This is a genomic window from Streptomyces sp. NPDC037288 (assembly GCF_055603265.1).
Genome location: NZ_JBVJVY010000014.1, coordinates 1 through 55,962, shown reverse-complemented (window position 1 = coordinate 55,962; position 55,962 = coordinate 1). Strand labels below are relative to the sequence as shown.

Here is a 55,962-nt window from a genome sequence, read left to right as displayed (position 1 = left end):
CACCCGTACGGCAAGCAGATCAAGCTCGCCGTCGACCGTATCGGCAACACGGGCACCCAGAGCGAGCGTCAGGGCTCGCTCGTCTACAACCCGGGTGGTCCCGGCGGTTCCGGGATGCGCTTCCCGACCCGGGTCACCAACAAGAACCCCGTCTGGGCGAACGTCGCCAAGGCCTACGACTTCGTCGGCTTCGACCCGCGCGGCGTCGGCCACTCCGCCCCCATCTCCTGCATCGACCCGCAGGAGTTCGTCAAGGCGCCGAAGATGGACCCGGTGCCGGACACCGAGGCGGACAAGACCGCGCAGCGCAAGCTGGCCCGCGAGTACGCCGAGGGCTGCGCCGAGCGCAGCGGCGCGATGCTGCCGCACATGACCACGCCGAACACCGCCCGCGACCTGGACGTCATCCGCGCCGCCCTGGGTGAGAAGAAGCTCAACTACCTCGGCGTCTCCTACGGCACCTACCTCGGCGCCGTGTACGGCACCCTCTTCCCGGGCCACCTGCGCCGCATGATCGTCGACAGCGTGGTCAACCCCTCCCGGGAGAACATCTGGTACCAGGCCAACCTGGGCCAGGACATCGCCTTCGAGGGCCGCTGGAAGGACTGGGAGGACTGGGTCGCCGCCAACGACGCCGCCTTCCACCTCGGCACCACCCGCGCCGCCGTCCAGGCCAAGTGGCTCGAGCTGCGCGCCACCGCCAAGAAGAACCCCATCGGCGGGGTCGTCGGCCCGGCCGAGCTGATCTCCTTCTTCCAGAGCGCGCCGTACTACGACTCCTCGTGGGTGCCGGTCGCCACGGTGTTCAGCAAGTACGTCGCCGGTGACACCAAGGCGCTGGTCGACGCCGCCGCCCCCGACCTGTCGAACACGGCCGGCAACATCACCGCCGAGAACGGCAACGCGGTCTACACGGCCGTCGAGTGCACCGACGCCAAGTGGCCCACCAGCTGGAAGAAGTGGGACCGGGACAACACCCGGCTCAACCAGGACTACCCGTTCATGACCTGGGCCAACGCCTGGATGAACCTGCCGTGCGCCACCTGGCCGGCCAAGCAGCAGACCCCGGTCCAGGTGAAGACCCACAAGGGTCTGCCGCAGGTGCTGATCGTGCAGTCCACCCGGGACGCCGCCACCCCCTACGAGGGCGCCGTCGAACTGCACAAGCGCTTCGCCGGCTCCCGGCTGATCACCGAGAAGGACGCGGGCTCCCACGGTGTGACCGGTCTGGTCAACCCCTGCATCAACCAGCGCGTCGACGCCTACCTGCTCGACGGCAAGCTGGACGCCGCGGACGTGACCTGCACCCCGCACGCCACGCCCAAGCCGTAACGGCGTTCCTACGGTGACGAGGGGCGGCCGGATCCACCGGCCGCCCCTCGCTCATGCCGCGAACCAGGCGTCCTCCGCCGCGTAGTCGAACAGGTCCGGATACGCCCGGGCGAGCAGCGGGAAGCACTCCCGCCAGTCGCGCCCCGACAGCACACCGGTCAGCCACTCGACCGTCTCCGGCAGGCTGTCGGCGTACGACACCACCGGCCGGTAGCCCAACTCCCGCTCCGCGAGGGACATGTCGAAGACGACCGGGCGCGCAACGGACCAGGGCGTTTTGCCGACCGAGCCCTCGGGAGGCCCGTCGACCAGCGTCGTCCGCGTCTCCACGCCCATCACCGCGTCGACCGCCGCACCGATCCCGGCGACCGTCGGCGTCTCGCCGTCACAGGCGTTGAGCACCCGGGTACCGGGCCGGGCCGCCGCCAGTCGCACCAGCTCGGCGATGTTCCGCGCGCTCGACGGATGGAACCGGCTCTCACCCTGGTAGCAGAGCACCCGACCGCGCCGGCCGTCCAGATTCCGTTTCACGAAGAACAGCTCGCGGGGGAGCGGGCTGTACGGCCCGTGCACCGCGGCCGGGCGCAGTACGGTGACCGGCAACTCGTCGGCCGCAGCCTGGAGTTCGTGCTCCAGCGCGACTTTCCGGGTGCTGTACGACGCCTCGCCCGGTGCCACCGTCGGCTGTGTCTCGGGGACCGGGACCGGGTAGGCGGGGAAGCCGCCCGGCTCGTGCGCCGTGTCGAAGTTCCGGCCCGAGCCGTCGTCGTACACCGACACGCTCGAGACCACGACCGCCGAGCCGATCCGGCCCGCCAGCGACGTCAACTGCCGAGCGTGCGCGTCGTCGTAGGCGACCATGTCGACCAGCAGGTCGCAGCCGTCGCCGACCACCGCGGCCAGGGCCGCGTCGTCGGCGCGGTCCAGCCGCACCGTCCGTACCCCCTCGTCCCACGCCTCGTCCCGGCCGCCGCTCCGCGAGGCGGCTGTCACCTCCCACCCGTCCCGCACCAGCGCGGCCACCGTCGGACGGCCGATCTGCCCGCTCGCACCTATCACCACAGCCCTTTTCATACGGCGAGCCTAGGCACGCGGTCAGCCCGGGGCACGTTCCTTCTGCCGACGGCAGAGGTCAGCTCAGCGGCGCCCGCGGGAACCTGCGTTCCTTCTTCTCGGCCGCCTGCGCCGCCTGTGCCGCTTTGACGACCGCCGCGTATTCGTCGACGTACTCCTGCTGGGACAGCGTCAGGATCGCGTACATGATCTCGTCGGTGATCGCCCGCAGGACGGCCTTCTCCTGCTCCAGGCCGGCATAGCGGGAGAAGTCGAGGGGCTTGCCGAAGCGGATGGTGACGGGGCGGATGTTCGGGACGACCTTTCCGGGAGGCTGGGCCTCGAACGTGCCGATCATCGCGCACGGCACCACCGGCACCCCGGCCTTGAGCGCCATCACGGCGACGCCGACCTTGCCCTTGTAGAGCCTGCCGTCGTGCGAACGGGTGCCTTCCGGATAGATACCGAGCAGCTCGCCCCTGCCCAGCACGCCGAGGCCCTCGCGGATCGCCGCCTGACCCGCCTCCTTGCCCGAGCGGTCCACCGGGATCTGTCCGGCACTGCGGAAGAAGAACGCGGTGAGCCGGCCCTTGAGCCCCGGGCCGGTGAAGTACTCCGCCTTCGCGAGGAAGGTGATGCGTCGTTTCAGCATCACCGGCATCAGGAAGTGGTCGGAGAACGACAGATGGTTTCCGGCGACGATAGCGGGGCCGGTCGCCGGCACGTTCTCCAGCCCCTCGATCCGGGGCCGGAAGACCAGTCTCAGCAGGGGGCCCAGCAGTACGTACTTGAGCAGGTAATAGAACAAGGGGTCGCTCCTCCTCCAGCGGATCGGCTCAACCGCCGCGTCAGGGAAAGTATTGACTGGTGTTCCACGTGGGGCGCGGGTGATCGCCGGAACAGCCTGCTGCTACTGGTCAGTACACATCACCCCGATGGCACAGCGTGGCCCGATATCATTCATCACTGACAAACATGCGATGCTTGCTTCCGCTTCGATCCTGCTGTATTCGGCAATGGAAAACCGGTAAACGGTGAATCGCTCTTCTGGTGGATTCTTCCCGGGCAAGAACCCGGAGAATACGCTGGGCCGATCAGCGACGCGCCTGGTGAACGCTCGGGAGTACCGCTGACGTTTTGCTGAGCCCCCTCCGCCCGGGCCGCCGTGCGTCCCCGTACGATGTTGCCGATGTCCAGCACCGCGCCGCACGCCCCGCACCCGCCGCAGCGGCGGTGGCGTGCGCTGCTCGTGCTCGCGGTGCTGGCCGGGCTGTTGGGCATGCACGCCCTGGCGCCCGGCGGAGGCATGGGACGGGCGGAGCACGCTCGGTCCGCTCATCTCACCGGCGTCGTCGCCGTCTCCGCGCAGGACGACTGTCCGGGCGGCGACGGCCACTGCGGCGGCAGCCATCCGCACCACGCGGACCCCACCTGCGCCTCGGGCGCGGTGAACGGCGGTCCCCAGCTGCCCGCACTCGTTCCCGACCCCGTGACGGCTCCCGCACCGGCCCACTGCCCGCGTTCCCGCGTGGTCACGGCACCGGATGACGCCCGCGCCCCACCCTCCCTGGCCGAACTCCAGCTCCTGCGGATCTAGAGGGCCCCGCCGGCCACAGCCGCCCGCCTGTCGGCGGACCGCTCGTGGTCGTGCCCACGCGTGCCCCAAACCCATGAGAAATCACAGGAGTTCCAGCATGATCAGCCGTACTTCGACGCGCCGTGCCGCCCTGGCCGCGGTGGCCGCGACCGCCGCCCTCGTCCTCACCGCCTGCGGTGGCGGCGGTGACGGCGACGGCCGCGCCGCCCACGGCCCGTCGGCCTCCCCGAGCGCATCGGCCCGCACCGCTCACAACGCCCAGGACGTGGCGTTCGCGCAGGGCATGATCCCGCACCACCGGCAGGCCCTGGAGATGGCGAAGCTCGCCGACGGCCGGGCCTCCTCGGCGCGGGTGAAGGACCTCGCCACCCGTATCGAGAAGGCACAGGATCCCGAGATCCGCACCATGACCGGCTGGCTCACGTCCTGGGGCGAACAGGTGCCCATGGCCGGCATGGGCCACTCGGGGCACTCCGGCATGTCTGGCATGCCCGGGATGTCCGGAATGATGAGTGGCGGTGACATGGCCGGGCTGAAGAAGGCCAAGGGCGCGGACTTCGACACGAAGTTCCTGTCCATGATGGTCGAGCACCACCAGGGCGCCGTCGAGATGGCCGGCACGGAGAAGAAGAAGGGCGCCTACGGGCCTGCCAGGACCATGGCGGACGCGATCGTCACCGCGCAGAACGCCGAGATCCAGGAGATGAACAAGCTCCTCGGCAAGAGCTGACGGACGACGGGCGGGGGCCTGTGCCCCCGCCCCACCACGTGCGGTCACAGCCGCACGATGACCAGCGCCGTGTCGTCGGTGGCGCCCCCGGGAGGCAGTAGCTCCAGGAGGACGGCGTCCGCGAGACCCTCGGGGTCCTTCTCGCGGTGGCGGGCGAGGGAGCCGGCGAGGCGGGCCAGACCGGTGTCGATGTCCTCGCCGCGGCGCTCGACCAGACCGTCGGTGTAGAGGACGAGGGTCGCGCCCTCGGCGTAGGACGTGCGGGCCTCGGGCCGGGGGATCGGGTCGGGGCGGGCGTCGAGCGGCGGGTCGGTGGCCTGGTCGAGGAAGTCCACACGGCCGTCGCGGTGGACGAGGACGGGCGGCGGGTGCCCCGCGCTGCTGTAGCTGATCGTGTGCTGGTCGAGGTCGATGAACGTCGTGACGGCCGTGGCCGATTCGGCGCCGTCGACGACGTGCGCGTACCGCCCCAGGACGTTCAGGGCCTCGGCCGGTCCCGCGGCCACCCGGGAGGCGGCACTGAGCGCGCTGCGCAGCTGGCCCATGACCCCGGCCGCCTCGAGACCGTGGCCGACCACGTCGCCCACGGCCACGCCGATGCGGTGGCCGCCCACCAGGTCGACGAGGTCGTACCAGTCCCCGCACACGTTCAGCGCGCCGACCGCGGGCCGGTAGCGCACCGCGGCGTTGTGGTGGCCGACCTGCCGGCGGGCGGGGAGCATCGCCTCCTGCAGGGCGAGGGCGACCTCGCGCTCGCGGGCGTGGGCCTGGCGCAGCCGTTCGTTCAGCTCCTGCAGCTCACGGGCGCGGGTGTACAGCTCGGCCTCCAGAACCCGGGCCGGGCTGCCGGTGGGCCCGCCGCGCGCCCGGATCAGCTCGGTGACCTCCTCGACCCGGTGGACCAGCAGCAGCACCCTCCCGTCCGGTCCGGACACCGGCGCGTTGACCGGGCTCCAGTAGCGCTCCTCCCACTCCCCGGGCCGCTCGGGGTCCTCCATGTCGTACCGCTGCAGGGCCATGGCGTCGCGCTCGCCGGTGATCGCGACCCGTTGCAGCGAGGCCGCCAGGTTACGCATGCCCGACGCGCCGGATTCATTCGGATTGTCCGGGAAGACGTCGAAGAGATGGCGCCCCACGACCTGCTCGCGGGCGCGCCCGGCCACCCGCAGGAACTCCTTGTTGGCGTCCGCGAAGACCAGGTCGGGTGTCAGGAGCGCCACCGCGCCCGGCAGTGCCTGGAACACCCTCGCGTAGTCGATGGCCGCATCGTTCATGGCTACCGCCCATCCGCCGGAACGTCCCCCGGTTTCCTACGTCATACGCCGCCTGTGTGCGCCGTGCACGTCAGTCCGGCGGATCCGTCAGGGACTGTTCGGCCCAGATGACCTTCCCCCCGGGCACGAAGCGGGTTCCCCACCTCTGGGTGAACTGGGAGACCAGCAGCAGTCCGCGCCCACCCTCGTCCGTGGTGCGCGGATGGCGCAGATGGGGTGCGGTGGCGCCGCTGTCGGAGACCTCGCAGATCAGGGCCCGGTCCCTGATCAACCGGAGCCGGACGGGCCCCTCCGCGTGCCGGATGGCGTTGGTGACCAGCTCGCTCACGACCAGTTCGGTGGTGAACGCCAGTTCCTCCAGACCCCACTCGGCCAGCTGCCGGTCGGCCTCCTTGCGGGCGTCGGCGACCACGGCCGGGTCGGCGGGCAGGTCCCAGTCGGCGACCCGGTCGGCGCCCAGCAGTCTGGTGCGGGCCATCAGCAGGGCCACATCGTCGTACGGCCGGTCCGGGACCAGGGCGTCGACCACGGCCCGGCAGCGCAGATCGAGCGAGGAGGCGGGCCGTTCCAGGGCGCGGCGCAGCCGGTCGCGGTCCGCGCCGCCGGTCCCGTCGTCGCCCCCGCGGGCCAGCAGCCCGTCGGTGTGCAGGACCAGCGTGCTGCCCTCGGCCAGGGTCAGCTCGACCGCCTCGAAGGGCGGACCGTCCACCCCGAGCGGCGATCCCTGCGGGAGGCCGACGAAGCCGACGGTGCCGTCGGGCAGGACGACGGCGGGCGCGGGATGGCCCGCGGAGGCCATCGTGCACTGCCCGTCGACGGGGTCGTAGACGACGTACACGCACCCGGGGCCCGCCGCCGGGAGGCCGGCACCCTCCAGGGGTGGCGCGCCCTCCTCACGGGCCGTGCGCGCCACCAGGTCGTCGAGGTGCGCGAGGACCTCCTCGGGCGGCAGGTCGAGCGCCGCGAGGGTGCGTACGGCGGTACGCAGCCCGCCCATGGCCGCGGCGGCGTCGATCCCGTGGCCCGGCACCTCGCCCACGACCAGGGCCACGCGCGCCCCGGACAGCGGGATGAGGTCGTACCAGTCGCCGCCCAGGCCGGTCAGCTCGTCGGCCGGCCGGTAGCAGGCGGCCACCTCCACCGCGTCCTGCTCGGGCAGCAGGTGCGGCAGCAGGCTGCGCTGCAGGACCAGGGCCGCCTCCCGCTCGCGGGTGTAGCGGCGGGCGTTGTCCACGCACACCGCCGCCCGGGACACCAGGTCCTCGGCGAGACTCAGGTCGTCCTCGTCGAACGGCTCCTGACGACGGCGCCGGAAGAAGGAGGTGACGCCCATCGTGACGCCCCGCGCGCGGATCGGCACGATCATCACGCTGTGCAGGCCCAGCTCCAGGAACGTCGCCTCCCGGCCGGCCAGGAGGTCCGTGGCCCACTCCCTGGCCAGCGGGTCGAGCCGTTCCTCGCGCCAGGACCGGCCCGTGGCCAGACAGCGGACCGGGGGCGATCCGGCGAGGTAGGTGGCCACCTCGCCGATCCCTGCGACGGCCTCCGGGACCCCGGGGTTGACCGACTGGTGCCCGGCCCGCCGCAGCGGCACCTGATCCGTGTCGCTGAGCGGCACCGGCTCGGGCTCCGCGCCCCGCAGCACGGACTCCAGCAGGTCCACGCTGACGAAGTCGGCGAAGTCCTGCACGGCCACGTCGGCCAGTTCCTGCGCGGTCCGCACGATGTCCAGGCTGCGGCCGATCTGCTCACCGGCCCGGTCGAGCAGGGCGAGGCGCTGCCGGGCGCGGTACCGCTCGGTGATGTCGACGACCGTGTAGTACACGCCTATCGGGTGGCCCCGGTCGTCGTCGAGGCGGGTGAACGACATCATGTGCGCCGTCTCCCGGTACGGCGCGGACCGCACCTGGCCCACATGCTCGTACCCGACCATCGGCCGGCCGGTCTCCAGCACACGCCGCATCTGCGCCTCGATACCCGCGGAGTCGATGCCCGGCTGGATCTCCGCCAGCCGGCGCCCCATCCGCTCCCGCGCCGAGCCGCCGCCGTACCGTTCCAGGGCCGGGTTCGACCACACGCAGCGCAGATCGGTGTCCACGATCGCGATGCCGACGGGGGAGTCGGTCACCATCTGCTCCAGCACCGCACGGCTCATGTCCCAGCCCCGCGCCCCGGACATGTCGGAGAGCAGGACCAGCCAGTGCGGGGCACCACCGGCTTCCACCGCCGGAGTGACCCGCGCCATCACCGGGACCCGCTGCCCGTCCTTGCGCCGTGCGGTCAGCAGCCCCGCCCAGCCGCCGTCCCTGCGGCACCGCTCGGCCAGCTCGGGCACCCGCGCGGCGTCCGCGGCGGACAGCAGGCCGGTCACCCCGGTGCCCACCACCTCGGCGGCCGGGTACGCCAGCAGCCGCTGGGCGTCCGGCGTCCAGCCGGTCACCACGCCCTGTGCGTCGAGCAGCAGGGGCGCGGCGTCGGCCACGTCGAACCGGTGCCGGGCGACGTCCCGCTCCTCGTGAGTGCCCACGGCCGACCTCTCTGTCGCTGAGAGTGGTCTACCACCCCATGTCTCCATCCTCACCCTTCGGCCATCGGGTGGGCACGGGGAACGGGGGGCGGCGTACGGCCGCCCCCCGCCGAGCTCAGGAACCCAGCACCTTCTCCAGTGCCGCGAGCGCGGAGCGCAGCTCCTCCGCCGTGACGGTCAGCGGGGGCGCCAGCCGGATCGTGGAGCCGTGGGTGTCCTTCACCAGGATCCCTTCCCGCATCAGCCGCTCGCTGACCTCCCGGCCGGTACCGATCGCCGGGTCGACGTCGACGCCCGCCCACAGCCCGCGCGCCCGGAAGCCGAGGACGCCCTTGCCGACCAGCTCGGTCAGCCCGTCCCGCAGGATCACGCCCAGCTCGGCGGCCCGCCGCTGGAACTCGCCGGTCTCCAGCAGCTCCACCACGGCCGTGCCGACCGCGGCGGCGAGCGGGTTGCCGCCGAAGGTCGAGCCGTGCTCGCCCGGGTGCAGCACCCCCAGCACCTCGCGCCGGGCCACCACCGCCGACACCGGGACGATCCCGCCGCCGAGCGCCTTGCCGAGCAGCACCACGTCCGGGACGACGTCCTCGTGCTCGACGGCGAGGGTACGGCCCGTGCGGCCCAGGCCCGACTGGATCTCGTCCGCGATGAACAGGCAGCCCTTGCGCCGAGTCAGCTCCCGTACCCCCGCCAGATAGCCGTCGTCCGGGATGATGACGCCGGCCTCGCCCTGGATGGGCTCGATGAGCACCGCCGCCGTCGTCTCGTCGACGGCCTCCTCCAGGGCGGCCAGGTCGTTGTACGGCACGATCCGGAAACCGGGCGTGAACGGCCCGAAGCCCGTGCGGGCCGTCTCGTCCGTGGAGAAGCTGACGATCGTGGTCGTACGGCCGTGGAAGTTGTCCGCGGCGACCACGATCGTCGCCCGGTCGGCCGGGACGCCCTTGACGTCGTAGGCCCACTTGCGGGCCACCTTGATGCCGCTCTCCACCGCCTCGGCGCCGGTGTTCATCGGCAGCACCATGTCCAGGCCGGTCAGTTCCGCGAGCCGCTCGGCGAACCCGGCGAGCCGGTCGTTGTGGAAGGCGCGGGAGGTGAGGGTCAGCTGGTCGAGCTGGCGGTGCGCGGCCTCGATCAGTGCCGGGTGCCGGTGGCCGAAGTTGAGCGCCGAGTATCCGGCGAGCATGTCGAGATAGCGGTTGCCCTCGACGTCCTCCACCCAGGCGCCCTCGGCCCGGGCCACCACCACGGGCAGCGGGTGGTAGTTGTGCGCGAGGACGGGCCCCTCCGCGCGGATCAGGTCGGCGGACGTACGGGTGCGCGCGGGTGCGGTCATCAGCGGATCTCCTGGGTGCAGCACTTGATGCCGCCGCCTGCCTTGTGGAACTCGGACAGGTCGACGGGGACGGGGACGTAACCGTGGCCGGCGAGGCGGTCGGCGAGCGCCTCGGCGCGGGGCGCGATGAAGACGTTGCGGCCGTCGGACACGGAGTTCAGGCCGAACGCCATCGCGTCCTCCCGGGTGGCGAGCACCGCCTCCGGGTACAGCCGGCGCAGCACCTCACGGCTGCCCGCCGAGAACGCCTCCGGGTAGTAGCAGATGTTGTCCTCGTCGAGGACGAACAGCGCCGTGTCCAGGTGGTAGAAGTACGGGTCCACCAGGGTCAGGCCGATCACCGGGTGGCCGAGGAACTCCTGCGCCTCCCGGTGCGCCTCGCGCGTGGTGCGGAAACCGGTGCCGGCGAGCACGTACCGGCCCGTCCACACCAGGTCGCCCTCGCCCTCGGTCACCGACTCGGGGCGGTAGACGTCGTAGCCCGCCGCCTTGAACCAGGTGTCGTAGTGCGCCGACTCCGGACGCCGCTCCGGCGCGTGGAACAGCGAGCCGAAGACCCGGCCGCCGACCACGCACGCCGCGTTGGCGGCGAAGACCATGTCGGGCAGTCCGGGGACCGGCTCGAGCGCGTCGACGGTGTGCCCGTGGGCGCGGTAGGCGCGGATCAGCGTCTGCCACTGCTCCCGGGCCAGGTCCACGTCGACGGGCCTGTCGGGATGCATCCACGGATTGATCGCGTACTGCACGGCGAAATGTCTGGGTTCACAGACGAGAAAGCGCCGAGGGCGCTGTACACGGTTTTCGGACACAGAGGGCTTCCTCCGCTTTGCTGTGTGTCACTTGGGTGTGATCCACGGTAGAAAGGGAGGCAGACGGCCGACAAGCAAAAATTCCTGCGCGAATGCGCAGCATCGCTGCGTTCTTCAGCCGTTTCGCGCACTGGTCCTGCGCATACTTCCGGTCATTCCGGCGCCGCATGAGTGGCGCCCGCTTCCGGGCTTTCCGGGAGGAGGTGGGACAGCACCATCACGCTGATCGTCTTCCGGATGAACGGTTCGACACGGATCCGCTCCAGCACCTCCTCGAAGTGCTCCACGTCCCGCGCCCGCACGTGCAGCAGCGCGTCGGCGCCCCCGGTGACCGTCATCGCCGCCGCGATCTCCGGGTGGTTGCGCACGACCTCCGCCAGCCGCCGTGGCGGGGCCGCGCCCTCGCAGTAGACCTCGACGTACGCCTCGGTGCGCCAGCCGAGCGCCGAGGGCTTCACCGTCGCCGTGAACCCGGTGATCACCCCGGTCTCGCGCAGCCGGTCGACGCGCCGCTTGACCGCCGTCGCGGACAGCCCGATGTCCGCGCCGATCTCGGCGAAGCTGGTGCGGGCGTTCGCCATCAACGCGGTGATGATCTTGCGGTCGAGGTCGTCGAACGAGGGAGTCCTGCTGTTCATGCGGGCACTGTAGGTCAGACCCGCGGGCCGGCGGACCTCACGACTGTGCGACGACCATGGCGAGCGTCAGCAGACCCAGCACCACCCAGCCGAACCACAGCCAGCCGTTGCTGCCGAGGGCGACCGTGTAGGCGGTCACGACGACGAGTCCGCCGACCGTGAGAGCCCCCATCGCCTTGGTGGAACCGTTCGTGGAACCGGGCATCGCGACACCCTCCTCATGGTCCGTCCCTGACCATGGTGCCCCCGATCCCGCCCGGAGGGGACGGCTCCGGCTAACCCTCGCGGGCGTTCAGCGAGGCCAGATAGGCGTTGTACGCCTCCAGCTCCTTGTCACCGTCCCGGTCGGCGGCCCGGTCCTTGCGCCTGGCCTGCCGCTGCTCGGAGCCGTACCACTGGAACAGCAGCGCGATCAGCACCAGCACGGACGGGATCTCGCTGAACGCCCAGGCGATACCGCCGGCCGCGTTCTGGTCGGACAGCGCGTCGATGCCGAGCGAGGCCGGCGGGTTCCTGAACGTCTCCACCATCGGCGTCGACGCCATCATCAGCGCGATGCCGAAGAAGGCGTGGAACGGCATGCCGGCGAACAGCTCCAGCATCCGCATCAGATGCCCCGGCCGGTGCGGACCGGGATCCACACCGATGATCGGCCAGAAGAAGACGACCCCGACCGCGAGGAAGTGCACCATCATCGCGACGTGCCCGGCCCTGGACCCCATCAGGAAGTCGAAGATCGGGGTGAAGTACAGCGCGTACAGGCTCGCGATGAACAGCGGGATCGTGAACGCCGGGTGGGTGATGACCCGCATGTAGCGGCTGTGCAGCAGCGCCAGCAGCAGCTCGCGCGGGCCCTTGCGGCCCCGGCCGGCGGTCGGCAGCGACCGCAGCGCCAGCGTGACCGGCGCGCCGAGCAGGATCAGGATCGGCGACAGCATGCTGATGATCATGTGCTGCACCATGTGCACGCTGAACATGACCATGCCGTAGTCGTTCAGCCTGGTGCACATCACCAGGCCGACGGTGAGCACACCGACGACGTACGCCACCGTGCGGCCGACGGGCCACGCGTCCCCGCGCCGCCGCAGCCGTACCACACCCCAGCCGTACAGACCCAGCCCGAGCAGGCAGGCCACGAGGAAGAAGGGATCCGCGGACCACTGGAGCCCCCGCCCCAGCGTGAACGGCGGCAGATCCATCATCATGCCGTGCCCGCTGTGATCCATCCGGCGGCTCCTGATTCGTGGGGGTTGTGCGAGTTGTCCGCCCCAAGAGTAGAACCGCCCCCGGTCACGGCTGTGACCGGGGGCGGGTTGTTCTCGGGTGAACTACAGGACGCACTCCGCCTCGTCGTACCGCTCCACGGGAACGGTCTTCAGGGTCTCCACGGCCTCCGCCAGCGGCACCATGACGATGTCGGTCCCGCGCAGGGCGGTCATCCGGCCGAACTCACCGCGGTGCACGGCCTCCACCGCGTGCCAGCCGAAACGGGTCGCCAGCACCCGGTCATAGGCGGTCGGCGTACCACCCCGCTGCACATGCCCGAGGATCACCGGCCGCGCCTCCTTGCCGAGCCGGTGCTCCAGCTCGACCGACAGCTGCCGGGCGATGCCGGCGAAGCGCTCGTGGCCGTAGATGTCCTTGCCGCCCTCGTCGAAGTCCATCGTGCCGGCCTTCGGCTTGGCCCCCTCGGCCGCGACCACGATCGCGAACCGCTTGCCCGCGTCGAACCGCTCCCCGACCTTCGCCGTCAACTCCTCGATGTCGAAGGGCCGTTCCGGGACGACGATGGCGTGGGCGCCGGCCGCCATGCCGGAGTGCAGGGCGATCCAGCCGGTGTGCCGGCCCATGACCTCCACGACCAGGACGCGCTGGTGGGACTCGGCGGTGGTCTTCAGCCGGTCCAGCGCCTCCGTCGCCACTCCCACGGCCGTGTCGAAGCCGAAGGTGACGTCCGTGACGGCGATGTCGTTGTCGATGGTCTTCGGCACGCCGACGATCGGCAGCCCGCTGTCGTACATCAGCCGGGCCGCCTTCAGCGTGCCCTCGCCGCCGATCGGGATGATCGCGTCCAGGCCGAGCTCCTCGACATGGCCCTTCGCCCGCTCCACGCCGTCCCGCAGGTGCGAGGGCTGGACCCGGGAGGAGCCGAGGATGGTGCCGCCGCGCGCCAGGATGCCGCCCACGGCGTCGAGGTCGAGCTTGAGGTAGTCGCAGTCCAGGAGGCCCTTCCAGCCGTCCCGGAAACCGATGACCTCGTCGCCGTGGTCGGCGACGGCACGGTGCACGACGGACCGGATGACGGCGTTCAGGCCGGGGCAGTCGCCGCCGGACGTGAGGACACCAATGCGCATAGCCCGAATACCTTCTCAACGTGGGCCGGGTAACCGGACCACGTTGTCCGGCGGATTCCCGGCCACCCTACCGGCGTGAGGGGGTGGCTCCGTAGCGGGCGTCCGCCTGCTGGACGCGCCCGCACATGTGAGCGGACGGCCTGTCAGGCGGGCCCGCCGCGAGCCTGCCGGAACCCGTTGGAATCCCGCTGGAGCGGCACTGACGCGGGGTGCTGCGCAGCTGTGCTCACGCGGGCTGCTGGGCCGCCGAGATGCGCTCGTCGCGGAGCGCCTCGTACCAGCGGTCGTCGACCGGCGGCAGGGCGTTGACGTCGAGCGCCAGCTTCAGCAGCAGGTCGGCGATCTGCGGGTTGCGGGCGAGGACCGGGCCGTGCATGTACGTACCGAAGACGGTCCCGTTGTACGCGCCCTCCGTGCCGTCCCCGGTGCCGTTGCCCCTGCCGGCCTTCACATGGGCGAAGGGCCGGGCGCTCGGGCCGACGTGGGTGACACCCTGGTGGTTCTCGAAGCCGGTCAGCTGCGGCAGCCCGAGCTGCGGGTCGATGTCGGCGAGCACGTCACCGACGCACCGCTCGCCCTCGCCGCGCACCGAGACCACGTCGAGAAGGCCGAGGCCCGGCTCGCGCTGGCCGAGGTCGTTGACGAACTCGTGGCCGAGGATCTGGTAGCCGGCACAGACGGAGAAGACGATCGCGCCGTTCTGCACCGCCTGCTGCAGATGCCCGTCACGGCGCAGCCGCTCGGCCGCGAGCCGCTGCGGGCGGTCCTCGCCGCCGCCGATCAGATAGATGTCGCCGGAGGTCGGGATCGGCTGGTCGCTGCGCACGTCGAGCCGGGCCACGTCCAGGCCGCGCTGGCGCGCCCGGCGCTCCACGACGAGGGCGTTGCCCTGGTCGCCGTAGGTGCTCAGCAGGTCCGGGTAGATCCACACCAGCCGCAGTTGGTTGTCGCTCATGAGGTGATCGCCCTTCGAAGATCAGTTGCCGACGCGGCGGCGCAGGTCCTGGAACGCGGTGTAGTTCGCGATGACCTCGATACGGCCCGGCGGGCACATCTGCACGGCCTGGTCGAGGTCCTCGCAGACCTGGAAGTGCTGGTTCGCGACCTCCAGGCGGACAGCGAGGTCCAGCTTCCGGTCACCGATGACGAAGATCGGGTGGCCGGTCAGCCGGGTGTAGTCGACGTCCCACAGCCAGGAGGTGTCGGTGCCGTCGGCTCCGCGGGCGTTCACGGACAGGATCACCGGGGCGGGCGGCGGGTCGATCAGGGAGAACGTCTCCAGCCAGCCGGCCGGGTTCTTGGCCAGCAGCAGCCGCAGATCACGGTTCTGGAACTGGACGACGTCATAGCGTCCGGCCACGGCCTGCACCTGGTACATCCGTTCCAGGGCGACCTGGGGCGGCACCCCGAAGACGGCCGCGACCGCGGCGGAGCTGGCCGCGTTCGCCTTGTTGGCGCGGCCCGGCAGCTGCAGATGGATCGGCCAGGCGGACCCGTGCGGGTCCAGCACGTGATCCCCGGACAGCGCCCAGGTCGGCGTGGGCCGCCGGAACCCGCACTCACCGCAGAACCAGTCGTCCCCCGGGCGCTGCATCACGCCACCGCAGGACGGGCAGGACCAGGCGTCGTCCTTCCACATCTGCCCGGCCGCGACCCAGACCACGTTCGGGGAGGAGGACGCGGCCCACACCACCAGCGGGTCGTCGCAGTTGGCGACGACGACGGCCTTGGAGCCGGCGAGTCCCTCGCGCCAGTTCTCGGCGAGCATCCGGGTCTCGGCGGCGCGGTCGAGCTGGTCGCGGGAGAGGTTCAGCAGGGCGATGCACTTGGGGCTGGTGTCCCTGGCCACACCGGCCAGGTACTTCTCGTCGACCTCGATGACACCGAACTTCGCGTCCGAGCCGCCCGCGAGCGCGGAGGTGATACCGGCCGGCATGTTGGCGCCGAGGGCATTCGACACGACCGGGCCCGCGGCGCGCAGCGCCTCGGCGATCAGCCGGGTCGTCGTCGTCTTGCCGTTGGTGGCGGACACCAGGACGACGTCCAGGTTCTGGGCGAGCCGTCCGAGCAGATCGGGGTCGAGTTTCAGCGCGACCCGGCCACCGATCACCGACCCGCTGCCACGCCCCGCGGCGCGTGATGCCGCAGCGACCGCCTTGCCCGCGGTCACGGCCAGCTTGGCCCGCGGCGAGAGCGGGTCCGAGTTGCCTGCCATCAGTTCTCGATCCTCCTTGCGTACGCGCCGCGCCTGGGGCCATCCGGCAACGTGGTGTGGACCTGAAGCCTATCGAGATCCATTCGCACACCCGAATCCCGGCCCACGCCAGTGCGGCGGGCATGAGCTGAAGGAACCGTACCCTTGCCGCTATGCGACACGGCACGATCCCGGGCGCCCACGGGCGAGTCCGGCCTCTTTCCCTGCTCGGAGACACTGCTCTGCACGAGCCCTGCCGGGAGGTCACCGACTTCGGCCCCGAATTGGCGGACCTCGTGGAGGACTTGTTCGCCACGATGTACGCGGCCCAGGGGGTGGGCCTGGCGGCGAATCAGGTGGGGGTGCCTTTGCGGGTGTTCGTCTACGACTGCCCGGATGATGACGATGTGCGGCATCTCGGGCATGTGGTGAACCCGCGCATGGTGGAGACGGACGGCGTGGTGATCCGGGGCCCGGAGGGCTGCCTGTCCCTGCCGGGCCTGGAAGCGGGGACCGAGCGCTACGATCATACGGTGGTCGAGGGGTACCGGGTGACCGGGGAGCCGGTCACCGTGCACGGCACCGGGTTCTTCGCCAGATGCTTGCAGCACGAGTGGGACCACCTGGAGGGCCGGGTGTACGCGGATCACCTGACGGGTTGGCGCCGGCGCAGATTGGCCAGGCAGGTCAAGCGGGCTTCCTGGCGCCGGTGACGGGACTCACCCAACGGGCGCGGGGAACTGCTCGAGCAACCCCCGCGCGCCCGCACCCGGCAAACGACCGTCAGAACCCGGGACCGCCCATCCTGTCCCCCGCGGCCGCGAGGCGCCCCCACAGCAGATCCGCGAGAGACCGTACCAACTCGGCCCGGCTGCAAGGCCGTTCCCCCAGCCACCAGTCCCCGGCCGCGTGCATCATCCCGACGATCCCATGCCCCCACACCCGCGCCAGCTGCTGACTCTCCGGCCCCAGATCCACCCGCTCCTCGATGACCTGAGCCAGTTCCTCACCCATCCGCCGAAGCAGCGGAGCTGAGTGCTTGCCGACGTCGAACCCCTGGTCGCCCCCGGCGCTGCCTTCCGCAGGGTGCATCAGGAACCGGTAGACCTGGGGCCTGGCCTCGATCGCCGCGAGGTAGGTGTCCAAGGTGGACTCGACGCGCTCGCGCCGCTCGGCGGGAGCGTCCAGCGCCGCCCGCAGTGAATCGAGCAGCGCATCCGTGTGCCGCTTGGCCAGGGCCGCGTACAGGCCCCCCTTGTCGCCGAAGTGGCGATAAAGGATCGGCTTGGTGATCCCCGCTTCCGCCGCGATCGCGTTCATCGACGCCTGCGGGCCGTCGCGCAGCACCACCCGGTCGGCGGCCTCCAGCAGCTCGCGCCGTCGGCGGTCGGCGGACCGCTGCTGATCGGTCCGCTGTGTGGTGTCCATGTGCTCTCCCCACCCGTGCTGATTCGGTGACGCCTGCGCAAACTAACACTGACTGTGCCCCTGACATCGAACGGGATGCCGGGACGTCATCGGCGGTTGACTTTTCTTACCCGTCGGTAACAGACTCGGGTTACCGCTAGTAACATCGCACCGCCGCTGGAGGGGACATGGCCGAGTTCACCATGGAGCTGAACGACGAACAGAGGGAAGTCCGGGACTGGCTCCATGGCTTCGCCGCCGACGTGATCCGCCCCGCGGCCGCCGAGTGGGACGAGCGCGAGGAGACTCCCTGGCCGGTCATCCAGGAGGCCGCGAAGGTCGGCATCTATTCCCTCGACTTCTACGCGCAGCAGTACTTCGACCCCACCGGCCTCGGCATCCCGATGGCCATGGAGGAGCTGTTCTGGGGCGATGCGGGCATCGCCCTCTCCATTGTGGGCACCGGTCTCGCCGCCGTGGGCGTTCTCGCGAACGGAACCGAGGAACAGATCGGCACCTGGATCCCGCAGATGTACGGCGACCAGAACGACGTCAAGGTCGCCGCGTTCTGCTCCTCCGAGCCCGACGCCGGCTCCGACGTCGCCTCCCTGCGCACGCGTGCCGTGTACGACGAGGCGAAGGACGAGTGGGTGATCGACGGCACGAAGACCTGGGCGACCAACGGCGGCATCGCCAACGTCCACGTCGTCGTCGCCAGCGTCGATCCGGAGCTGGGCTCCAAGGGCCACGCCTCGTTCATCGTCCCGCCGGGCACGCCGGGCCTCGCCCAGGGCCAGAAGTTCAAGAAGCACGGCATCCGCGCCTCGCACACCGCGGAGGTCGTCCTCGACCAGGTCCGCGTCCCCGGTTCCTGCCTGCTCGGCGGCAAGGAGAAGCTGGACGAGCGGCTCGCGCGGGCCCGGGAGAAGGCGAAGGCGGCCGGAGGCGAGCGGGTGAAGAACGCGGCGATGGCCACGTTCGAGGCGTCCCGCCCCGCCGTCGGCGCGATGGCGGTCGGCACCGCCCGGGCCGCGTACGAGGTCGCCCTCGACTACGCCAGGACGCGGGAGCAGTTCGGGCGGCCGATCATCGACAACCAGGGGGTTGCCTTCCAGCTCGCGGACATGCGGACGCAGATCGACGCGGCGCGGCTGCTCGTGTGGCGTGCGTCCTGGATGGCGGTCAGCGGGAAGCCGTTCACCGCGGCCGAGGGGTCGATGTCGAAGCTGTTCGCGAGTGAGACCGCGAAGAAGGTGACCGCGCAGGCGATCCAGATCCTGGGCGGGAACGGGTACACCCGTGAGTACCCGGTCGAGCGGATGCACCGGGACAGCGCGATCTACACGATCTTCGAGGGGACGAGCGAGATCCAGCGGCTCGTCATCGCGCGGACCCTGGCCGGGATGCCGATCCGGTAAGAACGGTCACCGGTGCCTGAGAGGCGTGAGCTGATCGATGTCGTACTTCGCCCTCAGCGCCTCGATGGCCTCCTGGTCGGGTGGGCCGCCGTTGCCCAGGATCTCCAGCAGTTCCTCGAAATAGCGTTCGTGATCCGGTGGCGGGCTCGCCTGGAAGAACATCTTCGCGGGGGTGTCCGTCGGGTTCGCGAACGCATGCGGGCACCCCGGCGGTACGGCGATGACCGTGCCCGGCGTCGCCCGGACCACCCGGCTGCCCGAACTGGACTCCCAGCTCTGCCAGTTGTCCGGGGTGCGGACGCGCGGCTCGAAGGCGAGCACGTCCAGCTCGCCTTCGAGGACATAGAACAGCTCCTCGCTACGTGTGTGCACATGGGCGCCCACGTCGAAGCCAGGCGGCACCTCCACCTCGAAGGTGGAGGCCATCCGCGAGTGGGTGCCGGTGACCTTGAACGTCACGCGCTGCGCCGGTGTCGCGACGACCCGGCCGTGGCCCGGCGGCACGAGCAGTCCCTCGGTGGGCGTCATCGGTGGCTCACCAGGTCACCGGCAGGGCCTCGGGACCCCGGATCAGGGCGCCCTTCTTGAACGGCACCTGCTCCGGAGGTACGGCCAGCCTCAGGCCCGGAACCCGGTCCAGCAGGGCGTTCACCAGCAGCTCCGACTCCAGCCGGGCGAGCTGCCCGCCGGGGCAGTAGTGCGGGCCGAAACCGAACGACAGGTGGGGGTTCGGGCTGCGGGAGAAGTCGATGGTGTCCGGGTCGCAGAAGACCTCCGGGTCGCGGTTGGCCGCCAGGTAGGAGACGTAGACCGGGTCGCCCGCGCGGATGCGGTGGCCCCTGATCTCGACGTCCTCCATGGCGATCCGGGACAGACCCACCGCGTTGCGGTGCGGGATGTAGCGCAGGAGCTCGTCGATGGCCTGCGGCCGGATCTCCGGCTCGCCGCGCAGCCGTCCGATCAGGTCGGGGCGGGTCAGCAGCAGGTAGAACATCTGCCCGCTGTTGTTGGTGACCGCCTCGCCGCCGATCTGGAGGAGGACGGCGAGACCGACGGCCTCCTCCAGAGCGACCTCGCCCCGGCCCACCGCGGCGCCGAGCAGTGAGGCGACGTCCTCGGCGGTACTGTCCTCGCGCTGCCCGACGAGGTCGGAGAAGTAGGCGCTCATCTCCCGCTTGGCCTTCTCGCTGACCTCCTTGCCGTGCGAGGAGGACAGGATGAGCTGGGTCCAGCCGTGCATGGTGGGCCGGTCGCCGGGCGGGACGCCCATCAGCTCGCAGATCACCGCGATCGGGAACGGGCTGAGCACCGTACTGGTGAGATCGGCGGGGGGCCCGTCCTGCAGAAGCTCGTCGACCAGCTCGTCCAGCGTGGTTCGGGCCTTCTCCCGCACCCGCTCCACGCCCTTCGCGGTGAACGCGGCGGCCACCGCGCGGCGCAGCCGGGTGTGGTCGGGCGGGTCGAGGAAGCCGACCGCGCCGCGGTCCGGGACGAAGTGCGGGGCGAGCCGCGTGACCCGCTGCTCCATGACCGCCTCGCGGCGGAAGCGCGGGTCGTTGGTGACCATGCGCACGTCGTCGTGCCGGGTCACCAGCCAGGCCCAGCCCTCGCCGTTGGGCAGCTGGATGCGGGTGACCGGTCCCTCGGCCATCAGCTCGATCAGCACCGGGTCGAAGTCCGTCCCGGTCAGGTCGAGCGCCGGCCACTGCCGGATCGGGGGCGGGGCCTCGGGCCGGGGCTCGGTGAGCGTCGCCTCCTCGGTCATCGCGGGTCACCGCCCGAGTCGACCCACCGGCCGACCGTCATCTCGGCCGTGATGCCGGGACCGAACCCGGCGAGCAGACCGCGCGCCCTGTCCTCGGCGCCGCCCTCGTCGAACATCCGGCGCAGCGCGTCCAGGACGACGGCGCTGGCTATGTTGCCGTACTCGGTGAGCGTGGCCCGGCTGAACCGGAACGCGTGCGGCTCGACCTCGAGGAACTTGCTGAGGTCGTCGAGTATGCGCGGCCCGCCCGCGTGGATGATGTAGAAGTCCAGGTCGGACGCGTCCCAGCCGTGCAGGCCGGCCAGGTCCTTCAGCGCCGGGGCGAGCGGCTCCATGGTCGTGGGCACCCGCTTGTCCAGCAGGAAGTGGAAGCCGGTGGCCCGGACGTCGTACGCGATCCAGTCCTCCGTCTTCGGGATCAGGTAGGAGCCGTTGCGCTCCAGACGGACGCCCGTACCGCCGTTTCCGCGGACCACGGCGGCGGCGATGCCGTCGCCGAACAGGCCGTTGGAGAGCAGCGAGCCGACGCCGAGGTCGGTGGGCTGGTAGCACAGCGAGCAGAATTCGCAGGCCACGATGAGCGCGTTGGCGTTCGGGTAGGCCGAGCAGAAGTCGTGCGCCCGGTTGATCGCCGCCCCGCCGGCCGCGCAGCCCAGCTGGGCTATGGGGAGCTGGCGGGTGGTGGAGTCGAAGTCCATCTCGTTGATCAGCCACGCCGTCAGCGAGGGCATCATGAAGCCCGTGCACGACACGTAGATGATCACGTCGATGTCGCTGGTGAGCAGCTCCGCGTCGTCCAGCGCCCGCTGGATCACCTCGGGGACCCGGGCCTTGGCCTCGGCCTCGTAGAGCTTGTTGCGCTCCTCGAATCCCGGGTGCTTCAGCGTCTCCTCGATGGGTTGCACGATGTGCCGGGTCTTGACGCCCGTGTTCTCGATGAGGCGCAGCGCGAGTGCCAGTTGAGGGTGGTCCGCGTGGCGGGAGCGCGCCAGCTCCAGCGTCTCCTCCATCGTGATCAGGTGCTCCGGGACCGACACCGAGGGTCTGCACAAAGTCGCCATGAACCGTCCCTGCTTTCCGCTTTCGGCGGGCCTTCGCCCACCGGCCAGAAGGTGGTTCACCTCTGTGGGTGCTGCACCCACCGTCACCCAGGAGGACGACGATCTCGCGTTGGGTTACTCCGAATCGGGGACCCCGGGGCAGGCTCGAAGGGCGAATTCCACCGCCCAACGAGGGGAAATCCGATGACGACTGTTACTGCGGGGAAGCGGTGGGGCAGCCCGCGCAGCGGCCTACGGCGCCCCGCTGCTGTGCGCGATGCACGCCACGTCGATGCGATCCGCCAGCTTGGCCAGCTCGATGGTCAGCGCGGCCACGGTGTCCTCGTCCAGCCCCGGCTCCCCGCCCTCGACAAGATGCAGCCACCGAGCTCCCACGGTCCGCAGCAACTTACTCACGTCGGCCGCAGCCACCTGCAGGGCCCCACGGTCGTCCACGATCAGAGGCAGAGTCACTTCGCCGTTCACAAAGCGGATGCTAGCCGCGCAGCGCTCACGCACCCTGCCAAACCGTGGTGATGTTGCAGAACTCGCGGATTCCGTGCCCGGACAGCTCACGCCCGAACCCGGACCGCTTGACCCCGCCGAAGGGGAACGCCGGATGCGAGGCGGTCATCCCGTTGACGTACACGGACCCGGCCTCCAGGTCGTGGGTGAACCGCTCGACCTCGCTCTCGTCCCGCGTCCACACATTGGAACTCAGCCCGAAGAACGAGTCGTTGGCGATGAGCAGTGCCTCGTCCACGTCACCGGCCCGGTACAGCGTGGCCACCGGCCCGAACGCCTCCTCCCGGTGGATGCGCATCTCCCGGGTGATCCCGGCCAGCACGGTCGGCGGGTAGTACCAGCCCGGCCCGTCCGGCCGCTCGCCGCCGCACAGCACCTCGGCGCCGCTGCGCTTCGCGTCGTCGACCAGCTCCTCCAGATCGCTGCGTCCCTGTTCGCTGGAGAGCGGCCCCACCTCGGTGTCGTCCTCCAGCGGGTCGCCGATCCTGAGCGCCTTCATGCCGGCGACGAACTTCTCCGCGAAGGTGTCGTAGACGTCGGTGTGCACGATGAACCGCTTGGCGGCGATGCAGGACTGCCCGTTGTTCTGCACGCGCGCGGTCACCGCCACCTCGGCCGCCCGGTCGAGGTCGGCGGAGGGCATGACGACGTACGGGTCGCTGCCGCCCAGCTCCAGCACCGTCTTCTTGATCATCTCGCCGGCGGTGGAGGCGACCGCCCGGCCCGCGGGCTCGCTGCCCGTCAGTGTCGCCGCCTTCACGCGTTCGTCGCGCAGGATGTCGTCCACCGCGGCCGAGCCGACCAGCAGGGTCTGGAAACAGCCCTCCGTGAAGCCCGCCCGGTGGAACAGGTCCTCCAGGTAGAGGGCCGTCTGGGGGACGTTGGAGGCGTGCTTGAGCAGGCCCACGTTGCCCGCCATCAGCGCGGGCGCGGCGAACCGGATCACCTGCCACATCGGGAAGTTCCAGGGCATCACCGCGAGGACCGGGCCCAACGGGCGGTAGCGCACCCGGACCCGGGAGGCGCCGGAGTCGCGCACGTCCGGCTCGGCGGGCTCCTCGTCCGCCAGCAGCCCTTCGGCGCGCTCGGCGTACCAGCGCATCGCCTTGGCGCACTTCGCGGCCTCCGCCCGTGCCTGCTTGATCGGCTTGCCCATCTCGGTGGTCATGACCCGGGCGATCTCCTGCTGATCCTCGTCCAGCAGGCCGGCGGCCCTGTTCATCAGCCGGGCGCGGTCGGCGAACGTGGTCGTCCGGTACGTGCGGAACGTGGCCTCGGCGAGCTGGAGCCGGCGTTCCAGCTCCTCTTCACCCATCGGCTCGTACGTCTTGAGCGTCTCGCCGTTCGCCGGGTTCACCGTCGCGATGGGCATGGCTGACCTCCCTGGGAGCGGGCTTGCTTCGACCTTCGCGCGCGGCCGGGCAAGCCGCAACGCGAAGGGCCCCTGTTCAGCCCGAGTGCTCCGCCAGCCGGTCGAGAAACGCGGTCTGCGCCGCGATGATCAGCTCACGGGCCCGGTCCAGGCCGAGCCACTCCACCCGGTCCAGCTCCGGGAACTCCCGCACGCGGCCGGACCTCGGCGGCCACTCCATGGCGAAGGTACCGGGGCTGAAGCCCGTCAGGTCGGGGTCCGCCTCGACGGCCCACGCGGTGACGACCTTGCCGTTCTTCTGCACGACCTCGCCCAGTGGTACGGCCTTCCCGTCGGGCGGCGCCAGCCCCAGTTCCTCCCGGAACTCCCGCCGGGCGGCCTCCCAGGCGGGCTCGTCGGGTTCGTACTCGCCCTTCGGCACGGTCCACGCGCCCGCGTCCTTCTTCGCCCAGAACGGTCCTCCCATATGGCCGAGCAACACCTCGAGTCCCTCACCGGTGTGCCGGAACAACAGCAGTCCCGCGCTGCGCCTCGTCGCACGCACCGTCACGGCCTGACCTCCGGGTGGGCCGCCAGCAGGGCCTCCACCGTATCGGCCTCCTCGGGGCGTTTGTCCTCGCGGTAGCGGACCACGCGGGCGAAGCGGAGGGTGACGCCGGCCGGGTAGCGGGAGGAGCGCTGGAGGCCGTCGTAGGCGATCTCCACGACGAGTTCGGGGCGGACCCGGACCACCCAGCCGGAGTCCTCGACCGCCAGCTCCTGGAGCCGCTCGGTCTGCCAGGCGAGCATCGCGTCGGTCATGCCCTTGAAGGTCTTGCCGAGCATGGCGAAGCTGCCGTCGGGGTTGCGGGCGCCCAGGTGGAGGTTGGAGAGTCTGCCCGTGCGGCGGCCGTGCCCCCACTCGGCGGCCAGCACCACCAGGTCGAGGGTGTGGACCGGCTTGACCTTCAGCCAGGAGGCTCCGCGCCGGCCCGCGCTGTAGGGCGCGTCCAGCGCCTTGACCACCACGCCCTCGTGACCGCGGGCCAGCGTCTCGGCGAGGAACCGTTCCGCCTCCGCGATGTCCTCTGGCCCCGAGGCGACCGTCCGGCGCACCCGCATCGGCTCCGGCACCAGCCGGGCCAGCTCCGCGTGCCGGTCGTTGAAGGGCAGGTCCAGCAGATCGGTGCCGTCGACCGACAGCGCGTCGAAGAAGACGGGGGAGACCGGGACCTCCTCGGCGGCCTTCGCCACGTCCGTGCGGGAGCCGACCCGGCCCGCCGTCTCCTGGAAGGACCGGGGCCGTCCGGCCGCGTCGAAGGAGATCACCTCGCCGTCCAGGATGAACCGCTCACCCCGCAACCGAAGGGCGGCGGCGGTCACTTCGGGCAGCCGGTCGGTGATGTCGTCCAGGGTGCGGGTGTGCACGCGGACCGTGTCGCCGTCCCGGTGGATCTGCACCCGGATGCCGTCCAGCTTCTCCTCGACCGCGCACGCGCCCAGCTTCTCCACCGCATCGGCGACCGAGGAGGCGCTGTGCGCCAGCATCGGCAGGACGGGCCGGCCGACCGTGAGCCGGAAGCGGTCCAGCGCCCCGGGGCCCTCGGCGAGCAGGGCCTGGGCGACCGTCTGCAGCGACCCGGCGAGCATCACCGCCCGCCGTACGGCGGCCGGGTCCGCGCCGGTCGCCTGGGCGAGGCCTTCCACCGCGACGGCGTCCAGCGCGCCCTGCCGTACCTCGCCGGTGAGCAGACCGAGCAGGAACCGCTGCTCCTCCTCGGTGGCGGCGCCCATCAGCTCGCCGACGAGCCGCGTCCGCTCCGCCTGCGAACCCGGACCGGACACCTTGCCCAGCTCGCCGAGCAGCGCGTCGACCTCCCGGACCGTGAGGGCGGGGCCGGCGGCCGGCGGCACCGGGCGGCTCAGCACCTTCCAGCCGACGCCGAGCCGGCCCTGCGGCAGCCGTCCGGCCAGGTACGGGATGACGATCGGCACGTCGTCCGCCTCCGCCTCCCGGAACAGCTCGGCGAGCAGCGCGGTCTTGCGGGACCGGGCCGCCGTCGCGGCGACTTCCCGGGACACCTGGGCGAGCCGGGTCAGCAGCATGCCCCCAGGGTGCACCAACGCTCCGCCGGGTGCGCGGTTTCCCGGCTGCGGGTGGGTGGTGGCTAGGCGCGCAGTTCCCCGCGCCCCTTCAGGGCGCCCTCGTCCAGGTCGGCCATGAGCAGTTCCCCGTTGATCGCCGCCCCGGCGCGGTGTCCCCGGCTCGCCGCGTTGATCACCTGCTCGGCGAAGCCGCTCGCGTTGCCCGCCGCCCACAGACCGGGCACGGTCGTCAGGCCCCGTTCGTCGATCACCGGGTAGGCGCCGAACGGGGTCTCGCGCAGCTCGGCGCCCAGCCGCACGAGCAGGGCGTTGCGCGGGACGGCGCGCGGAGCGGCGTACAGCACCTCGCGGTCGTGGACCGTGCCGTCGCCGAGCCGGACCCCGGTGAGCCGGTCGTCGGCGACGACGAGTTCCGCGACCTTCCCGGGCGCGACCGTGACCCCGGCGGCGGCCAGCCGGCGCAGGTCGTCATCGGTCAGCTCCGACTCGCTCACCTCGTGCGGGAAGAACCGCACGTCCTTCGACCACTGGGTCACCATCAGGGCCTGGTGCACGCTCATAGGCGAGGTCGCGAGCACGCCGGTCGGCAGGTCGCGGGCCTCCCAGCCGTGGCAGTACGGGCAGTGCAGCACGTCCCGGCCGAACCGCTCGGCAAGTCCGGGAACATCCGGCAGCTCGTCCTTCAGGCCCGTGGCGATCACCAGCTGCCGGGCCCGTACCGCCCGGCCGCCCGCCAGCCGTGCCGTGAAGCCCGTGCCGTCCTTGCCCGCGTCCACGACCCGGTCGCGGACCAGCTCCACGCCGTACCGGGCGATCTCCGCACGCCCGAGCGCCAGGAACTCGGCCGGCGACATGCCGTCGCGGGACAGATAGCCGTGCATGTGCGCGGACGGCGCGTTGCGCGGCTCGTCGGCGTCGACCACCAGCGTGCGGCGCCGGGCCCGGCCGAGGACCAGCGCGGTGGACAGCCCGGCGGCTCCGCCTCCGACGACGACCACCTCGAAGTGCTCGGTGTTCTGGGTCATGTGACCACCTCCGCCCCCGACCGTCGCCCCGCCGCTTCGGTATTGACAAACGTGTTTGCCGAATCTGCAATACCGGCATGAGTACCGACGACGTTCTCGCCGGCGTGGGCCCGCGGTTGCGGCGCATCCGCAAGGAGCGGGAGGTGACCCTGGCCGCGCTGTCCGAGGCCACCGGCATCTCCGTCAGCACCCTCTCCCGGTTGGAGTCCGGCCTGCGCAGGCCCAGCCTCGAACTGCTGCTGCCGATCGCCCAGGCCCACCAGGTGCCGCTGGACGAACTGGTCGGCGCACCGCCGGTGGGGGATCCGCGGGTGCGGTCCAAGCCGATCGTGCGGGGCGGGCGCACCCACTGGCCGCTCACCCGCCAGCCCGGCGGCCTCCAGGCCTTCAAGGTGCTGGAACCGCAGCGCGAGCAGGAGCCGGATCCGCGCACCCATGAGGGGTACGAGTGGCTGTATGTGCTGTCGGGCCGGCTGCGGCTGGTCCTCGGCGAGCACGACGTGGTGCTCTCGGCGGGGGAGGCCGCCGAGTTCGACACGCGCGTGCCGCACTGGTTCGGGTCGACGGGCGAGGGCCCGGTGGAGTTCCTCAGCCTGTTCGGGCCGCAGGGCGAGCGGATGCACGTGCGGGCGCGGCCGGCGCCCCGGACGTGACGGACGCGACGCGCACCGGTATCCGGCCAACGGTTCCCTGATCGGCAAGCGACCGCTTAGTATGCGATCGGACCCGGTCAGACGAAGCAGTCCCGTGGAGGCCCCGCATGCAGGCATGGCAAGTGCACGAGAACGGCGAGCCGAGTGAGGTGATGCGCCTGGCGGAGGTGGAGCGGCCCACGCCCGGCGACGGCCAGGTACTGCTGCGGGTACGCGCCGCCAACATCAACTTCCCGGACGCGCTGCTGTGCCGCGGCCAGTACCAGGTGCGCCCGCCGCTGCCCTTCACGCCCGGCGTGGAGATCTGCGGCGAGACCGAGGACGGCCGCCGCGTGATCGCCAACCCCGCGCTGCCGTACGGCGGTTTCGCCGAGTACGCGCTCGCCGACGCCCGCGCCCTGCTGCCCGCGCCCGACGCGCTGGACGACGCCGAGGCCGCCGCGCTGCACATCGGCTACCAGACGGGCTGGTTCGGCCTGCACCGCCGGGCCCGGCTGGAGGCGGGGGAGACCCTGCTCGTGCACGCCGCCGCGGGCGGCGTGGGCAGCGCCGCCGTCCAGCTCGGCAAGGCGGCCGGCGCCACCGTGATCGGTGTCGTGGGCGGTGCGGACAAGGCCGCCGTGGCCCGTGAGCTGGGCTGTGACGTGGTCGTCGACCGCCGCACCGAGGACGTGATCGCCGCCGTGAAGGAGGCCACCGGCGGCCGGGGCGCCGACGTGATCTACGACCCCGTCGGCGGCGAGGCCTATGCCCAGTCCGCCAAGCTCGTCGCCTTCGAGGGCCGGATCGTCGTCGTCGGCTTCGCCAGCGGCACCATCCCGAGCCCGGCCCTCAACCACGCGCTCGTGAAGAACTACTCGATCCTGGGCCTCCACTGGGGCCTGTACAACACCAAGAACCCGAAGCTGATCCTGCAGTGCCACGAGCAGCTCACCGAACTGGCCGCCCGCGGTGCGATCAAGCCGCTGGTGAGCGAGCGGGTGCCGCTGAGCGAGGCCGCCGTGGCCGTGCAGAAGGTGGCGGACGGCCGCTCCACCGGCCGGATCGCCGTGGTGATGGAGGAGGCAGCATGACCGACGCCGCAGAACTGCGCCGCCGCACAAGGGAGTTGCTGGCCGCGCACCCGCCGGCCGCAACCGCCCCCCTGGACTTCCTGCGGGCCCGCTTCGACGCCGGCCTCGCCTGGGTGCACTACCCGGAGGGTCTCGGCGGACTCGGTGTCCCGCGCTCGCTGCAGGGCGTCGTGGACGCCGAGCTGGAGGCCGCCGGCGCCCCCGACAACGACCCCCGGCGCATCGGCATCGGCCTCGGCATGGCCGCGCCGACGATCCTCAAGTACGGCACGGACGAGCAGAAGCAGCGCTTCCTGCGGCCCCTGTGGACCGGCGAGGAGGTGTGGTGCCAGCTGTTCAGCGAGCCCGGCGCCGGCTCCGACCTGGCCGCGCTCGGCACCCGGGCGGTCCGTGAGGGCGACGACTGGGTGGTCAACGGGCAGAAGGTGTGGACGTCCAGCGCCCACATCGCCCGCTGGGCCATCCTCATCGCCCGCACCGACCCGGACGCGCCCAAGCACGCCGGCATCACCTACTTCATCTGCGACATGACCGACCCGGGCGTCGAGGTCCGGCCGCTGCGCCAGATCACCGGCGAGGCCGAGTTCAACGAGGTCTTCCTCACCGACGTCCGCATCCCCGACACCCGCCGCCTCGGCGCGGTCGGTGACGGCTGGCGGGTCGCCCAGACCACGCTGATGAACGAGCGCGTCTCCATCGGCGGCATGGTCCTGCCCCGCGAGGGCGGCATGATCGGCCCGGTCGCCGAGACCTGGCGCCAACGCCCCGGACTACGCACCCACGAACTGCACCAGCGGCTGCTGAAGCTGTGGGTCGAGGCCGAGGTCTCCCGCCTCACCGCCGAACGCCTGCGCCAGCAGCTCGTCGCCGGCCAGCCCGGCTACGAGGGCTCCGGTATGAAGCTCGCCTTCGCCCGCCTCAACCAGGAGATCAGCGGCCTGGAGGTCGAACTGCGCGGCGAGGAGGGCCTGTTGTACGACGACTGGTCCATGCGCCGCCCCGAGCTGGTCGACTTCACCGGCCGTGACGCCGGCTACCGCTATCTGCGCTCCAAGGGCAACAGCATCGAGGGCGGGACCAGCGAGGTCCTGCTGAACATCGTCGCCGAACGGGTCCTCGGCCTGCCCGCCGAGCCGCGCACCGACAAGGACGTCGCATGGAAGGACCTGGCCCGATGACCGATCTGCTGTACTCGGAGGAGGAAGAGGCGCTGCGGGCCGCCGTCCGTGACCTGCTCACGGACCACTGCGCACCGGCGGACGTCATCGCCCGCGTCGAGTCGGACACCCCGCACGACCTCGCCCTGTGGAAGTCCCTCGCCGAGGGCATGGGCCTGGCCGGGCTCCTGGTACCCGAGGAGCAGGGCGGCCAGGGTGCCTCGCCCCGCGAAGTCGCCGTCGTTCTGGAGGAGTTGGGCCGCGCGGTCGCACCCGTGCCCTATCTCACCAGCGCGGTCGTGGCCACCGAGGCCCTGCTGGCCTGCGGCGACGAGGAACTGCTGGGAAAGCTGGCCTCGGGCCGCACCATCGGCGCCCTCGCGGTCGGCCTGCACACGCCCCCGGGTGCCGCGGTGAAGACCGTACGGCTGGAGGGCGGCACCCTGCACGGCGAGTTGACCGGCATCGCCGACGCGGCCGCGGCCGACGTCCTGCTCGTCCCGGCCGACGACGGCGGCCTGTACGCCGTCCCGGCCGACGCCGTGACGATCACCCCGCAGATCTCCCTGGACCTGACCCGGCCGCTGGCGACGGTACGGCTGCAGGGCGCTCCCGGCCGCCGTGCCGGCGACGCGGAACCCGCCGTACGACGGGCTCTGCGCGCCGCCGCCGGACTGCTCGCCTCCGAGCAGCTCGGCGTGGCCGACTGGGCGCTGACCGAGACGGTCCGCTATCTGAAGGAGCGCAAGCAGTTCAACCGGCCGGTCGGCGGGTTCCAGGCGCTCAAGCACCGGCTCGCCCAGCTGTGGCTGGAGGTCGTCAACCTGCGGGCCACTGCGCGGGCTTCGGCTGCCGCGCTGGCCTCCGGTGAGGACGTGGACGTGTCGGTTGCCGTCGCTCAGGCGTACGCCGCGCCCGTGGCCGTACATGCCGTGGAGGAGGCGCTGCAGCTGCACGGCGGGATCGGCATGACCTGGGAGCACCCGATCCATCTGTACCTCAAGCGGGCCAAGGCCGACTCGATCGCCTACGGCACGGCGGGGGCCCACCGGGAGGCGCTGGCCGAGTTGGTGGATCTTCAGGGGCCCTAAGCGTCCCACAGCCGGCTACCGGTCTTGGCAGCAGCGGAGTGACAACACCCGTTTGGGGGACACGTCAGCCGCCCGGGCAAACCCTCCGCTACGCCACACTTGCGGCCGAACGCCGCTCAAGGGGGCGTGGCGGAGGAGGTTCGCGATGGCCATTTCCATCTCTGTGGTGCTGCTGCTTCTGATCATTGCCGTGATCTTCATGCGCAACGGCGCCTTGAAGGTCTCCCACGCCCTGGTCTGCATGCTGCTCGGGTTCTTCCTGGCCGGCACGAGCATGGCGCCCACCATCAGCAGCGGGCTCACCACGACCGCCGAGCTGGTGAGCAGCCTGCGGCCCTGAATTCAGGCCGTGGACCGGGCCGTGGATCATGGTGCGGATCAGGGTGTGGATCAGGATGGGGATCAGGGTGTGGAGAAGACGCCGATCCCGTTGGCGACGGGGCGTTCGGCGCCCGTACTCGGATGGTTGCGAACCGTCACGGCGCTCGCTCCGTCGTCGCGGGCGACCAGCTCCGTCGAACCGCCGCCGTCGAGGTTGAACGCGTCGGACGCGCCCAGCGAGCGCATGGTGCCGGCCTCCTCCGCGACCGTCATACCGGTCCGGTAGGCGGTGGCCCCGTCCAGCGCCAGGATCAGCAACCGCCGTCCGCCGCCCTTGAATCCCACGACCGTGCGCACCGTCGAGGTGACGTCGTCCAGGCCGGACAGTGCCTCGCCGTCCCGCAGGACGGGGAACCCGCCGACCGCGAACGCGTACGGCACCCCGGACGAGGCCGCCACCAGGGCGTGTGTCACGGTCACCGCGTCCCCGGGGGACAGCTTGCGCAGCTGCCGCGCGCCCTCCTCGCGGCCCACGAGGACCGTGGTGTCCGCCGGGATCGCCCCGCCGCCCGGCCTGTCGGACGCGGAGACCACCCGGCCGCCCCGGACCCTCACCTCGTAGGTGTCGGTGCTGCACGGCGCCGACCGCTCGATGTCGCTGCCGCACACGGCGCGCATCCGGGAGGCGCTGCCCCAGCGCGAGGTGAAGGCGCCGACGGAGTTCTCCGCGAGTGCGTACTGGTTGAGGCCCTTCAGCGGAAACGTGCCCTCCGGCGTGGCGACGCGGCCGACGAGGGACAGGCGGTCCAGCCGGGCCCGCCGGTCGGTGCCGACGCCGAAGACGTCCCGCGTGCTCGTCCCCTGCGGCAGCGTGGGCCCGAACCGCTGCCCGTCCGGCACCGCCGCCTTGAGCACCCGCCCGTCCGCGATCGCCGGTCCGACGCTCGCGCCGGTGGCCTCCACGCCCGGATGCTGGGTCTCGGTGATGTGGAAGAAGTCACCGTTGACCCCGGCGACCGCCCCGGCCGCGTCCGCCATCCCCGAGACGGTGGCCCGGGCCGCCACCGCGCCCGGGTGCAGCAGGCCCACGCGGACGTGCGGATCGGCCAGGTCGACCGTGAGCAGATGGACGTGTGCCGTGCCCGCGGCCGCGTCGACGTCGAACTGCCGGTAGGTGACGCCCGGAGCGATCCGCTCGCCGGCCGGAACGGCACCGGCCGGTGCCGCCCCCGCCAGGGCCGCACCGGCCAGCACACCGAACGCCGTGACCACCGTGAGAACCGCTCTGCCCGCTGCCGCACACCCGCGACGTCTGATCACCGTGCCCCCTGATGTCTCGTCAACTGTCCCTGCCGTACGGGCTTTGCCGTACCGGTTCCGTACGGGTTCCGTACGGTTCCGTTACGGGTCCTACGGGGCAGTGGACCAGAGCGCGGCGACCGCCGGGCCGACTAGGCGTCGACTACGCGAGAACGGGTGAGAAAACGCACCCCCTCGGGTGCCTCCAGCGAGAAGCCGCTGCCCCGTCCGGGGACGACGTCCACGATCAGCCGCGTGTGGCTCCACGCCTGGTACTGACTCCGGGACATCCAGAAGGTGACGGGATCGGTCACCCCGTCCACCGCCAGTTCAGCGAGCAGCACGTCCGCGTCGCCGGTACGGAACTCGCCGTCCGGGTAGCACATGGGCGCGCTGCCGTCGCAGCAGCCGCCGGACTGGTGGAACATCAGCGGACCGTGCTCGGCGTGCAGCCGCCGCACCAGCTCCGCGGCCCGAGGGGTGAGTTCGACGCGGGGGACTGCCTCATCCATGGGTCACCGTTCCTGTAGAGCGGGGCTCGGGGCGTCGGGCCCCTGTCCAGTCTCACGGCTCGTCAGCGCCCCGTCCAGAACGCGTCGTTGGGCACAGGCGCGGGCTCGGCCTCGTCGGCGGCCGGAGCAGTGCGCCGCGTGTCCGTGATGATGTGCTCATGTGTGCATTCCTCGGCCTGCCCGAGCCGCGCCTCGTGCCTGCCGGTGAATATCCGCTGTGGGACGAGGCGCTGGCGGCCGTCAACCGCGATCTGGCGGTGACCGTCCCCGAACAGCGTCCGCTGCGCCTGATCGCCTACCCCGAGTGCGGGGGCGTGGACGAGCACGTCCATGTGGCTCTGTCCAACGGCGAAGCGCATGGCGGCTCCTTGGTCCCGACGCGGTCCGCCGCCGGGACGCTGATGGCCGTCGCCGACGCCGCCCAGGAGACGGTGACGGAGCGACTGTGGCGGGCGTGGCCCCTGTGCACCGTCCATGACCTCGGCATGCACCCGCGCGAGGTCGGCGGACGGCCGTCCTGGTGGTGCGCGGGCGGCTCCCGCCGGGGCGACCCGGCGCACGTCCGCGCGGCGATCGGCGAACTGCACACGATCCAGCGCCCCGGCCGTGCCGACCGCAAACGGCCCAGGGCCCGCAGACTCCGCTGAGCCACCCGCCGCCTCGGCCGCCACCGGCCGGTGCCGCGCGACCGGGTCGTCGAGCGGGAGGCCGGCTGGCGCGGCCGGCCCGAAGACCTGATCCGGGCCGGGGTCGCCGCAGGCGGGTTCCGTACGGACGATCCGCTGGCCACGACCATCCAGGCCCTCGGCGTCCTCGTCGGCCCGGGCGCGCCCGAACACCGCGGCCCCCGGGCGGCCGGCCGCGGTACCGCGGATGCCGGCGACGACCGCGGGCGGGCGTGGGGCTGCCGGCCGCGCGCTCGACGAGGCCGCCCCGGCCGGCTGACACGCCCGCGTGAGGATCCTCCGGCCCGCTGTTCCTCTGCCCCGCCGGGGCTGCCGGGATCTGACCGCCGTACGACCGCGCCGGCCACGGCGGTACGAGAGCTGCGGCCGGGCGCCCGGCCGCGGGGCCGGGGTCTGGACCCCGACGCCTTCGGCACCGCCCCGGTCGGCGAGTCGGCACACCAGTACTGGTCCGACCCGGAGCGCTACCCCAGGTCGGGCCGGGGTGCCCACGGCGACCCCCCCCCACGCACGGCTGCGGGTTACCCGGGCTCGCCGTCGGTCACCGCGGTCTGAGCAGGGTCACCGAAGGGCGACCCAAAGGGGCGCGGGGCACACTCAGTGGCGGGCGCGCTGGTCGCGGCGGGTGCGGCCGGTGCGGCGGGTGCGGCGGGCCTCGAACAGGAGCGGAAGCATCGACAGCACCACGACCACGGCGACCAGCGGAAGCAGGTAGTCGTCGACGTGCGGGACCGAGGTACCGAGGGTGTACCCGGCGAGGACGAGCAGTTGCGACCACAGCACCCCGCCCACGGTCTGCCAGAGCGTGAAGGTCCGCACGGGCACCCCGAGCGCGCCGGCCACCGGGTGCAGAACCGTCCGCACCAACGGTACGAACCGGCCGATGACCAGCGCTTTCCCGTAGCCGTACCGCGCCAGCAGCTCCTCGGCCCGCACCGCCGCCGTCTTCACGCGCCGGCTCGAGGTACGGGCCAGCAGGGCCCGTCCGCCGTGCCGCCCGAGCAGATACCCGACCTGCGCGCCGGCCACCGCCCCGACGGCCGCGCACAGCAGCACCTGCCACAGCTCCAGCCGGGGCGCCTGCTGCGCCGTGCCGGCGCACAGCACTCCGGCCGGAAACAGCAGGGTGTCACCGGGCAGGAAGAAGCCGACGACCAGCAGACCGGACTCCGCGAAGATCACCACCAGGACGCCGAGCGCGCCGAAGGCGGCCAGCACCGAGGCGCTGTTCATCGGGTTGACGGCGGTCACCGGGCCGAGCCTCCTGCCCTTCTCGCAGGGCTGTCCGCTCACCAGCATCGCCCGCCCGCCCCGAAAGCGCCTGCCCCGGAACACCTGCCCCGACCCGACCGTCGTACTCAGAGGTCGCGACTGCCCGCCCTCGCAGCGCAGTGCCGTACCCGGCGTCGAGCGTCATGCCGCCGGGGAGGTGGCCCACCTGCCGGTTCACCACCGCGGGAGTGGTGGGCGAGGTGGTCGACCGGGACGCGCTGAACGCGACGCCCCCGCCGGCCGCCACCGCCGCGGCCGGGGAACGCGCCCTCTGCACCGGCCCCCGGAACCGGCCTCAGCGGTCGATCGGCGGCATCCGGTCCAGGCCGGTCTCGCGCATGATGCGCTCCACGGTCTCGTTCAAGGTGGTGCCGGCGTCGATGACGGTCTCGATCCCGTTGGGCAGCAAGTCCCGTTCGCGGTACCACTCACGCAGGTGCTGGTCGGTGACCTGGGCCAGGTATGCCCGATCGGGCTTCGTCGCATGCCGGGCGAGCGTTTCCTGAAGCGGCACGTCCAGGTAGTAGCAGCGAGTGGCGCCCCGGTGGTCGCGAACGAGGTCCTCAAGCATCGCGCCGTAACGGTCGGCGTACAGGATCCCCTCGACGACCGTGTGGAATCCGGCGTCCAGCGCGTAGCGAGCCGTCATGCCGATCAAGCCGATGTTGGCTGCGCCGGGCCGGTCGCGCTCGCGCAGCACGACGCGGCGCACGTTGTCCTGGGCGACCAGGGCCAGGTTGCGGCCGAACCGCTCGCGCAGGCCGGCCGCGACGGACGACTTCCCGGAGGCACTGTTGCCGCGCACGACGATCAGCCGCGTCTCCTCGGTTCCCACCATCACGACAGGCACGATACTGACCGCCACGTACACCAGCGGCCCTCTCACACCGGGCGTCACAGGTCGCGTTCGCCGACGGCACGTGGCCGTCCCCCACCGCCGCCTCGCCCATGACGGCGCTGCGCTCGGCGCCTCCTGGAGTACCGCGGAGTCCCACCTCCCGATTCCGGGGTCCATCGGCCCGCGGCGGCGGCAAGCCGATCAGGTTCCCTGAGTGAGGAACTGCCGGGCGCCGCGCAGCGGGGTTGCCAGTTCGCGCCGGGTCGCTCGGCAGTCGAGACGGTTGTCGAGTCCGCCGGGAATTCCGGCGTCGCTGCGCCGCCCCGCCTGCAGCCGGGAAGCGTCGAGCCCGTCGCGTCGGGCGATGAGGATGCCGAGTTCGTGACGGCTGAGCGCATCGGCTCCGGCCAGGTGGCGCACGCCGTGGACGTCGGAGGCGGCCAGCTCCAGGAGGGCGGCGGCCAGATCTCCCACGTGGACGGGACAGCGGATGTCGTCCGTGAAGAGCATCCCGTCCCGTCGGCCCGACGCCAGGTCGTGCACCACGCGCACGTGCCGGGAACGCTGGTCGCCGATGATCAGGGAAGTGCGGGCGATGACGGCGCTCGGGTGTACGAGGCGGACACCGGTCTCGGCCGCGGCCTTCGCCGCGCCGTAGGGGGTGACAGGATCGGGCAGCCGCGACTCCTCGTAGCTGACGCTGGTCCCGGAGAACACCGCGTCGCTCGACACATGGACCAGCCGACAGCCGTACCGCGAAGCGGCCAACGCCACCCGGACGGGTCCCTCCGCCGTCACCGCCCAGTCGGCTGCGCGGCTCGTGGCGTTGATGATGACGCGCGGTTCCGTCTTCGCCACGACGGCCTCCACAGGCCGTGAATCCCTCACATCGAGCGCGTGCCAGGCGACGCGCGGAGCTGAGCCGGGGCGGGTCGCGAACGTCGCGGCCGTCACGTACCCCGCCGCTGACGCCTGGCGGACCAGCTCGTTGCCGAGGAACCCGCTGCCGCCAACGATCAACACCGTCATGGCGCGACACGATAGGGGACCCGTGGACGCCCACAGCGGTGCGCCGAGTTTTGAGACATGTTTTACGCGAGGCGTGCAACTATGGCCGGTGCTCTGGCTGTCTGACAGGTGAGTCGGGCCCGTCAGGGCCGAAGAGCGAAAGAGCGGGGCAGGTTGTGGGGCGGCGCAAGAGCGGCATAGGGATCGCACTCGTGACGGGTGCGGTGCTGGTGGGCGCGAGTGCATGTGGTGGGGGCGGCAGTGGCAAGGCGAGCGGGGACGACGCAAAGGCGTCGGGCAAGCCGGGTGCGAGCGCCTCTCCGTCACCGACGAAGCCCGCGGGTCCGCCGATGCTGCTGGACACGATCACCCCGCAGTCGGGAACCACGGTCGGCGTGGCCATGCCCATCTCGGTGGTCTTCACGAACCCGGTGGCGGCGAAGGCACGGGCCTCGGTGGAGAAGCACATGAAGGTGAGCACCTCGCAGCCGGTGGTCGGCGCCTGGCACTGGTTCGGCGACAAGCGCGCCGACTGGCGACCGAAGTCGTACTGGCCCTCCGGCACCAAGGTGAAGATCGACGCTGACATGAACGGCGTCAGCAACGGCAACGGACGCTACGGCGTGCGCAACTACACGCACACCTTCACCATCGGCGACGACGTGCGCGCGGATGTCTCGGTGACCGGTCACACCATGAAGGTGACCCGGAACGGGAAGGCCGTGCGCACCCTGTCGATCAATGCGGGCAGCGCCCAGTACCCGACGTGGAACGGCACGATGGCCGTCATCGACAAGGAGGAGAAGGTCCACATGACCTCCTGCAGCGTCGGCATCAGCTGCGACAAGGGCAGCCCCAACTACTACGACCTGACGCTGCCCTGGGACATCCACCTGACCCAGTCCGGCACCTACGTGCACTACTCGACCGGCGACCCCAACCCGGGCAGCGGCAGCGCCCGCGGCTCGCACGGCTGCGTTCACCTGTCCCTGTCGGACGCCAAGTGGTTCTACGGCCAGATCAAGCAGGGCGACCCCGTCACCATCACCGGCTCGCCCCGTGCCAAGGCTTCGGCCGACAACGGCTACGCCGCGTTCAACCTGGGATGGGACCAGTGGCTCGCGGGCAGCGCGTCCGGGGAGGCGACGACCGCGACGCTGTGACGGCCCCCGGACCCCGCCGGTGACGAGATCGAAACCGGCGGGGGCGGGACACCCCCGTCCGGTGTCGTCCCCGCCGGGGCCGAGCGTGGGGAACGGGCGAGGCCCGGAGCGGTACACCCTTCCGTTCCAGTGGTCGTCGCAACACCCCGGCCCGAGCGGTGCGATGGACTTCGAGATCCGCAGTTGCCACATCACCCGGCGGAGTCCGCCCGCGCCCCGGGTGTCCCCGACCGGCCGAGTGCCGCGAGCACGAACGTGACGCTGATGAGCAGGGCCCAGGCTCCGAACTTGCCGACGCTGACGGGCTGCCAGCCGTGCAGCTGGTACGGGTAGCGCCAGGCCCCCACATAGGTGGCGACGTTCTCTGCCACCCACAGGAAGAACCCGATCAGCGTGAAAGACAGTGCGAGCGGCATGCTCCGCCGTACCCCGCGCACCGTGAAGCGTACGGAGGTGCTCGCGGTGACGGCGACGAGGAGCGCCGCGAGGAGCCAGCGGGCGTCGGGCAGCCAGTGGTGGCTGAAGAAGTTGACGTAGACGGCCGCGGCCACCAGTGCCGTCGCTCGTGGCCGGTAGCGGCACAGCTCCAGGTCGAACAGGTGCCAGGCCCGGCAGACGTAGCTGCCGACGGCCGCGTAGAGGAAGCCCCCGTACAAGGGCACGCCCGCGAACTTCAGCACGGCTGGTTCCGGGTAGCTCCACGAGCCCTGCGAGACCTTCACCAGTTCGAACGCGAGGCCGATGACGTGGCAGGCGCTGATGACGGCGACGTCCCGTCCGCTCTCCCAGCCGCGCCGCCAGAACAGCAGCGTGAGCAGCAGGCCGTAGCCGACGAGCAGGTCGTAGCGGGCCACCGGCAGCCGGGGCAGCAGGGTCGATGTCGCCACTCCGGACAGCAGGGCGATGGCGAAGGCACAGGCCCGGGTCTGGGTCCAGCTGAAGTCGAGCAGCTGGCCGATGAGGGAGGCCGGGGGGCCGGCCGGCTTTGTGGTGAGCATGGTGAGGATGGGGACGCTGCGCGGCCCCCTTCCGGTTGCCAGAGGCGCGCCTTGGCCGCCAAGTCGGGTCAAAAGCGGTCGAGCGGCGCGACCACGGGAGGCCGGGCCGGCGTGCCTCGTGCTAGCGTTGCGCGTTTGCAGCCTCGCTGTGTCGGTGCCCCGTTCGGAGTCTCCGGCTGGCGGCCGCGTCCCTGCCGCGCCTTCCTCGGTACGGTCCCTTCGGAGGAAGGCTCTCTGTGAGCGAATCAGCACGTGCCGACGCCCGGCAGCAGGACGATGTGTCCGAGGCGTCGGGCGCCACTTCGGCAGTGCCCGCGGCGGCGTCCTTCGCCCAGCTGGGGTTGCCGGCCGCGGTTCTGCGGGCGCTCGATGAGCACGGTGTGACGGTGCCCTTCCCTATCCAGGCGGCGGCGCTGCCCAACGCGCTCGCGGGACGGGACGTCCTGGGCCGGGGCCGCACCGGATCCGGCAAGACGCTCGCCTTCGGCCTGGGGATGCTCGCCCGGACGGCCGGGCGGCGCGCGCAGCCGAAAGAGCCGCTGGCGCTCGTTCTGGTGCCCACCAGGGAGCTGGCGCAGCAGGTCGGTGAGGCGCTCACCCCGTACGCCGAGACGCTGCGGCTGAGGCTCGCGACCGTGGTGGGCGGAGTGTCCATCGGACGACAGGCCGCCGTGCTGCGGGATGGCGCCGAGATCGTCGTCGCCACGCCCGGTCGGCTGCACGACCTCATCGAGCGCAAGGACTGCCGACTGGGACGGGTGCGCATCGCGGTCCTGGACGAGGCCGACCAGATGTGTGACATGGGCTTCCTGCCGCAGGTCACCGAGATCCTGGACCAGGTGCGTCCCGACGGGCAGCGGATGCTGTTCTCCGCCACCCTGGACCACGACGTCGACCAGTTGGTGCAGCGCTACCTGCGCGACCCCGCCGTCCACTCCGTGGACCCTTCGTCCAGCGCGGTCCCCGCGATCGAGCACCACGTCTTCGTCGTGCACGGCCCGGACCGGTACGCCGTGACCACGGAGATCGCCGCTCGGGACGGCCGCGTCCTGCTGTTCCTGGACACCAAGCACGGCGTCGACCAGCTCACGCGGCATCTGCGCGCCAGCGGCGTGGCCGCCGCCGCCCTGCACAGCGGGAAGTCCCAGCCGCAGCGCACCCGGACCCTGGCCCAGTTCAAGAACGGGCAGGTCACCGCGCTGGTAGCCACGAACGTCGCCGCACGCGGCCTGCACGTCGACGACCTCGACCTCGTGGTCAACGTCGACCCGGCCACCGACCCGAAGGACTATCTGCACCGCGCGGGCCGCACGGCCCGGGCCGGCCGTTCCGGCACCGTCGTGACACTCGTCCTGTCGGGACAGCGCCGCGAGACGAGCCAGGTCATGGCGGACGCCCACGTCGCCCCCAAGGTCACGAAAGTGCGGTCCGGCGAGGCGGAGCTGAGCCGGATCACCGGCGCCGAAGCCCCCTCCGGAAAGCCCCTCGACGGCGGGCCGGTCGTACCGCGCCCCAAGAACCACAACGCCCCGTTCCGCGGCCTGGGCAGCACCAAGGACGCGAAGGGCGGCTCCGGCGGCAGGTCGTCCCGCAAGAGCAGCGAGGCCCGCAAGCTCGCGGAGGCCCGTAAGGCGGCCCGGGTGCGGCGCGGCGGCTGAGACCGACCTCCCGGACTGCCGGGCGGTGTCTTCGCCCACGCCTGCGGGCTCGTGCACGGGCATACGAAGCCGGGCCACATCGTCATGGCCGACGACGGCCCACGCGTCCTCGATCGGCACACCCATGGGACTGATGTACCGGTGCAGCTCGGACTGAGCGACTGCGCGAACGGTCCGCTCTTGACGAGCGAGGGCGTGGGCGGGCCCACGGAGTGGCTGCGGGCGGGAAGTCTCCAGCACATGACGTACGTCGTACGGAGCCTGCCCGGCGGATGAGCGGGCCGCCGGGCCTGGCCGCCCTGCCCGGGACTCAGTCGAACAGCGGTGCCAGCGCGGTGTCGCCCGCCAGGATCCGCCAGGCGGGTACCCGCACCGTCCGGCTCACCGGGCAGGGCTTGGCCCCATGGCCTCCGGAGGGCAGTCCGGTGAGCAGGTCGCCTCGCGCGTGGATGAGCCGAAGGTGCCGCGCGGGGTCGCCGTCGGGCCCCGGGCCGGGGTCGATCAGCACCGCCGTGTTCATGCCGGCGTCGGTGAACAGCAGGTCCACCGGGTGTCCGCCCACCAGCACCGTCCGCTCCAGATCGGTGACACCCCGTCCGGTCAGGTATCGCTGCAGGCGGTCGGCGAGGTCTTCGCGGACCGCGGTCACCGGGCCGGGCGTTTCGGCCTCGGCCGTCGTGCCGTCCTCGTCGGCTCCCAGCAGGGCCGAGCGCGCTGCGAGGAGGGCCGGCAGGCCGCTCTGGCCCTGCCAGAAGGCGCGGCCGCCCACGGTGACCAGCTGGGACTTGGCCCGGGTGACCGCCACATTCCACAGGTTGACCTGGCTCGCGACCCAGTGCGTCGTGCGGGGCGGTGTGTTGTGCGCCGCCACCGGGCTGAGCACCATCACGTCGCGCTGTCCGCCCTGGAAGGTGTGGACGGTGCCGACCCGGACCCGGTCGTCGTCCCGCCACATCCGTGCCAGTGTCTCCTTCTGCGCCCGGAACGGCGTGACCACTCCCACCGTCGCGTCCGGCGGAAGCCCTGCCAGCAACCCGTCGACCATGCGCCGCACGGCCTCAGCCTCCACCGGGTTCCGCCAGGACCGCCCGTCGCCGCCGCGCGCCGATTCCCCCGACGGTACGTCGACCCAGCCGAGCACCGGTGCCGGGTCGGCCGCTCCCACCGGGTCGTGCGCCGGTGCCTGCTGCCGCACGTCCGTCAGCACCCGCAACCGACCGCCGTAGCAGTGGCCGTTGACGACGTTCGCGATCCGCGGATGGCAGCGGTAGTGCTCGTCGAGGAACAGCGCGCTGTCACCGTGCTGTTCGGCCGCGTGGTACGAGGAGTACACGTGGTAGGTGAGGCGGTGGTGCTCCAGTTGCGCGGCGCTCAGCCCGGCCCGCACCCGTGCCTGCCGCTCCTGCTGCGGTGACACGCCGGGGATGTGCCCGAGCTGCATGGGGTCACCGATGATCAGTGCCCGGCGGGCCCGGAACAGCAGCGGCAGCACTGACGGAATGGAGCACTGGCTCGCCTCGTCGATGATCACGAGATCGAACAGCTTCGGGGTCAGTTCGAGCTGCCGCACCGAGTGGGTGCTGACGGCCCAACCCTTGATGTGTGTCATCAGGTTCTTCTGGCTGCGCTGGTAGCCGGATCGGCGGCGAAGTGCCTGGAGCCGCTGGTTCATGAGCCCGGCGGCCCGGCCAAGGGTCTCGGCGGACAGCGCGCGGGACAGTTCCGCGGACAGGCCGGACAGTGCCCCCGCCGTAGCCAGCCGGGACTGTTCGAGCCCTTCCTCGTCCCATTCCCCTTGCCGACGGACGAGCTCTCGCACCTCCCGCTCCACGGACACGACTGCGGCCAGGGACTCCAGCAGTTCGGACGGCACCGGTCGTCCCGTCGCCCACTCGGGCCACGCCGGTCCGGCCCCCTCGGAGTGCTCCTTCCCCGCCGAGAGCAGCGCGGTGAGCGCGCGCCCCCGCCGCCATGCCCCCAGCCGCCACCAGCGGGCCACGGCCGTCTTCCGCGCCCTCTCCACCCACCGGCCCAGCGATGCGACGCCGTCCGCGTCCGCAGCCCAGGCCTCTTCCAGCAGGGACAGGGGCAGCTCCAGGGCTGCGGCCCGCTCCTCCCGGTCGCGGAGCAGTTCCAGCAGCCGTTCTTCCTCACCGACGCGGTGTGCCGCCTCCGCCCGCAGCCGGTCGGCCGTCCCCCGGGTGTTGCGCAGCTCGCCGCCCACGGTGGCCGATCCGCGGCGCGGCGCCTCGACCGGTTCGGCGAGCAGGCGTTCCAGTTTGGCCGCCTCCCGCTCCAGCGCCTCCGCGTTGCCCGTCCGCATCAGCAGACCGGGCGCGATGTCGTCGCAGCGCTGGGCGACGACGTCCACGGCCTCGTTGTTCGTGGAGGCGACCAGCACCGACTGCCCCGCGGCGACGCAGGTGGTGACGACCGCCGTGACGACCTCGCTCTTGCCCGTGCCGGGCGGCCCGGTCGCCACCGTCAGCGGCTGTGTCATCGCCGACGAGATCACCTGTTCCTGGCTCTCGTTGCACGGCCCCGGAGCGATGAGGGTCACCGGGCTTGTTGCGGTGGGGGCCGTGGCCGGCGTCTGCCGGGCCCCGCCGTTCAGCAGCGCGCCCAGGGCGGTGTCCGCGATCTGCGCGGTACGCGTCGAGATCTGGAGCAGGTTGTCCACCAGCGCCTGGGTGGCCATGGCCTCCGCGCCCGAGGGGACCAGCAGCACGGCCGCGTTGTGGGCGCCGGGCCGCAGTGCCTGCATGACCGTGCGGTCGCTGAGCGCGGACGGGTCAAGCGGTTCGAGTTCCGTCAGCCCCAACGCGTCCAGCAACTCCCGGACCGCGCGCAGCATCTGGGCGTCGTTGCCCTCCTGCCAGGCCGGCTGCCAGCGGGCGACCAGGTCTGCGGCGTCGCCCGCGTCCAGGAACTCCGAGACGACACCGCTGTGCAGGGACGGCATGCCGCTGGGCCGGAGCACGTCCCGGCCGTCCTCGTCCGGCGCCAGCTCCATCTGCTGGATGAGCAGCGGTGCCAGCTCCACCGTCGCGCGCCGCCCCCTGCCCCCGTCCCGCGCGGGAAGCGTGATCGCCGGATACCCGTACCAGTACTCCTGCCGCGTCCCGGCCTCGGTGCCCGAACCGGTCCGCCCGTCCTGTGGGCGGGGCAGCGATCCGGGCGCGACGATGTGCGGTCCACGGCCCGACTGGATGGTCTCCTCCCCCTGGGCCAGCAGGAAGTACTTCTCGTTCCGGCCGCCGTCGCGGTCGGGCCGCATTCCGGCCGCCGCCTGTGCGGTGAGGCAGTCCGCGTAGTACCGCAGCAGCCGCTGCCGGTCGACTCCGTCCCGTTCGTCCACCTCGGCCAGCTCCCGGGCCTTCATCAGCGCGGGGGAGCGCCGGGCGGCCTCGGTGGCGTCGTGGGGGAGCGCGGGAAGCCGCACCGGTCGGGCCACCGACCGGGCGAACGGAAGGCTCCGGGTGGCTCTGATCGTGGACTTGGTGGGCCGCTGCTCCTCGGGCACGCCGTCGCGGGTCATCTGGGCGGTCAGGTAGTCGAAGAGGTCGTCAGGGGTGATCCAGCCGCCGTCCTTGATCCGGCCGTTGTGCAGCCCCTCGACGATCTCACCGGTGAACCGGGAGGTGCCGAGGCCGGACCCGGGCGGCGCCATCGCGGAGGCCGCCTGGAGAGCGTCGGACGCGGTGATGAAGTACACGCCGGTCGGCCGCAGCAGGGTGCTCGGCGTGGGCCGGTCCGGTTCCCCCGACGGGCCTTTGGCGGTCCAGCCCTGGACGACGGAACCGCTGGAGCAGCAGTCCAGCAGGACCACTTTGGAGGCGGCCCGGCAGGACTGGAGCATCCTCTCCAGGAACTCCGCCGGTACGGCCGTGCCCGGCAGGTCGGCGGGGTCGGTGTCCCGGGTCAGGAAGTACAGCTGGCCGTCCTGCTCGCAGTACTCGCCGTGCCCGCTGAAGTAGAGCAGCGCGGTCTCGCTGGGCTGCCGGGCTTCCAGGAACGTCTCGACGGCGTGCAGCATCTCCGCGCGCGTCGGCTCGGCGGCCAGCGCGCAGTCGTTGTACATGCCGATCTCGGTGTTCTCCAGGACCGCCCGCATGTAGTGCAGATCGGCCCGCACGGCCGGGAGGTCGGCGTACGTCTCGCTGTCGTACGTGGAGACGCCGACGAGTAAGGCGTGGCGGTCGTTGTCGGTCATCGTTGCTCAGCCTGCCGTCGTGCCGTCGCCGCCGCTGTCCGTGAGGAACCGCTCGATCAGCGTGTCGTCCTCGCGGGCCTCCTTGCCGGTGATGTGCAGCGTTGCTCCGTCGGGCCGCTTGACGATGAGGGTGCGCTGAGGGATCCGCGCCAGCCACGTCTGCACCAGAGCGGCGACGAACGAGCCGGCGCTCAGCAGCAGTCCCACGGTCTCGGCGGACGGACCGCCTTTGTCGCCGGCCCCTGCCGGCCCGCCGGGGACGGGAAGGTCCAGCCTGGCCGTGGAGTCTGCCTCGGCGAGCGAGGCGAGCAGTTCGCGTGCTTCCTTGCGGGCGCGCAGCGGGTCCTCGTCGACGACGGAGATGCGGTATCCGGTGTGGTTGTCGTGCATGGCGGTGTCGTGTTCCCCCTGGGCTCACCGGCTCCTTGCCGGGCGAACGACACTAGCGCCCGGCACTGACACCGGAGGTCCCGTTCGGCTTTGTTCTCCAGGCCGTTGGCGTGAAAGTGCTTGCCGATGGCCGGGCCGGTGCGTCTCACGTCAGCGGCAGTTCCGCCCGGGCAGCCTGGCCCGGCGTGCCTTCACGCGGGCGACCGCTCGGCGGGTCGCCGGCTCCGCGCCGATCAGCAGACCCCGGCCGGACTCCGCGTCGTCGGGCGGTTCCATGTCGGGAGAGCACGGGATGTGTCCGGTCCGGGTGTCGGTGACCTTCACGCGCAGAGTGTCGGTGTCGTGGGTCAGTCGGACGCGGGGCTTGAACGTCCTTGGTCTCCTTGCGGTACACGCCTCACCCGCTTCTGACGTGCGGCAACGGGTGGAACCGCCTGATGTGAAGCCGAGTTGGCCGTGAGGAGCCGCTGTGCGCTTCGAGGATGCGGCTCCTGGCGTCGCGAGGGCCCGGCTCTGGCCCGTGGAGCGCGCGCCGCGCGCGGGGTGTCCTCATGGCGGCGAGGGCCTACCTGTGCTCCTGCCACCGGTTCGGGTCCTCTTCCAGGGCCGCTCGGTCCCAGTTGCCGTGCTCCGCGGCAGCCTCGTAGGTCGTGTGCAGGAAGTCAGCCAGTACCCTGTCCGGGTCGGCCGCGGTGCGCACCGTCTCGTAGGGCAGGAGGAACTGGCCGAGCTCGGGGCTGTAGAACGCGTCGGCCGGGCTGATCGGATGGCTGGCGAAGCCGTCCGGCTCGGGGTAGGCGTACGAGTAAAAGGCCCCTTCTTCGCCGCCGCCGGGCCAGAACCCGCAGCTGCTCAACTCGTGGGAGTAGCCCTCCACCATCACCCAGTCACCACAGTGCGGGGCGCCGCCGGGATGCGGCGGGGCCGTGCGTCCCGAGAACCTCGTGCAGGCCAGGTCCATGGCGCCCCAGAAGAAGTGCACCGGGCTGACCTTGCCGACGAAGTGCGAGCGGAACTCTCCCAGCACCCGGTTGGCCTGCAGCAACTGCCGCCAGAACAGCTGTGCGGCGTTCGGGTCGTAGGAAGCGTGCTGGTGGTCTTCATCGAAGGGGATCGCCGGGTCCACCTCGTTGGGATGTGCCTGGATCTTCGTCTCGATTCCCAGCTCGCCCAGGGCTTGCATTGTCTCGCGGTAGAAGTCGGCCACCGGTCTGGGCTCCAGGGCCACGGTGCGGTGTGTGCCGTTGCTGCTGCGCACACGCAGTAGATGGTCGAGGAGGTCGAACTCGATGTCGAACACTCCTGAGCGGTAGGGAATCGCCGATGTCGTCAGGCCGCGCGGGCTGACATACAAGGTGACCTGCCACCAGTGATTGACCAGGGGCGCGTGGGCCAGCCGGACCTTGCCTACGATCTGGGTCCACATGTGCAGGGTGTCCCGGGTCTCGGTCCAGTCGGCGACCCGCAACTGCGGCCACAGCGTCCGCGACATCTGGTCGGAGGTCCCGGCCACAGCGAGCTCCTTCCGGGACAATTCAACACATACTCACCACGGTGCCCGCGGTCAATGAATCAGGCAACCCGGCGGGCCGGCACTGGTCACCGGGCGGCGGGGACGCTCTCGCGCTCCACGAGCGGTCGGTGTTCCGCCATCGCAGATCAATGGTGCAGCTGCCCGCTCTCACCGGTGGCGGCGAGGTCCTGTGGAGTGGATTCGGAAGGACTTTTCATCATGAGTCTTGACCAGCCGACCCTGGTACTCGGGGCAGCCGGGGGGCAGGGAGGCGCCGTCGTCCGCGCATTGCTGTCCCGCGGTTCCGCCGTCCGCGGCTTGGTCCGCAACCCTCGATCCGCCTCAGCCCAGCGCCTGGCAGGCCGGAACGTCGAGGTCGTGGGCGGAGATCTCGAGGACCGAGAATCTCTGGCCTCAGCCATGAGGGGAGTAGCCGGTGTCTTTGCGATGACCACGCCCTTCGAGTCAGGACCGGCCGCCGAGATCGCACAGGGCCGAGCCATTCTCACCGCCGCGCACCAGGCCCGTGTGCCACACCTGGTCTTCAGTTCCGTCGCAGGTGCCGACCAGGACACCGGCGTACCGCACTTCGAGACCAAGGCAGTCATCGAGCGGGAACTGGCCGCAGGCGAGGTGCCCTATACGATCCTGGGGCCCACCTACTTCTTTGACAACGCCCTCGGCGGCGAGGAGCGGATCCGCCAGGGGGTACTCGATCTCCCCCTGCCACCGGACCGCCGTCTGCAGCAACTGGCGCGCCCCGACCTAGGTGCTTTCGCGGCCGCTGTCCTCGCCGCACCCGACGCGTTCGTGGGACGGCGCATCGAGCTCGCCGGCGACGCCCCCACGCCCGGTGACATGGCCGCCGCGTTGGGCGCGGCTCTCGGTGGGACTGTTCGGCACAACGAAGTGCAGCTCGACGAGATCGGCAACGACGACATGCGAGCGATGTGGGCGTTCCTGCGCAGCGTCGGCTACGGCGTCGACCTGCCGGCGCTGCACGCCGCCCACCCGGAACTGCGCTGGACGTCGTACGCCGACTGGGCCCGAAGCACCTTCTCTACGGCGCCATGACAGGTTGCCTTCGCTACGGCCCGGCATGCGTGTGCGCGTGCCGCAGAGTATCCCCGAGGGGTGCGAGTGGTGCCCTGGCGCCCGGCCGGTTGGACGGGCTGCCGGTGGCGCGCCGCGAGGGCCTCATCCTGCTGACGCAAGGCGTCCTGGCCGCCGTATGCGGTCCGCTCGTTGACCGCGCGCTTGACGACCGCGATGGACAGTGCGGCGTTGCGAGCGATGCGTTGGGCCAGTTCCACGGCATTGGTGAGCGGCTCGCCCGGTGGGGTGAGGTGGTTGACGAGGCCGAGCTGATGAGCCCGTTCGGGGGAGGGGGTCGCCGGTGAGGAGGATTTGGTCAGGCGTTCGGGTGGGGAGTGTCCTCGGCCGCTGTGGCCTGGGTGGTGCGCACGGTCTCCATGGCCTGGGAGGCACGGGGGTAGCCGATGTAGCCGGCGAGGAGGGTCATCAGGGCGGTGAGCGCCTGCTCGTCGAGGCCGTGCCGCCGGGCCAGTGCCAGGTGGGTGAGCAGGCGGTCACCGCTCACGCCTTGGGCTGCCACGGCGGTGATGACGGCGATACTGCGGTCACGTCCGGTCAGCGCGGGATGTGACCACGCGGTTCCGCCGGCGGCCTGCAGCGCCTCCTCGGCGAATGGCGTCCCGACGCGCGCCGCGAAAGCCCGGGGGACATCCTGCTCGGGGACGTCGAAGATCCTCGCGTAGGCCGTGATGCCGCGTGCCCTCCGGACGCTGTAGCTGTCGTCCGGACCCGTCGGGGCCGGGTGAGGGGATGTGGCCATGGGAATCCTTCCGGAGTGCCCTGTGGGGCGTGGGCCGCTGTCACCTGGACCCGGCTTCCGTCCGGGCCTGGGATGGTGCTCGGCGTCGCCGTGGGGAGGTCAGGCCGGGGAACCGGCTGCGTAGAAGGACCGGGCGGCCAGGCCGATCCACTCGGGGCGCTCCCAGGCGCTCCAGCGGGCCCGGGCGGCGCGTTCGACGGCGGTGGCCGTCTCGTCCGCGGTGGCACCTGTCGCCCTCAGCCTCGCGGCTTCGCCACGCACGTACTCGAGGTAGTCGCGGACGTCCTGGATGAGTGAGGCGTCGCAGACCTCGCCATGCCCGGGCACCACGATCCGCGGGCCGAGGGCGGCGAGCTGGTCGAGCACGCCGATCCAGCGGACGCCGTCGACATCGGTGTCGTGCGGCGGGAAGTACGGTGCGATCGGGAAGATGCGGGTCTCCAGCAGGTCACCGGCGAACAGCACACGGTCGTCGATGAGGACGATCTGGTCGGACCCGGTGTGCGCCGGGCCGACGGCGCGCAACAGCGCGGTGCGGCCGCCCAGGTCGATCTCCGCCTCGCCGTCGTACACCAGGTCGGGTTCGACCAGGTCGACGCCTTCCAGTTCGGCGGCGACCGTGGGACTCAGCCCCTTGAACATGTCGAGGTAGTCAGCTCCCTTGCGGCGCAGCTCGGCGCGCTGGGACGAGTTGTAGACGATCGTTGCCGCGTCCTTGAACGCCTGCGCGCCGAAGCCGTGCTCGGGGTGGAAGTGCGTGACGGTCAGGTACAGGCGGCGGTCGCCGGCCAGGCGCCGGGCCTGCTCCAGGACGTGGGCACCGTTGCGGGGACCGATACCGGTGTCGATGACCAGCACCGCTTTCTCACCGAGGACGATGCCGATATTGGGGACGAGCTCGACGCGGTGGTCAGGGATGACGAAGACGCCGTCGAAGACCTCGGCCGGCTCTCCGGTGACGATGGGCGGCGGGCTCTGCCGGACGTCCGGGGCATCGGTGGGGGTGATCTGTACGGGCTCGGTAGGGCACATGGCGGTAACCCAATCTGAACAGTGTTTAGATGACACTTCGGAGCATAGCATCGATCTGAATACTGTTAAGATCGGCGTATGGCGAAGGAGCGGTACCACCACGGCGACCTGCGCGGCGCGTTGCTGGACGCCGCCGAGACCCTCGTGCGCGAGCGCGGTGTCGACGGCTGGTCCCTGCGGGAAGCCTCGGCCCGGGTCGGGGTCAGCCCCAGTGCCGCCTACCACCACTTCAGTTCGCGCGACGCCCTCGTCCGGGCGCTGTCCGAGCGGGTGCTGGCCCGGCTGGGAGAACGCCTGGCCGTGGCGGTGCACGCCGCGCCGGACCAGGGTCCGGCGCGCCTGGTCGCCTATGGCTGCGGTTACGTCGGCTGGACGGTCGAGGACCCGGCCGTCGCCCGGCTCGTCTTCCGCGGCGGCGCCACCGGGCCGCAGTCCGCCGTCCACCCCCACCCGCACGACGTCCTCGCGGCGGAGCTCGACCGGCTCGCGGACACGGCCCGCCTGCCGGCCTCGGCCCGCCCCGGAGCCGAGTTCGTGGTCTGGTCCGCCATCCACGGCCTCGCCGTCCTGCTCATCGACGGCCTGGTCCGCATCGAGAGCCGAGAAGACATCGACCGCCAGACCGAACGTCTGGTTCGCGCCACCCTGGACGGCCTGAGGCAGGAGACCACCGCGCCCGACCACTGGCCCACGCCGCACACCACCCACACCCAGCGGCACCCCGGCCACCCGCCCGGCGTGACCGAGGTCAGCCCGAAGGAGGGGGTGACTGGGTGACCGGATCGCCGCCAGGAGGCGGGGCGGGCCCCGGTCTTCCCGGAGAAGATCAGTAGCCGGGTCGAGGTGGGGCCGGTGTGGGCCAGAGTGATGGACTTCGCCCGCGTCATCGAGAAGGCCGTCCCGCACCAGCGGGTGATCTTCGTCGTCCACGAGATGAAGCGACTCACCAAGACGCCGCCGAGCTGCTGGCTCGGGTGATCCCGCGGACCCCACCGGCGGGCGGGACGCGCCCGATGGTGACTTCTGTGTCGGGTTGCCTGGAGCGCAACGATGCCTCCGGGCAACCGACTTCAGGCTCTAGAAGAAGCCAAGTTTCCGAGGGCTGTAAGAACAAAGAAGGTTCTTCGTCTGCTTGTGGTACACGACCTCACCCGCTTCTGACCTGCGGCAACGGATGGAATCGCCTGATGCGAAGCCGAGTTGGTCCGTCCCTGGTCCGGATCACTGAGGCCCCCGGGTAGATGCTTGGGAAACCTCGGCGTGCCTCAGCGGCGAGGTCCGCTCCTCGATCCTGCTGCGGCATCTGCGAACGCCTCGAGTGCCCACCGCGGGCGGCGCCGCCGCTGGGCCACCCGTTGCGGGTCGGCCCGAACGGGCGACGCGTCGGTGCCCTGCCCCGTGGCGCCCATAGCCGCCTGCAGGGGAATGCGGCTCGGGAGGTCTTCCACCTGGTCGGACAGCTACAGCCACGACGCCGCTTATAGCGGCTGTCCTGACACGAGCCCGGTTGTGGCGGATCAGCAGCCGGTGGCTGCCGGGCGGGGGTCCAGCCAGGCCGATGACAGCTCAGTCATATAAACGGTGCTTCTCGGCGCCGACCCCTGCCACCCTGGACGAGCCGATCCCGCTCACCTGCCACGGGATCCAGCGACTGCTGACGACGCTGGTCGAGCGGTCCGTGCACACTGCAGTAACTCTGATCCCGGTATCGTGCTTGGGTTGCCTGATATTACGGGGAGGGGCAGCGGTGCCCGAGGTGCAGCGGGAGCAGTACATAGCCGTCGTCGAACGGCTCGCCGGTCGTTGGCTCCCCACCACTGAGCAAGTCCTGCCTGCCGGGCTGCGGGCTCGCCTGATCGGCGAGCGCGCCCTCGACGCCTATGAGGAGGGAGCGGACGACGGCGCCTTGATCGACGCTGTCGCAGCTCTCAGCGCCGCTGATGCCTTAGGCTCCGCAACGCCGGAGCTGCGCGAACGGCTCGGCCACCTCACTGCACCGCCGGTGGGGATCACCCGATACGAGACCGTCGCGTCACCGGCCCCTGGTGAACCCGACCCGGACCGCCTTGGTGAGCTGCTCGACCTTGTCGACGCCCGTACGGGCGAGAGCCGGACTCTGGCCCCCATGCCACTGCCGGCAGCCGTGGGGGCTGCAAACGGTTATACGGGGGAGGTCTCGGCGTATGAGCTGCTGGCCAGCATCTTGGCGATGCGCGACACCCTCGATCCTACGGAGGTTTGGGCCGCCAGTGAGGAGGAGGCTTGGAGGGTGCCCCTACGGTTGGGCCGGACCCACCTCATGCGGTTCGCCGACACTCGCAATGTTGACGCATTGAACCAGGCCATCGGCGTTCTCCAGGCGGCTGCGGCGACGGTCGAAGACGATTCCGTCCGGCAGGAGCATATTCTGCTCGCCGATCTGGCGTTGGCACAGCTCATGCGTTACGACGCTGCTGGACACGCGGATGATCTCAACGAGGCCCTGCACCGAGCCAGGATGGCACAAGGAGCTGTGGTCTCAGAGTGGGCGGGGGCCCGCTACCCCGCTTTGTGGCACAGCGTGTTGGGCGCCGCGCTCTGGTTGCGCCACGAGGCCGACGGGGACCCTGCCGACCTCGAAGCCTCGGCCGACGCGCTGTGGGTCGCCGCGCAGCGATGGACCCATGTCACGTCGGTTTCATGGCTGCGTCTGACCGGGGCGATCCAACGGCAGCAGTACGCGCTGTCGCGGCAGGCCGCTTACCTGGAAAGGGCGTTGGCCCAACACCGCCGCATCGCCACGGCGCAGATGCTCGTACACGATGCGACGGTGCTGCGCGAGGCATGGGCAAGCGTGGGCTACACCCATCTTGCTGAGTACGAACGGTCCCGCGAGCCGGACGAGCTGGACCGCGCCGTGCAACACCTCACCCGCGCACTGGAGACCGACGAGCTCCAGGAGCGCGACTCCGCTGCTCGGCTTGAGTGGACCCGCGTGCTCGTCTCAGGGCAGCGTCTGCGGGTCGAGTACAGCGCTGACCGTGACGCCTTGGAAGACCTCGTCGCCACCCTCGCGGAGATGGTGGCAAATGCGCCCGCGGATTCTCCAGAGCGTGCTATATGGCTCGGTGCCCTTGGTGAGGCTCTCTTGCGGAGATATGAACTGGCGGGCGAGGCAGACGACTTGCGGACCGCTCGTAGTCTCCTGGAGCGCGCCGAGGACCGCTCGGCACTAGCCACCGTCTGCCATCTCCTGTACCAGCACAGCAGCGACTTGCATGCGCTGGACGACGCCGTGCGCATGGGAGCGGACGAAGTGCGCAGGACGGCCGCCCCCGAGGGAGCGCACGTGACGGCGGCGGCCGGGCTCGGTCTGGCCCTGCTGTCCCGCGCCGAGGTGCTGCGCGCTCCGCTGGATGCAATGGCTGCTGCGCGTCTCCTGGATCACTGCCTGCAGTGGGGTGATCAGTCCGCAGTGCGTCTAGCCTCACTGCGGGCCGAGTTCGGGTGCGCTCTGCTGAATCTGCTTGAGCTGCGGGTCGCCGGCGTCGGGGCCGTGCCCGGCTACGAGGGCGATCCTCTGGAGGATGCCGCCGTGGCCCTGGTGGACGCGCTGGACGTCGTCCGGAACCACGAGGGGGACTGCTCGCGTATCTACGATCTTCTCACTCGGGCGAACTCGGCGGCGAGTTTGGTCATCGCACGTGAGGAGAGGCTGGGCGAGGGCCCCGGCCGGCTGCGCGGGGAACGGCCGGTCTGGACGCGTGTGCGCGCGGCGCTTGACGAGTGGGCCGTCGAGTCGGGACGCTCTCGGCTTCCGAGAAGCGGCGACTGGCGCGACGCCCTGCGTGAGGAGCCACTCACCATGCGGGGGGCGCTGCGTGAGCGCATCGTCGACACCCTCATCCGCCACCTTGGTGACCGATCTGCCGAACAGGTTCGCCGGGTCGTGGGCGAAGCGGACGTGCTCGCCAGGGCCTGTCTGGAGGCCGGGGACGCCGAGGCCGCTCTCGAACTGGTCGAATCGGGCCGGACCCTGGCCGAGGAGGTGGCGTCCGGCGCAGCCACCGTCACCGGTTCGACGCTGGAGGAGCACCGGCGCATGCGGAGGGCGCGACGGCTGGAGATCACCGGGCCGACCGGCACCCGGCTGCCACAGCTCATGACCGGCCCGGCCTCGACGCGGTCGGCGGACGCCCTGCGGGCCTCCTTGCTTGACGCCCTGTCGAGCACCACGGAGTTGCTCGCGCACGGCTGGCCCGCACATCTGTGCCGGACGCTGGGCGTGGACGCCGTGGTGTACCTCCTGGCCGGCCGTCACCACGGATGGGCCCTCGTGCTGCACTCGACCGGACGACTCCATGCGCTGCGGCTTCCGCAACTGCGCTCCGATGCACCGGACCTGGTCAACTTCACCGCCGCGCACGACCAGCAACTTCGGGGAGTCGCGAACACGGCGCCGGGTGATGCGTGGCGCGGGGCGCTGCGCAAGGTCTGCGACTGGGCTTGGCGAGCAGCGGTCAAGCAGCTCTTCGAGCATTTCTCGGCCTCGGGGTCCCAGACAACGCCACGGATCGTCCTGATCCCGTCCGGGACACTGGGCCTGGTGCCCTGGCACGCGGCACGGCACCGGGTGCGCCGGAATGACGGCAGCTCGATGCACCGCTTCGCAATCGAGGCCATGTCCGTCAGCTACGCGTCCTCGCTGGGGATGTTGACCCGGTTCGCCACCCGTTCCTTGGCACCGCTCGCGGGGAGTGGGCTCGTGGTCTTCGACCCCACGGGCGATCTGCCCCATGCCCGCCAGGAGGGCGAAGACGTCTACCGCTGGTTCTATGCCAAGGGGCAGCGGCTCGGCGGCTCCGGCGAGAGCGCGGCGCCCGCCACGCCCGCCGCTGTCCTCACCGCGCTACAGGGCCATGCGGCCGAACGCGGCCATCCAGTGGCTCACTTCGCCTGCCACGCGCGCAATGGCATCCCTGCGACGGACTCGTACTTGATGCTGGCCGGCGGGCAGCGGCTGCGGGCCGGTCGCCTCCTTGGTCTGGCCCACGGCAACAGCGCCGCACGGAGCACGCAGGCCCTGGTGGTCCTGTCCGCCTGCGCGACGGCGGTGCCGGGAGCGCACTACGACGGCGCTCTGAGCCTGTCGACGGCATTCGTCGCGGCGGGGGCAGCCGCCGTGGTGGGGTCGCTGTGGCACGTGGAAGATGCCACGACCGCCGCGTTGATGCGGGACTTCCACACTCTGCTCAACCTCGACGTAATGCCGCCCGCCGAAGCGCTGCGCACCGCCCAGCTGCGGCTGCTGCGCGAGGCCCGCGCCCGGACCCGAGGACAGAGCACCAAGGCCAGGACTTCGGCGGAGGACCCCTTCTTCTGGGCCGCATTCGTCCATCAGGGCCGGGGGCATCCGACGGCGCCACCCGCTGACGGAGCCTCGTCGGCGATCGCTGAGCTCCCCGACAACCCCACGGATGGTGGCGGCTCGTCCGATGGCTCCGGGTTCAGACTGCCGATCTTCCCGAGTCTGCCGGGGCCTGGATCGGCTGAGATCGTATGGACCTGCCCGGTGACCGACTGTGCCGAGGAGGCGATCGGCGACGATGACTCGCCCTACGCCGCCGATTGCTGTCCCACGCATCCCGATAGCGCCTTCGTCAACTCGGCGTAGGTGGTTGCTGTGGGCGGACTCGTCAAAGGATTCCTGGAGCCGATCGCGAAGCGCTGGAGCGCTGCGATGGGCGGTCCGCTGCTGCTGTTCTGGCTTGCGGGCACGTTGATCGTGCTGTGGCGCCGCGATGACGGCGCCCATCCATGCCGCACCACCGAGTCATGGACACGCGTGTATTGCGGCATCGCCGCGCAGCAACCGGTGGGTCCCCTCGTGCTGTCCGCGGCCGCACTCGCACTCGTGGTGGTGTCCGCCTGGGCGGCCTCGGCGTCGGCTCCCTTCGTGCTCGAAGTCTTGGCGGGCCGCTGGGGCACGTCCCGGCCTGCGCTCGCGTACACCCGGCGCCGCATCGCGCGGCATCGTGCCCGGCGCGCCGCATTCGCACGACGTTCGGAGCCGCCGGCGGGGCTGAGCGGGGATGCCCTCGCCGCCTGGCAGGTGCAGAGTGGCTGGCATGCCGCGCGCAGTCGGGCGGCATCCGCGCGCTATCCGAGGCCGCGCGACCCGGAACGGCTGTTGCCCACGACACTGGGCAACGCGCTGATCTCGGTATCCGCCGAGACGCGCCGCAAGTATGGTCTCGAACTGAGCGTCTGCTGGGACCCGTTCGTCAAAGCACTGGAGGCCCCTGACCGCGATGACCTGACGGCAGCGGCGACCCGTGTCTTCGCCCGGGTGCAGGCACTGATGTGCTCGGCGGCCACCACACTCTGGGCGGTGCTCCTGCCCGGCTGGTGGCCGCGCCTGTTCTGGATCACGGTGTGCGTCCTGTTGGTCGGGGCGGCGCACCGGGCGCTGCGCGCGGGCGTGGACGCCTACTGCCGACATGTCGGGGACATCTTCGCCCTCCACCGGGTCCGGCTCTATCGGGCGCTCGGGATCACCCCGCCGGCTTCGAGTGCGCAAGAGGTGACCTCCGGCGAGATCCTGAGCGCCGCCTTGTCCCTGTCCCTCAGCACGCTGCCGAACGGCTCGACTCCTATTCCTTACGACTGGTCCCTCTAACTTGATCTTTAACGTCCGGCGTCGAATGGTGTGTCGAACTTGATCACCTGGTCCGGTAACCGCCGTACATGGAAGCGGCCTTCGGCTGAAC

Annotated in this window: 53 protein-coding genes (1 of these 53 only partly in view); 20 read left to right on the top strand and 33 right to left on the bottom strand. The window is 71.4% G+C overall.

What is annotated here, in order from left to right; genetic code table 11:
* Positions 1-1,332, top strand: partial view of an alpha/beta hydrolase gene (locus tag ACZ7GZ_RS18335; RefSeq protein WP_471025173.1) — the 3' portion only. The gene continues 264 nt to the left of window position 1, outside the view; the window shows 1,332 of its 1,596 coding nt (coding positions 265-1,596); its start codon lies off the left edge, out of view; its stop codon occupies positions 1,330-1,332.
* Between the two features lie 51 nt (positions 1,333-1,383).
* Here the strand turns inward: ACZ7GZ_RS18335 and ACZ7GZ_RS18330 are convergent, their stop codons facing one another.
* Positions 1,384-2,406, bottom strand: coding sequence for an NAD-dependent epimerase/dehydratase family protein (locus tag ACZ7GZ_RS18330; protein WP_471025171.1), 1,023 nt, complete (start codon positions 2,404-2,406; stop codon positions 1,384-1,386).
* 58 nt (positions 2,407-2,464) lie between these two features.
* Positions 2,465-3,193 carry a lysophospholipid acyltransferase family protein gene (locus tag ACZ7GZ_RS18325; RefSeq protein WP_471025169.1) on the bottom strand — a complete coding sequence of 243 codons (729 nt, stop codon included), beginning with the start codon at positions 3,191-3,193 and terminating at the stop codon, positions 2,465-2,467.
* A 381-nt stretch (positions 3,194-3,574) separates the two neighbouring features.
* Here ACZ7GZ_RS18325 and ACZ7GZ_RS18320 point away from each other — a divergent pair, with 381 nt between their 5' ends.
* Together ACZ7GZ_RS18320 and ACZ7GZ_RS18315 are read left to right on the top strand one after the other, a co-directional pair.
* Entirely contained in the window at positions 3,575-3,982 is a 408-nt protein-coding gene (locus ACZ7GZ_RS18320; RefSeq protein ID WP_471025167.1) for a DUF6153 family protein, read from the top strand.
* Between the two features lie 97 nt (positions 3,983-4,079).
* Entirely contained in the window at positions 4,080-4,712 is a 633-nt protein-coding gene (locus ACZ7GZ_RS18315; RefSeq protein ID WP_471025165.1) for a DUF305 domain-containing protein, read from the top strand.
* Positions 4,713-4,756: 44 nt separating this feature from the next.
* On the opposite strand, the gene ACZ7GZ_RS18310 is transcribed toward ACZ7GZ_RS18315, so the two are convergent.
* From ACZ7GZ_RS18310 to ACZ7GZ_RS18265, 10 genes are all read right to left on the bottom strand, one after another.
* Positions 4,757-5,986, bottom strand: coding sequence for a PP2C family protein-serine/threonine phosphatase (locus ACZ7GZ_RS18310; RefSeq protein WP_471025163.1), 1,230 nt, complete (start codon positions 5,984-5,986; stop codon positions 4,757-4,759).
* 70 nt (positions 5,987-6,056) lie between these two features.
* Entirely contained in the window at positions 6,057-8,513 is a 2,457-nt protein-coding gene (locus tag ACZ7GZ_RS18305; protein WP_471025162.1) for a SpoIIE family protein phosphatase, read from the bottom strand.
* A 115-nt stretch (positions 8,514-8,628) separates the two neighbouring features.
* Positions 8,629-9,849 carry an ornithine--oxo-acid transaminase gene (rocD, locus tag ACZ7GZ_RS18300; RefSeq protein ID WP_471025160.1) on the bottom strand — a complete coding sequence of 407 codons (1,221 nt, stop codon included), beginning with the start codon at positions 9,847-9,849 and terminating at the stop codon, positions 8,629-8,631.
* Positions 9,849-10,658, bottom strand: coding sequence for a dimethylargininase (gene ddaH, locus ACZ7GZ_RS18295; protein ID WP_471025159.1), 810 nt, complete (start codon positions 10,656-10,658; stop codon positions 9,849-9,851). Before ddaH ends, rocD begins: the two co-directional genes overlap by 1 nt.
* 152 nt (positions 10,659-10,810) lie before the next feature.
* Positions 10,811-11,296 (bottom strand): Lrp/AsnC family transcriptional regulator, encoded by a 486-nt coding sequence (locus tag ACZ7GZ_RS18290; protein WP_363220966.1) that lies wholly within the window; start codon positions 11,294-11,296, stop codon positions 10,811-10,813.
* A gap of 37 nt (positions 11,297-11,333) precedes the next feature.
* A complete protein-coding gene (locus tag ACZ7GZ_RS18285) occupies positions 11,334-11,501 on the bottom strand; it encodes a hypothetical protein (RefSeq protein WP_471025157.1) in 168 nt (55 codons plus the stop codon).
* Between the two features lie 70 nt (positions 11,502-11,571).
* Complete coding sequence (locus ACZ7GZ_RS18280) at positions 11,572-12,522, bottom strand: cytochrome c oxidase assembly protein (RefSeq protein ID WP_471025156.1); 951 nt, start codon at positions 12,520-12,522, stop codon at positions 11,572-11,574.
* A gap of 102 nt (positions 12,523-12,624) precedes the next feature.
* Positions 12,625-13,650 (bottom strand): 6-phosphofructokinase, encoded by a 1,026-nt coding sequence (locus ACZ7GZ_RS18275; RefSeq protein ID WP_471025154.1) that lies wholly within the window; start codon positions 13,648-13,650, stop codon positions 12,625-12,627.
* A gap of 226 nt (positions 13,651-13,876) precedes the next feature.
* The gene (locus ACZ7GZ_RS18270) at positions 13,877-14,605 is read right to left on the bottom strand and encodes a type 1 glutamine amidotransferase (protein ID WP_471025153.1); all 729 of its coding nucleotides are present in this window, start codon (positions 14,603-14,605) and stop codon (positions 13,877-13,879) included.
* 21 nt (positions 14,606-14,626) lie between these two features.
* Positions 14,627-15,865, bottom strand: coding sequence for a DUF1727 domain-containing protein (locus tag ACZ7GZ_RS18265; protein WP_471025151.1), 1,239 nt, complete (start codon positions 15,863-15,865; stop codon positions 14,627-14,629).
* 152 nt (positions 15,866-16,017) lie between these two features.
* Here ACZ7GZ_RS18265 and def point away from each other — a divergent pair, with 152 nt between their 5' ends.
* A complete protein-coding gene (def, locus tag ACZ7GZ_RS18260) occupies positions 16,018-16,557 on the top strand; it encodes a peptide deformylase (protein ID WP_471025150.1) in 540 nt (179 codons plus the stop codon).
* A gap of 70 nt (positions 16,558-16,627) precedes the next feature.
* On the opposite strand, the gene ACZ7GZ_RS18255 is transcribed toward def, so the two are convergent.
* Positions 16,628-17,272: a TetR/AcrR family transcriptional regulator gene (locus ACZ7GZ_RS18255; RefSeq protein WP_471025149.1), complete on the bottom strand. Its 645-nt coding sequence runs from the start codon at positions 17,270-17,272 to the stop codon at positions 16,628-16,630.
* A gap of 167 nt (positions 17,273-17,439) precedes the next feature.
* Between ACZ7GZ_RS18255 and ACZ7GZ_RS18250 the strand changes: the two genes are divergently transcribed.
* Positions 17,440-18,669 carry an acyl-CoA dehydrogenase family protein gene (locus ACZ7GZ_RS18250; protein WP_471025148.1) on the top strand — a complete coding sequence of 410 codons (1,230 nt, stop codon included), beginning with the start codon at positions 17,440-17,442 and terminating at the stop codon, positions 18,667-18,669.
* 6 nt (positions 18,670-18,675) lie between these two features.
* On the opposite strand, the gene ACZ7GZ_RS18245 is transcribed toward ACZ7GZ_RS18250, so the two are convergent.
* The 8 genes from ACZ7GZ_RS18245 to ACZ7GZ_RS18210 all read right to left on the bottom strand — a co-directional run bounded on the left by ACZ7GZ_RS18245 (position 18,676) and on the right by ACZ7GZ_RS18210 (position 26,481).
* A complete protein-coding gene (locus ACZ7GZ_RS18245) occupies positions 18,676-19,197 on the bottom strand; it encodes a cupin domain-containing protein (RefSeq protein ID WP_471025147.1) in 522 nt (173 codons plus the stop codon).
* A gap of 7 nt (positions 19,198-19,204) precedes the next feature.
* Positions 19,205-20,434, bottom strand: coding sequence for a cytochrome P450 (locus ACZ7GZ_RS18240; RefSeq protein ID WP_471025146.1), 1,230 nt, complete (start codon positions 20,432-20,434; stop codon positions 19,205-19,207).
* A complete protein-coding gene (locus tag ACZ7GZ_RS18235; protein ID WP_471025144.1) occupies positions 20,431-21,495 on the bottom strand; it encodes a type III polyketide synthase in 1,065 nt (354 codons plus the stop codon). The genes ACZ7GZ_RS18240 and ACZ7GZ_RS18235 overlap by 4 nt, the downstream gene beginning before the upstream one ends.
* A 231-nt stretch (positions 21,496-21,726) precedes the next feature.
* A complete protein-coding gene (locus ACZ7GZ_RS18230; RefSeq protein WP_351243279.1) occupies positions 21,727-21,960 on the bottom strand; it encodes a DUF6213 family protein in 234 nt (77 codons plus the stop codon).
* Between the two features lie 25 nt (positions 21,961-21,985).
* Positions 21,986-23,371, bottom strand: a complete 1,386-nt coding sequence (locus ACZ7GZ_RS18225; protein ID WP_471025143.1) for an NADP-dependent succinic semialdehyde dehydrogenase — start codon at positions 23,369-23,371, stop codon at positions 21,986-21,988.
* 76 nt (positions 23,372-23,447) lie between these two features.
* Complete coding sequence (locus ACZ7GZ_RS18220; protein WP_471025142.1) at positions 23,448-23,921, bottom strand: NUDIX hydrolase; 474 nt, start codon at positions 23,919-23,921, stop codon at positions 23,448-23,450.
* On the bottom strand, positions 23,918-25,456 hold the full coding sequence (locus tag ACZ7GZ_RS18215) for an ATP-dependent DNA ligase (protein ID WP_471025140.1): 1,539 nt from the start codon (positions 25,454-25,456) through the stop codon (positions 23,918-23,920). Before ACZ7GZ_RS18215 ends, ACZ7GZ_RS18220 begins: the two co-directional genes overlap by 4 nt.
* A 62-nt stretch (positions 25,457-25,518) precedes the next feature.
* Entirely contained in the window at positions 25,519-26,481 is a 963-nt protein-coding gene (locus ACZ7GZ_RS18210; RefSeq protein WP_471025138.1) for an NAD(P)/FAD-dependent oxidoreductase, read from the bottom strand.
* A gap of 77 nt (positions 26,482-26,558) precedes the next feature.
* On the opposite strand from ACZ7GZ_RS18210, the gene ACZ7GZ_RS18205 reads away from it, so the two are divergent.
* From ACZ7GZ_RS18205 to ACZ7GZ_RS18185, 5 genes are all read left to right on the top strand, one after another.
* Positions 26,559-27,134, top strand: coding sequence for a helix-turn-helix domain-containing protein (locus ACZ7GZ_RS18205; protein ID WP_471025136.1), 576 nt, complete (start codon positions 26,559-26,561; stop codon positions 27,132-27,134).
* A 107-nt stretch (positions 27,135-27,241) separates the two neighbouring features.
* Positions 27,242-28,207 (top strand): NADPH:quinone oxidoreductase family protein, encoded by a 966-nt coding sequence (locus ACZ7GZ_RS18200; RefSeq protein ID WP_471025134.1) that lies wholly within the window; start codon positions 27,242-27,244, stop codon positions 28,205-28,207.
* Positions 28,204-29,385 (top strand): acyl-CoA dehydrogenase family protein, encoded by a 1,182-nt coding sequence (locus ACZ7GZ_RS18195; RefSeq protein ID WP_471025133.1) that lies wholly within the window; start codon positions 28,204-28,206, stop codon positions 29,383-29,385. Before ACZ7GZ_RS18200 ends, ACZ7GZ_RS18195 begins: the two co-directional genes overlap by 4 nt.
* Positions 29,382-30,455, top strand: coding sequence for an acyl-CoA dehydrogenase family protein (locus tag ACZ7GZ_RS18190; protein ID WP_471025132.1), 1,074 nt, complete (start codon positions 29,382-29,384; stop codon positions 30,453-30,455). Before ACZ7GZ_RS18195 ends, ACZ7GZ_RS18190 begins: the two co-directional genes overlap by 4 nt.
* Before the next feature lie 145 nt (positions 30,456-30,600).
* Positions 30,601-30,795 (top strand): hypothetical protein, encoded by a 195-nt coding sequence (locus ACZ7GZ_RS18185; RefSeq protein WP_360085729.1) that lies wholly within the window; start codon positions 30,601-30,603, stop codon positions 30,793-30,795.
* Between the two features lie 62 nt (positions 30,796-30,857).
* On the opposite strand, the gene ACZ7GZ_RS18180 is transcribed toward ACZ7GZ_RS18185, so the two are convergent.
* A complete protein-coding gene (locus ACZ7GZ_RS18180) occupies positions 30,858-32,030 on the bottom strand; it encodes a phosphodiester glycosidase family protein (RefSeq protein WP_471025385.1) in 1,173 nt (390 codons plus the stop codon).
* A 197-nt stretch (positions 32,031-32,227) separates the two neighbouring features.
* On the bottom strand, positions 32,228-32,587 hold the full coding sequence (locus ACZ7GZ_RS18175; protein ID WP_471025131.1) for a DUF779 domain-containing protein: 360 nt from the start codon (positions 32,585-32,587) through the stop codon (positions 32,228-32,230).
* Between the two features lie 158 nt (positions 32,588-32,745).
* On the opposite strand from ACZ7GZ_RS18175, the gene ACZ7GZ_RS18170 reads away from it, so the two are divergent.
* Positions 32,746-33,234 (top strand): hypothetical protein, encoded by a 489-nt coding sequence (locus ACZ7GZ_RS18170; protein WP_471025129.1) that lies wholly within the window; start codon positions 32,746-32,748, stop codon positions 33,232-33,234.
* Positions 33,235-33,264: 30 nt separating this feature from the next.
* On the top strand, positions 33,265-33,828 hold the full coding sequence (locus tag ACZ7GZ_RS18165) for a hypothetical protein (protein WP_471025128.1): 564 nt from the start codon (positions 33,265-33,267) through the stop codon (positions 33,826-33,828).
* A 42-nt stretch (positions 33,829-33,870) separates the two neighbouring features.
* Here the strand turns inward: ACZ7GZ_RS18165 and ACZ7GZ_RS18160 are convergent, their stop codons facing one another.
* The 3 genes from ACZ7GZ_RS18160 to ACZ7GZ_RS18150 all read right to left on the bottom strand — a co-directional run bounded on the left by ACZ7GZ_RS18160 (position 33,871) and on the right by ACZ7GZ_RS18150 (position 36,412).
* Positions 33,871-34,524, bottom strand: coding sequence for a DedA family protein (locus ACZ7GZ_RS18160; RefSeq protein WP_471025383.1), 654 nt, complete (start codon positions 34,522-34,524; stop codon positions 33,871-33,873).
* Between the two features lie 316 nt (positions 34,525-34,840).
* Positions 34,841-35,383: an AAA family ATPase gene (locus ACZ7GZ_RS18155; RefSeq protein ID WP_471025381.1), complete on the bottom strand. Its 543-nt coding sequence runs from the start codon at positions 35,381-35,383 to the stop codon at positions 34,841-34,843.
* Positions 35,384-35,584: 201 nt separating this feature from the next.
* Positions 35,585-36,412 (bottom strand): SDR family oxidoreductase, encoded by an 828-nt coding sequence (locus ACZ7GZ_RS18150; protein WP_471025126.1) that lies wholly within the window; start codon positions 36,410-36,412, stop codon positions 35,585-35,587.
* A 155-nt stretch (positions 36,413-36,567) separates the two neighbouring features.
* Between ACZ7GZ_RS18150 and ACZ7GZ_RS18145 the strand changes: the two genes are divergently transcribed.
* The gene (locus tag ACZ7GZ_RS18145; RefSeq protein WP_471025125.1) at positions 36,568-37,554 is read left to right on the top strand and encodes a L,D-transpeptidase; all 987 of its coding nucleotides are present in this window, start codon (positions 36,568-36,570) and stop codon (positions 37,552-37,554) included.
* Positions 37,555-37,745: 191 nt separating this feature from the next.
* On the opposite strand, the gene ACZ7GZ_RS18140 is transcribed toward ACZ7GZ_RS18145, so the two are convergent.
* A complete protein-coding gene (locus ACZ7GZ_RS18140) occupies positions 37,746-38,552 on the bottom strand; it encodes a DUF817 domain-containing protein (protein WP_471025123.1) in 807 nt (268 codons plus the stop codon).
* A gap of 236 nt (positions 38,553-38,788) precedes the next feature.
* Between ACZ7GZ_RS18140 and ACZ7GZ_RS18135 the strand changes: the two genes are divergently transcribed.
* Positions 38,789-40,210 carry a DEAD/DEAH box helicase gene (locus ACZ7GZ_RS18135; protein WP_471025122.1) on the top strand — a complete coding sequence of 474 codons (1,422 nt, stop codon included), beginning with the start codon at positions 38,789-38,791 and terminating at the stop codon, positions 40,208-40,210.
* Between the two features lie 310 nt (positions 40,211-40,520).
* Here the strand turns inward: ACZ7GZ_RS18135 and ACZ7GZ_RS18130 are convergent, their stop codons facing one another.
* The 4 genes from ACZ7GZ_RS18130 to ACZ7GZ_RS18115 form a co-directional block, all read right to left on the bottom strand.
* The gene (locus ACZ7GZ_RS18130) at positions 40,521-44,423 is read right to left on the bottom strand and encodes a caspase, EACC1-associated type (protein WP_471025120.1); all 3,903 of its coding nucleotides are present in this window, start codon (positions 44,421-44,423) and stop codon (positions 40,521-40,523) included.
* 6 nt (positions 44,424-44,429) lie between these two features.
* Positions 44,430-44,813, bottom strand: a complete 384-nt coding sequence (locus ACZ7GZ_RS18125) for an effector-associated constant component EACC1 (RefSeq protein WP_471025119.1) — start codon at positions 44,811-44,813, stop codon at positions 44,430-44,432.
* A gap of 150 nt (positions 44,814-44,963) precedes the next feature.
* A complete protein-coding gene (locus ACZ7GZ_RS18120; protein ID WP_471025118.1) occupies positions 44,964-45,137 on the bottom strand; it encodes a hypothetical protein in 174 nt (57 codons plus the stop codon).
* Between the two features lie 241 nt (positions 45,138-45,378).
* Positions 45,379-46,305: a DUF5996 family protein gene (locus ACZ7GZ_RS18115; protein WP_471025379.1), complete on the bottom strand. Its 927-nt coding sequence runs from the start codon at positions 46,303-46,305 to the stop codon at positions 45,379-45,381.
* 240 nt (positions 46,306-46,545) lie between these two features.
* Here ACZ7GZ_RS18115 and ACZ7GZ_RS18110 point away from each other — a divergent pair, with 240 nt between their 5' ends.
* Positions 46,546-47,400 (top strand): NmrA family NAD(P)-binding protein, encoded by an 855-nt coding sequence (locus ACZ7GZ_RS18110; protein ID WP_471025117.1) that lies wholly within the window; start codon positions 46,546-46,548, stop codon positions 47,398-47,400.
* A gap of 104 nt (positions 47,401-47,504) precedes the next feature.
* Positions 47,505-47,726 carry a hypothetical protein gene (locus ACZ7GZ_RS18105; RefSeq protein ID WP_471025115.1) on the top strand — a complete coding sequence of 74 codons (222 nt, stop codon included), beginning with the start codon at positions 47,505-47,507 and terminating at the stop codon, positions 47,724-47,726.
* Between the two features lie 11 nt (positions 47,727-47,737).
* On the opposite strand, the gene ACZ7GZ_RS18100 is transcribed toward ACZ7GZ_RS18105, so the two are convergent.
* Together ACZ7GZ_RS18100 and ACZ7GZ_RS18095 are read right to left on the bottom strand one after the other, a co-directional pair.
* The gene (locus ACZ7GZ_RS18100) at positions 47,738-48,181 is read right to left on the bottom strand and encodes a carboxymuconolactone decarboxylase family protein (protein WP_471025114.1); all 444 of its coding nucleotides are present in this window, start codon (positions 48,179-48,181) and stop codon (positions 47,738-47,740) included.
* Positions 48,182-48,280: 99 nt separating this feature from the next.
* Positions 48,281-49,213 carry an MBL fold metallo-hydrolase gene (locus tag ACZ7GZ_RS18095; protein ID WP_471025113.1) on the bottom strand — a complete coding sequence of 311 codons (933 nt, stop codon included), beginning with the start codon at positions 49,211-49,213 and terminating at the stop codon, positions 48,281-48,283.
* A gap of 78 nt (positions 49,214-49,291) precedes the next feature.
* On the opposite strand from ACZ7GZ_RS18095, the gene ACZ7GZ_RS18090 reads away from it, so the two are divergent.
* From ACZ7GZ_RS18090 to ACZ7GZ_RS18075, 4 genes are all read left to right on the top strand, one after another.
* Positions 49,292-49,990 (top strand): TetR/AcrR family transcriptional regulator, encoded by a 699-nt coding sequence (locus tag ACZ7GZ_RS18090; RefSeq protein ID WP_471025111.1) that lies wholly within the window; start codon positions 49,292-49,294, stop codon positions 49,988-49,990.
* Positions 49,991-50,065: 75 nt separating this feature from the next.
* Positions 50,066-50,191 carry a hypothetical protein gene (locus ACZ7GZ_RS18085; RefSeq protein ID WP_471025110.1) on the top strand — a complete coding sequence of 42 codons (126 nt, stop codon included), beginning with the start codon at positions 50,066-50,068 and terminating at the stop codon, positions 50,189-50,191.
* Positions 50,192-50,960: 769 nt separating this feature from the next.
* Positions 50,961-54,866, top strand: coding sequence for a CHAT domain-containing protein (locus tag ACZ7GZ_RS18080; RefSeq protein ID WP_471025109.1), 3,906 nt, complete (start codon positions 50,961-50,963; stop codon positions 54,864-54,866).
* Between the two features lie 9 nt (positions 54,867-54,875).
* A complete protein-coding gene (locus tag ACZ7GZ_RS18075; protein ID WP_471025107.1) occupies positions 54,876-55,871 on the top strand; it encodes a hypothetical protein in 996 nt (331 codons plus the stop codon).
* Positions 55,872-55,962 lie beyond the last annotated feature (91 nt).

Coding starts and splice junctions, on each gene's coding strand:
- ACZ7GZ_RS18330 (WP_471025171.1), bottom strand. CDS start 2,406: ATGAAAAGGGCTGTGGTGATAGGTGCGAGCGGGCAGATCGGCCGTCCG.
- ACZ7GZ_RS18320 (WP_471025167.1), top strand. CDS start 3,575: ATGTCCAGCACCGCGCCGCACGCCCCGCACCCGCCGCAGCGGCGGTGG.
- ACZ7GZ_RS18315 (WP_471025165.1), top strand. CDS start 4,080: ATGATCAGCCGTACTTCGACGCGCCGTGCCGCCCTGGCCGCGGTGGCC.
- ACZ7GZ_RS18310 (WP_471025163.1), bottom strand. CDS start 5,986: ATGAACGATGCGGCCATCGACTACGCGAGGGTGTTCCAGGCACTGCCG.
- rocD (WP_471025160.1), bottom strand. CDS start 9,849: ATGACCGCACCCGCGCGCACCCGTACGTCCGCCGACCTGATCCGCGCG.
- ACZ7GZ_RS18290 (WP_363220966.1), bottom strand. CDS start 11,296: ATGAACAGCAGGACTCCCTCGTTCGACGACCTCGACCGCAAGATCATC.
- ACZ7GZ_RS18285 (WP_471025157.1), bottom strand. CDS start 11,501: ATGCCCGGTTCCACGAACGGTTCCACCAAGGCGATGGGGGCTCTCACG.
- ACZ7GZ_RS18280 (WP_471025156.1), bottom strand. CDS start 12,522: ATGGATCACAGCGGGCACGGCATGATGATGGATCTGCCGCCGTTCACG.
- ACZ7GZ_RS18275 (WP_471025154.1), bottom strand. CDS start 13,650: ATGCGCATTGGTGTCCTCACGTCCGGCGGCGACTGCCCCGGCCTGAAC.
- ACZ7GZ_RS18270 (WP_471025153.1), bottom strand. CDS start 14,605: ATGAGCGACAACCAACTGCGGCTGGTGTGGATCTACCCGGACCTGCTG.
- ACZ7GZ_RS18265 (WP_471025151.1), bottom strand. CDS start 15,865: ATGGCAGGCAACTCGGACCCGCTCTCGCCGCGGGCCAAGCTGGCCGTG.
- def (WP_471025150.1), top strand. CDS start 16,018: ATGCGACACGGCACGATCCCGGGCGCCCACGGGCGAGTCCGGCCTCTT.
- ACZ7GZ_RS18255 (WP_471025149.1), bottom strand. CDS start 17,272: ATGGACACCACACAGCGGACCGATCAGCAGCGGTCCGCCGACCGCCGA.
- ACZ7GZ_RS18250 (WP_471025148.1), top strand. CDS start 17,440: ATGGCCGAGTTCACCATGGAGCTGAACGACGAACAGAGGGAAGTCCGG.
- ACZ7GZ_RS18245 (WP_471025147.1), bottom strand. CDS start 19,197: ATGACGCCCACCGAGGGACTGCTCGTGCCGCCGGGCCACGGCCGGGTC.
- ACZ7GZ_RS18240 (WP_471025146.1), bottom strand. CDS start 20,434: ATGACCGAGGAGGCGACGCTCACCGAGCCCCGGCCCGAGGCCCCGCCC.
- ACZ7GZ_RS18235 (WP_471025144.1), bottom strand. CDS start 21,495: ATGGCGACTTTGTGCAGACCCTCGGTGTCGGTCCCGGAGCACCTGATC.
- ACZ7GZ_RS18225 (WP_471025143.1), bottom strand. CDS start 23,371: ATGCCCATCGCGACGGTGAACCCGGCGAACGGCGAGACGCTCAAGACG.
- ACZ7GZ_RS18215 (WP_471025140.1), bottom strand. CDS start 25,456: ATGCTGCTGACCCGGCTCGCCCAGGTGTCCCGGGAAGTCGCCGCGACG.
- ACZ7GZ_RS18210 (WP_471025138.1), bottom strand. CDS start 26,481: ATGACCCAGAACACCGAGCACTTCGAGGTGGTCGTCGTCGGAGGCGGA.
- ACZ7GZ_RS18205 (WP_471025136.1), top strand. CDS start 26,559: ATGAGTACCGACGACGTTCTCGCCGGCGTGGGCCCGCGGTTGCGGCGC.
- ACZ7GZ_RS18200 (WP_471025134.1), top strand. CDS start 27,242: ATGCAGGCATGGCAAGTGCACGAGAACGGCGAGCCGAGTGAGGTGATG.
- ACZ7GZ_RS18195 (WP_471025133.1), top strand. CDS start 28,204: ATGACCGACGCCGCAGAACTGCGCCGCCGCACAAGGGAGTTGCTGGCC.
- ACZ7GZ_RS18190 (WP_471025132.1), top strand. CDS start 29,382: ATGACCGATCTGCTGTACTCGGAGGAGGAAGAGGCGCTGCGGGCCGCC.
- ACZ7GZ_RS18185 (WP_360085729.1), top strand. CDS start 30,601: ATGGCCATTTCCATCTCTGTGGTGCTGCTGCTTCTGATCATTGCCGTG.
- ACZ7GZ_RS18175 (WP_471025131.1), bottom strand. CDS start 32,587: ATGGATGAGGCAGTCCCCCGCGTCGAACTCACCCCTCGGGCCGCGGAG.
- ACZ7GZ_RS18170 (WP_471025129.1), top strand. CDS start 32,746: ATGTGTGCATTCCTCGGCCTGCCCGAGCCGCGCCTCGTGCCTGCCGGT.
- ACZ7GZ_RS18155 (WP_471025381.1), bottom strand. CDS start 35,383: ATGGTGGGAACCGAGGAGACGCGGCTGATCGTCGTGCGCGGCAACAGT.
- ACZ7GZ_RS18150 (WP_471025126.1), bottom strand. CDS start 36,412: ATGACGGTGTTGATCGTTGGCGGCAGCGGGTTCCTCGGCAACGAGCTG.
- ACZ7GZ_RS18140 (WP_471025123.1), bottom strand. CDS start 38,552: ATGCTCACCACAAAGCCGGCCGGCCCCCCGGCCTCCCTCATCGGCCAG.
- ACZ7GZ_RS18130 (WP_471025120.1), bottom strand. CDS start 44,423: ATGACCGACAACGACCGCCACGCCTTACTCGTCGGCGTCTCCACGTAC.
- ACZ7GZ_RS18125 (WP_471025119.1), bottom strand. CDS start 44,813: ATGCACGACAACCACACCGGATACCGCATCTCCGTCGTCGACGAGGAC.
- ACZ7GZ_RS18115 (WP_471025379.1), bottom strand. CDS start 46,305: ATGTCGCGGACGCTGTGGCCGCAGTTGCGGGTCGCCGACTGGACCGAG.
- ACZ7GZ_RS18110 (WP_471025117.1), top strand. CDS start 46,546: ATGAGTCTTGACCAGCCGACCCTGGTACTCGGGGCAGCCGGGGGGCAG.
- ACZ7GZ_RS18100 (WP_471025114.1), bottom strand. CDS start 48,181: ATGGCCACATCCCCTCACCCGGCCCCGACGGGTCCGGACGACAGCTAC.
- ACZ7GZ_RS18095 (WP_471025113.1), bottom strand. CDS start 49,213: ATGTGCCCTACCGAGCCCGTACAGATCACCCCCACCGATGCCCCGGAC.
- ACZ7GZ_RS18090 (WP_471025111.1), top strand. CDS start 49,292: ATGGCGAAGGAGCGGTACCACCACGGCGACCTGCGCGGCGCGTTGCTG.